This window comes from Aliidiomarina halalkaliphila, from assembly GCF_007096385.1.
GTDB lineage: Bacteria > Pseudomonadota > Gammaproteobacteria > Enterobacterales > Alteromonadaceae > Aliidiomarina > Aliidiomarina halalkaliphila.
The window spans coordinates 173,014-230,684 of record NZ_VJWL01000002.1 but is presented as its reverse complement, the minus strand read 5'-3'; the positions used below and the strand labels follow the sequence as shown (position 1 = coordinate 230,684).

Sequence of the window (57,671 nt, the reverse complement as noted above, 5' to 3'; positions counted from 1 at the left end):
GTACAACGTACTATATGCACTGGTTAAAAAAAATACCCCAGAGGGGAAATCTGGGGTATTTATCACTGATAAGACCAAGGGCAGTTGATTACCCGCCCGAGCGATCGATATAGATTTCTACTTGCGGCTCATCTTGTCGTTCAATCACCATCATCATAACCTGATCCCCGAAGCCTTCCATATTACGAATCTCAGATGAGAATAAACGGGAATTGAACGGCCGGTCATCTTCCAGAGGAGTCACCACGAGGCGGCACAATGAACTGCGGCAATCAGCGCTGTCGAGCTGATAGAAGCGCAATCCTTCTAAGGTGATAAACAAATCACGCAGGGATGTTTCCGAAACATACGCCCAATCGGGATCAACCTCTTCCTCACTAAACCGTACTTCCAGATTCATTTGATCCATCACGCGTGGGGTCGGCGGTGTTGAATCTTCACCAATTTCCTGTGCTACATCTTCTTGACGAACCACATCGTCATAGTCTTCGTCGGCGGCGAGCATCGCATCATAATCATGGTCATTCATCTCACCGTTAGCGTCACTGCGCTGCGTGATTAATAAGGTGAGTGCTCGATTCTCCGCCTCGAGTTCCTCAACTAACGCTTCCAAGTAATACACCTGGCGGTCACGACTCGCTGCTGGCTCAGCAGGTGTTGCGTCTTCTATCACCACCGGTGTTGTGGCGATAGCGAGTTGACGCTCCAATGAATCTAAGTCACTTCGTGTTTGCCAAAGCACGATGGCGAGTACCGAAATGATCGCGATGTAAGTCCAATGCATAAACTTTGACACAGAATTCTCCCGAATAATTTTTCGCACTGTCTATGGTAGTATATTTCAACAAGTTCTCCTTACAAAGAAGTAACCTTGGAGCTTGCTATGCCCCACGACACACAAGCATTAAATCGCACACGGCAGTGTTTTGCCGGACTCGATAGCGTATGGGTGTTTGGCTATGGCTCTTTGATTTTCAAAGCCGATTTCCCCTATATTGAGCGTCGTCCAGCCCGCATCGATCATTGGCAACGACGCTTCTGGCAAGGCTCCCATGATCATCGAGGCACACCAGAGGCCCCTGGCCGAGTCCTTACGTTGGTAGAAGTGCCTGGAAGCAGCTGTAAGGGGATGGCTTATCGAGTGCATCCCGATGTATTCGCCCATTTGGACCACCGGGAAAAAAACGGTTATTTACGATTCGAAACCGCATTTCATTTCGACGATGGCAGTGAGGTGAATGGCTTGGTGTATATCGCGAATAGCGATAACGCCGCTTGGCTCGGTCCAGCACCGGAATCAGATATCGCCGAGCATATCGCTAATAGCAGAGGTCCTAGCGGACCCAATGACGAATACGTATTGCGCCTTGCTCAAGCCCTACGCGAACTTGATGAAACTGATGCGCATGTGTTTGCCATCGAGGCCTATTTACATTTGCTCGCAGCGCAAACCGATGAGGATTAACGCTCGAATACCTTGTTCTTTTACAGCGTGGCATACCAAATAAAAATTAATGCAAAACCGAGTAAATAAACCAGTCCAATCCACGCCCAGAGATGCAGCCAAGAACGTCGTGCACGGTTTTCGCCACGCCCACGTACCAAACTAAAGTTTAACCAGGCAAAGAATGGCGTGGTGAGAAATGCGGCCGTCATAGCGAAGGTCAGCATGGGGCTTAGCGCCCCTCGGAAGAACAAGATAACCACCATACCGGCCGCAGCTTGGGCCAACAACAACCACGTATAACCTCGGCGACTCACCGCTAAGTTGGGTGTATCCACATCGAGGCGCTTACTCAGAAGTAGCCCGCTTAAGTGCAAGCCACGGGCGTAGCCATCAAGTACGGTAATGGTGGTACCGAACATACAGAAAAATGCGACCAAGGCCACCAACCAGCGGGTCCACTCACCCAGGCTTTCGGCGTACATATTGACGAGCTGTTGCGCAAAAGCAGCACCCGCCATAGCAATCTCTTGCTCACTGCCATGCTGAACCAAAGCACCAAGAGACACAAAACACAGTGCCAGGAAGGCTGTAACCCAATATCCCAAATTGAAATCAAATAACCCACCGCGCCGCGATACCGGCACGATACGACGCTTCTCCTGCACCCAAATGGAATTAATCACTGAAATTTCAATGGGCGCTGGCATCCAGCCCATCATCGCCACCAAGAAGCCAAGCGCCGCCAACTCCCACGGCGAAGGGCTGACAAAGTCGGCTGGTACTTGAGAACCTTGGGAGAATGCGAATATCACCGCAAGCACCGTGAGGGCCGCTAAGATCACCATCATGATACGGGCCAAGGTATCAAGCACGCGGTACTTACCCAGTAATAAAATAAGCAAGCAGACCACTAAGATAAAGGCACTGAGCACCAATACATTGGGGCCATGGGGAATCACAAAGTGCAACAGGCTAGCGGTGAGTAGCAACACACCGGCGGTGTTAACAATAGCCGCCACAATATTGAGGAGCAGGAAAATCCACAGATAACCTCGGCCCTTACGGAAGTATCCGTGCAGCAAGCTTTCATTGTGCGTAAGGGTGTAATCGACACCGAAGCGGAAAAAAGGGTACTTGAGAATATTGACCAGCAGAATCAATCCCGCTAACTGCCATCCAAAAAGCGCACCGGCTTGAGTCGACGCCACTAGGTGGGATCCGCCAATGGCCGCTGTCGCCATTAAAATACCGGGTCCTATGGCCTTAAACACAGAATCGTTTTTCATTGTTCTTAGAGCTCTGAGTGAAGGTAAGCACCTTTTTTATCATAACCCTCAGCAAAACCAAACCGATGAACTGCACCACAGCCTGTACTCATGAAACTTGATAGATCATATTCAATAGGCATAAAAAAACGCCCACCGAAGTGGGCGTTTGCATTAGTACTAAAGCGTATTAGCGAGTTTGCGGAACGCGGATTTCAACAGACAGACGTGCTTCAGTCCGACGGTTGCGCTGGTTCGCAGGGATGCTAATTTCATTCACTACCGGCTGGCTCATACCATGTCCGACAGTGCGGATACGGCTACGATTAATGCCATGCTCGTTCACCAAGATGTCTGCTACAGCGCGTGCACGACGCTCTGACAAACCTTGGTTGTATTCAGCAGTACCGATTAAGTCAGTGTGTCCATGCAGAGTCACTTCTGTGTCAGAATGCTCTTTCATGAAATCTGCCAAGCGACGGATGTCACCACGGTAATCTGTGGTTACACGAGCAGAATCAAACGCGAATCCTACACGCAATTCTTGTGTGACCTGTGAGGTGGTGTACACAGTACAACCGCGCTCATCAACTACGTGGCCACGTGGCGTGTTTGGACACTCATCACGGTAATCTGGAACACCATCACCATCAGAGTCAGTAGTACGATCGATTGGATCGTCTTCTACCACTGGTGGTGCATCATCACGAGTGCGCCAGTTTGTTAACAATGGACCTGAGTTACCAATACGGTAGTTCACCGCACCTACGATTTGATGATCGTTAAAATCAGAAGAGGTTTGCAGTGCATACTCTGCACGCCAGAACCAACGCTCATTGATGTCGCGAGCGTAACCCAAGGTTCCACGGAAAACACGGTCACGATGGAACTGAACTTTCGCCTGACCCAAACCTAAACCCAAATAGAAGTTTTGGTGTGGGTGGAAGAGTACGTCTGTGCCAAACAAGCGACCATAAGAAGTACTGCTCGCCCCATCAACACTTGCTTCAACGTAATCGATAAACGAACGAATTGAGATCCGATTCGTTAATGGAACAGAAAACTCTAAGCCCGGCTGAGGGGTGTTAAAGCTGCTGTCCAAGTTGAATGGAGTGCCGTTGTTGACATGGATACGGTCTGAATCAAACTTGACCGTGCTTAAACGCACGCCCACAGCTAGATCATGTGTACCCGAATAATTTTCAGCTAGTGCCGGAGCAGCTAGCATTAAGCCTGCTAACGCAGGAATTGCAATTCCAACAATCTTTTTCATAAGGGGGTCCTTTTCTACCTTTTATTACTCCACAACATTCCGCTGGCTTGGGGGTTAACCAGTCGGAACTTCGGCAACAAACTTGCGAGTTTGCAGTCTATGTACCAAATCCTTCACGCCCGTAGGAGTATAACATTTAACCTAAAAACGTCAAAGATCACTGACATTATTTGACGACTACAACAACTTTAGCTCCACATCCCTAGTTTTGCATAATATGTTGTTATCTACGCATTTTAGCAGAGCACACAAAGATTGCATGGTTAAATGCGTTAAATTTGTGTCAACGGTTGCTATAGACACCGTTAGTAAGTTGTTACGGATGACTCTTTCCCGCGTAACCGATATATCCCATAGCCTTGCTCATCGGTCCCTTCACGGTATAACTCTGGTATATCGTGCATTTCCTCTTCGGCAGCGCTGCTCGGGCTGCCACGGAACTCAACAACCACATCGTTAGGAATGATTAACTGCCAATTGTGATCGACTTCGACAGACAGCTTGCCTGCGTTAGATTCGGTTTGACTGCGCGCATAGTCGGCGATCACTTGCCGAACTTCCGCATCGGACACATAAACTAGAGTGCTGCCATCTAAATCGGGGAAGTTTCCGCCGCCACCGGCTCGGTAGTTGTTCGTCGCAATTAAGAATCGCTGCTCTGGTGTCACCGGCTCACCGTTGAATCGAAGCTCGTGAATTCGATGACTGTTTGCATCGATTAATTCACCTTGGTTGGAATAACGCGCAGGCTGGGTCGGGTCAATGGTATAGGTGATCCCGCTAATCATATCGAAGTTAAAGCTTGGAAAGCGTGCAAATAGGGGCTGTGGCTCCGATAGTTGGGGATCAATACGGCGAAATGCATTTGCCGACATCTCAAGCCACTCTCGCACTTGCGCTCCGGTCATTTCTACCACTTGCAGTGTGTTGGGATACACATACAAATCCACTAAATTGCCTAATGTAAAAGGGCCTGCTTCGATCAAAGTGTAGTCATCTGGGCTCTGGCTGCCATTGCGAAACGGGGCCGCTGCCGATAACACTGGGAGCTCTGGCGGCAGCTCACCTTGTGCTTGCAGCTCGCGTACGTACCATGATTGTGCGTCATTAATAAGTTGCACCGCAGATTCAGGACGCACCCGCGCAAACAAACTCGACACCCGCTGCTCAAGCATACCTAAAGGCGTGTTTAACATTGCCAAGGTGGCCGCTTGCTCTCGTTGCAACAAAGCAACTAAAGCGTCGTCCACGCGCACATCAATGGCGCGTACTTCCACCGCACTATCCACTACCTGCCAGCCGTTGTCTTTGCGCTCTAACGTCAGATCAATAATTCCTAAGTGATCGCCCCAATAGCCCGGTGATACTGCCGGAACGCCGCGCACGTAACCGCCCACATTGTCTACCTCAGGAAGATTGTCATAAGCAGGAGAACCGGGGAATAGCTGGTGTTGATGGCCAAATAAGATGGCATCAATGCCGTCCACGCCAGCCAATTGATACGACGCCTGCTCGGCAAACTTTGGATACTCCGGATAGATACGCAAACCAGAATGGGGTACTGCAACAATAATATCGGCGCCCGCAGCACGCATCTGAGGAATATAGTATTGCGCTGCCGACACCATATCGCGCACTTGCACCTTGTCACGCAAATGCTGCGCATCCCAACGCATGATTTGCGGCGGTACGAAACCAATCACACCAATATGAATGCGCTGTGTGTCACCTCGGTGATCCACGAAGTCTCGCTCCAATATCACGTAAGGCTCCACGAGGGGCTTGCCCCAAGTACCGGCATACTTGCCCGAAGTATCGGCAGATTCCGCATAAAACGCATTCGCACTGACATAGGGAAATTCCGCACCCGCGAGGGTGGCGAACATAAAATCAAGACCGTAATTGAATTCGTGATTACCCAAATTGGCCACATCATACTCAAGGTAGTTTAACGCTTTCATAATGGGATGAACGCGATTCTCAAGGTAACCTGTGCCTTGTTCCGCCGCCCAATCGCCCATGGCGCTTCCTTGAATCAAATCACCGTTGTCGACCAAAATATGATTTGGATTCTCGGCCCGAGCGTCATGAATCAACATGGCCGTATGGGCCAGGCCATATGCCTCGGTGTCTTGCTGTCGAAAATAGTCATAGCCGAGCATATACGCATGTAAATCAGTCGTTTCTAACAAACGCACGTCGACCCGCACGGGCTCGAGTTGATCGCTAGGGATGCGCTCAGCGCAACCAACCAGTAACCCGCCAACCACTAAGATCAACATTCCCGTGTATTTTTGTATTGATGTCATGATCATCATTCCAATGTAACGCTGTGTTCTTGAAGTGTGTGCGCTATATCAATAGCGCAACGATTAAACCTCTGCATTTAACCAATCCACGTGATGCGTGGCGGCAGGTTCGTACAGTGACTGTACCGGCGCAAAGGCTTCGTGCAGCACCGTATCGAGTTGCCATGGCGGATTGAAAATCAACATGCCAGAGCCGTACATACCGCGCTGATCGGATTGCTTTTTATAGTGAAATTCACTGCGAATGCAGGGCGTTGCCAATTGCTGAAGATCACTGAGCATGGCTTCATGCCGTGCTGCAGGTAACAGTGGATACCAAACAAGGACTACCCCATGGCGACACTGCTTTAGCGCGCGACCTACGGTGGCCGATACATCCGCATACTCATCTTTTACTTCGTAGGCGGGATCGATCAAAACTAGCAAGCGTGGCGTTTTCGGGGGTAAGTTTTTAATCAAGCCGTGTAAACCATCACCATAGACCACAAAGCCGGTGCGCCGCTTTCCGATTTGGGTTAATTCATCATGCTCGGTGGGATGCAGTTCAAAGACTGTATGACGGTCGTTTTCGCGACGCTGGGATGCTACCCACGCCGGCGATCCCGGATAAAACTGCAAATCGGATACAACTGGGGGTGTGGCGTGGGCATTAGCGAGGACGCTAAAAAACTGAGACCATAAATCACCCTGAGACGAATTAGTCAGAGCATCACGCGCCGCCAATACCCGACCCACCCCTTCGCGAAACTCACCATTTTTCTGCGCTTGTGGGCCACGTAAATCGTACCACCCGCGCCCCGCATGGGTATCAAAAAAATGAATCGCTGACGGTTTTTCCTGCAGGCGCCGAATCACGGCAAGTAAGGTAAGGTGCTTATGCACGTCTGCCGGATTTCCAGCGTGATAACCATGTTGATAACTCAGCACGAAGCGTCCTCTTTCAATTCATACTTTCGCCATAGAGTAGCGCGAATTCCCTTTATTGTCGTTACTCCGTGGGCTATAAACAATGCAAGCTCTCGATGTTGGTAGACACATATGGCGTTTATGCAAAAAGCTCTGGTGGTGTATCCCGCCGACCAGTTTCCACTGCTCGAAAAAATTCATACCTTTGCTCTGACTCACAACATCACCCTGATTGATGTCACCGAAGACGAGTTTTTAGAGCGCCCCGGGCAATTCACCGACCAAGCCGACCATGTGGTGGCCTTGGTGACGGATCAAACCGCCGCTAAATTTATTGATATTGCGAAAACCTTGAACTTCTCGTTGGGGTTTATTCCGTTAATTGAAGGTGGCCCGCTCGCCACCTGGTTTAAACTGCCAAAAAACCAAAACGACGCCATGCGCTTGGCCTTTGAGGATGATCCTGAAGCCATCGATATTCTGCGCTGCAATAATGAAGTGGTGATCGGCTCTGTCACTGTCGGTGCCACCCCGTTCGTTAACCAACGCAGTACCACCTGGCTACAACGGGAGCAAAATCCTTGGCGGTATGCGCGCTACTGGATTGCACTTTTGTGGCGCAGTGTACGCAATTTATTTGCTATCGAAGTCCTTCCGGTCACCTTAACTACCGATAAAAAAGAAATTAAAACTGCCATTACTGGGCTTGTGGCACTCGAAAACGATGTCCACTCTGCCGCTGCTCGGCTACTCGATACCACCATCAGTGTGCAAGATAATCGCGTCTCGGTTGTGGCCATCGCACCAAAATCCATTACTCAATATTTGAGCTTTTTACTGCAATCCTTGGTGCGCAAAGAAACCCAAGGAAAACTACCCAGTTGCATCGGCTACATTAAAACACGGCAACTGCACATCAAAATGGAAAAGCCCGTTCGCGTCGTACTTGACGGTCGCGCCCATAAAACCGATGACATTTTATTGGAGATGTATCCGCGGGCGGTGCGCATCAACATGAGCGATACCTATCATGATTTTCATGAGGCTATCGACGATAACAAAGACACCATGCGCATCGATAACCTGCCCCAGAACGAAGAACGTATCGCCCGTATATCGAGCCATTTACCGCTGTTTACTCATGCCCTTGAAAGTGATTTCCGCGAGCTCTTTATTCAAATTCGCGATAGCGCGCAAGCCCATCCTCATTATCTGGCGCTCATGGTATTGAGCTCAGTGGTTGCGACCCTAGGCCTTTTCTTAAACAGTATCGCCGTCATTATTGGCGCTATGGTTCTGGCTCCACTCATGGCCCCTATTGTTGCGGTGGCTATGGGCCTGCTCCGAAGTGAGCGCTCGCTCACTATAGTAAGCTTGAAAACAATAGCCATTGGTGTCGGATTGGGCTTATTTACCTCCGCTTTGCTGGCCATGCTGGTACCGGTACGGGAAATCACCCCCGAGATCGCTAGCAGGCTCCAACCCACGTTACTTGATCTTGGGGTGGCTATCGCCTGTGGTATCGCCGGGGCCTATGCCTACGCCCGCGCCAGTGTGATGCGCAGTCTGCCTGGGGTTGCGATTGCGGTCGCCTTGGTTCCCCCGCTTTGTGTTGCTGGCATCGGGGTCGGCTGGGGAAATTGGACCATGATTTCTGGCGCAGGCTTATTGTTACTCACGAACTTATTTGGCATCGCTGGTGCTGCCGCGCTTACGTTCCTCGTGCTCGGCTATGCACCTGTGCAACGGGCACGGAAAGGTTTGATTGTGACCCTCAGTTCGGTCGCCATCATTGCGATTCCCTTGGCCTTCGCATTTTCAACGATTTATCAAACCTATATGATTGAACGGGCCATCGCCCATCAGCAATTAGTCGTGGAAGGACGTATTATTGAACTAACGAATTTAGAAGTAAGCATCCGTCGCAATACAATTTATATAAGTGCCGATAGTGTGAGCACACAGCCTCTGGATGAAAACAGTATGCACGAACTAAAACGGCAATTAGAAAACCGTTGGGATCGCCCCGTTGTGCTCGAACTTGGGTTCCGCTACCGCCTGTAAATTTGTGTCTCAGCGGCGGTCTTGCTATGTTATCGGGCTAATTACCCACGCCCAATCAGGGCACCCAGATTTCTTGAGCTGTTAACTATGAGGATCATTTCATGCGCATTACATTACTTGCGGCCGCAGTCGGACTAGCACTGTCGATCACCGCGTGCTCCGAAGCGCCCGTTACCCCAGACCGTCAACAAGATACCCCAGCAACGGTTCAGCTTAGTGCCGACAACCCGTTTTTTGCTGCTAGCCCGCTGCAGTATCAAGCGCCTGATTTCACGCAAATTCGTGATGAGCATTACGCCCCGGCGTTTGAAGCAGGCATGGCCCAGCAAGCCGCAGAAATGCAGGCGATCGCCAATAACCCAGATGCGCCAACCTTCGAAAATACAGTTCTGGCGATGGAATTATCCGGTGAATTGTTAACTCGGGTGTCACGCGTATTCTTTGCCATGACCTCGTCAACCAGTAACGATGACATTCGTGATTTACAGGCACAGTTGGCCCCGAAATTGTCCGCTCATCGTGATGATATTTACTTAAACCCAGCGCTTTTTCTTCGCGTCGATGCCCTATATCAGGATCGAGAGAACTTAGAGTTAGATGCAGAATCGCTGCGTCTGCTGGAGGTGTATCATGATCGCTTTGTTCGCGCCGGTGCGAACCTGACTAATGAGCAAATGGCACAAATTCGTGCCCTGAATGAAGAAGAGTCATCGCTGACCACTCAATTTGCCCGCAATGTGCTTGAAGCATCACGCAATGCGGCTGTAATTGTGGAAACGGTCGAAGAACTCGACGGCTTTAGTGAAAGCCAAATTCGCGCCGCCAAAACCCGCGCGGAAGAGTTAGGGCATGAAGGTAAGTATGCCATTGCCATCACCAATACCACGCGCCAGCCTATCCTCACCAGCATCAATAATCGTGAGCTTCGCCAGCGTGTGTGGGAAGCCTCCGCTAACCGTGGCTTTGGTAGTGATGCGGAAACTGATAATACCGGCGTGGTGGCGCGTCTCGCTCAATTACGTGCGCAAAAAGCGGCCATCCTTGGCTACGAGAGTTATGCCCATTACGCGTTAGAAGAGCGCATGATCGGTACCCCAGAGCGTGCTTACGAAATGCTTCTCGATATGGTGCCCGCCGTCGTGGCCCAAGTTGAGCAAGAGCAAGCATTACTGGAAGCAAAAATTGCCGAGCTTGGCTATGACCATGAGTTAGAACCTTGGGATTGGGCTTTCTATGCCGAAAAAGTACGTCGCAGCGAGTATGATCTGGATGAAAACGAAGTGCGTCCTTACTTTGAGTTCAACCGCGTACTCGAAGATGGCATGTTCTATGCCATGACACGCTTGTACGGTATTACGTTTGAACCACGCCCTGATTTGCCGTCCTACCACGACGACGTCGATGTCTATGAAGTATTCGACAAAGACGGTGAGAGCATGGGTATCTTCTATGCCGATTACTTTGCTCGCGACGGCAAACGCGGCGGCGCGTGGATGAGCTCATTTGTGATTCAGAACCACCTGAACGAAGAACGTCCGGTGGTGTATAACGTGATGAACATTCCGAAAGCACCTGAAGGTGAGCCGACGCTGCTGTCATATGGTTTTGTCAGCACCATGTTCCACGAAATGGGTCACGGCGTGCATGGACTCTTCTCGGATGTGACCTACCCATCATTGGCGGGCACGGCGGTTCCTCGTGATTTCGTTGAATCACCGTCGAACTTCCATGAAGATTTCGCCCATGACCCGGCCATTATTGGCAACTACGCGAAGCATTATGAAACGGGCGAGCCCATTCCTGATGAATTGTTAGAGCGTGTTCTTAATGCACTGAACTTCAACCAAGGATTCGATACGCTCGAGTACATCGCAGCTGCGTTAGTGGATCTGGATTGGCATTCTATTGGTGCCGATGCACCATTGCAGGATGTTGCAGCGTTTGAAGCAGCCGCCCTTGAGCGACACGGCGTGAATGTGTCTGCAGTACCACCACGCTTCCGTTCTACTTACTTCTCGCATATTTTTGCGGGAGGCTATGCCGCAGGTTATTACTCTTACATGTGGTCTGAAATGCTTGCTGCGGATGCCTTTGCATACCTGATGGAAGAAGGTGGCATTGACGGTCCGGTGGCGCAGAAGTATCGCGATACCATTCTATCGCAGGGTGGTACCAAAGAAGCGATGGAGTTGTATTTGGATTTCCGTGGCCAAGACTACGACACCCGCCACCTCCTGATTCGTCGTGGCTTGCTTAACGCTGACGATTAATTCAAAGGTCGCGTTTATTCAGCTTCAATAAACCACAAAGGGCGATCATTTCGCCCTTTGTTTTTTACAAAAGGTTCATTATGCAGAAATCATTCACACTGCTTATTGCCGGACTCATGCTCGCATCCATGAATCTCGCCTGTGCGAGCACCGACGCGGCAGCGACAGCGACAGCACAAGATCAAGCCATTGAAGCAACATTGGCCGACCTCCACGAGTATATCGAAGCGGGTCGTGAGCAATGGGGCATTCCCGGCATGGCCGTTGCCATTGTTCATAAAGATGAGTTGATTCACCTGCGCGGATACGGTGTATTGAAACAAGGTGAAAGCGCAACCGTTGATGGCGATACCCTGTTTGGTGTTGCCTCCACGAGTAAAGCCATGACGGCTGCAACCCTAGCCATGTTAGTAGATGAAGGTAAGCTGGATTGGGATGATCGGGTGATCGATCACTTGCCGTGGTTTCAACTACAAGACCCTTGGGTGACACGTGAAGTGCGTATTCGCGATTTGCTCACGCACCAAGTAGGTGTGGGCCGTATGACTGGGAATCGCATTCAATTTATGCCAGCTGCTGATCGGGAAACTGTGATCCGGCAAATGCGTTACCACGAACCGGAAGCACCGTTTCGCTCGCGTTATGTGTATAGCAACGTAATGTATTCTGTGGCAGGTGAAATTACAGCGGCTGTATCGGGCATGAGCTGGGATGAGTTTATGGCAACCCGCTTGTTTGCTCCACTTAATATGACCCGCTCCAATACATCCATTACTCAGTTCGACAATAACGATAGTAACATTGCCTGGCCGCATCAGTGGATTGATGGCGAACTGGTCACTATTGCGCGCCGTAATTTTGATAACGTAGGCCCGTCGGCTTCGGTCAACACCAGTGTACGCGACATGGCCCAGTGGATGCGTTTGCAACTAGGTGAACCGGGAGAATATAACGGACAGCGCATTCTCAGCCCGGAAGTAATGGCGCAAATGCACAGTCCCCACGTGGTCACTGGTCGCGGTGATCGAGAATCACCCATTCGCGCTTACGGTTTAGGCTGGAGTTTAGATGATTATCGTGGATTACAGATAAGCCAACATGGGGGCGCTACCGACGGTTTTAACACGTCATTAGTGTTAGTTCCCGAGCTAGATCTTGGCATCGTAGTAGTGACCAATACCTTCACCACGTATCGTGTTGCCGTAGTCAATGAGATCATCGATCGTATCGCTGGCTTCGAGCCCCGAGATTGGAACAGTGAGCTCTACGCGCAGTACCAAGAACGTTACCAAGAAGTTACGGCAGAGCGTGAAGCCATTCATGCGGCCCGAGAACGCAATACCCAGCCCACTCTCAGCCCCGAACAAATGGTGGGTGCTTATTATGACCCCCAATATAAGAATGTACGGATTTTTCAGAACGAAAACGGTGGTTTATCCATGGAGTTTTGGGATGATGGCGTATCGATATTGGATCTTGAACATTGGCATCACGATACCTGGCGTGCCAGTTGGCGTAATCGCGCCCAGCGAGAAAAGTTCGTTTATTTCACGCGAGATGATGAGGGTAACGCGGCAAGCTTAGAAGTTCGCTTTACGTTGCGACCTGCGTTGTTGCAGGTGGGTATTTATCCAACGCCCTATTATCGTGATGTATCCTTTAAGCGCATCGATAAATAACCGCGCTTAAAATAAACGCAGTTGCTTAGTCATCGACAACGCGAGAACGAATTCGCTTAATCGCCTGGCTATGCAACTGCGACACGCGCGATTCGGTAACGCCGAGTACCGCGCCGATTTCTTTCAGATTCAACTCTTCCTGATAATACAACGCCATGACCAATTTTTCTTTTTCCGGTAGCGCTTCAATCGCTTCGGTAATATGCGACCGACGTTCATCGCTAAACAAGAGGTCTGCTGGAGAGCTTCCCATACTCCGATCTTCCGAATCTCCGGACTGATCAGTAACGACTTCGTCGTACGACAACACAAGGCCATTGTTAGTGTCGTGCAGGAGTTTGTGATACTCCTCCATATCCATGCCTAAAGCGTTTGCGATCTCTCGTTCTTCCGGTGGGCGCCCCAATTGCTGCTCCAATCGCCGCACACAGGCTTCAACTTCACGCCCAGAGCGGCGCACACTGCGCGGCAACCAATCCCGTGAGCGCAATTCATCGATCATGGAACCGCGAATTCGTTGATGCGCGAAGGTGGAGAAGGCAACACCAGCACCCGCATCAAAGCGAGTTAAAGCATCCAGCAAGCCCTCAAGACCCGCTTGAATCAGGTCATCCAAATCGACGCCTGCGGGCAGGCGAACTTGCAGCGATAACGCCTGACGGCGAACCGTCGGGTAGTATTGCTGAATCACCGCATCTCGATTTAACTTACCTTGCGCCGTATACATAGTGCTGTTTATGCCTCACTTTTCGATATACATCTGGGTAGGTCAACGTTGTAATACCAACAGCTCCACCTGAAAAAAGTCTCGAGCCATCTGTTGTACATTATTAATCAAGCCCCGCCGAGACACCAGCGGCGGATGCATTAACAGCATCCGGGGCATGGATATGCCAGTGGCGCGTAAATCTCGAAGCGTCCGATAGGCTCGCTGAAAGCTTTGCAAGTCTGCATCAATCCACAATGCCCAGCGCGGAATATTCTCCGCCAGCTTAGAAAAATTAGGGTCTGTAGGCGCACAGGTGCGTATTTGCCAATGCTCCGGAGAGCCTACCCATTTCCACCCTTGTTCATGATAACGCACTAATGCGGCATACGCATGCTGATGCGTATTGGTTAAACTTGGGTGCGTGAGAACAAGCAAATCTTTCTGCACTAATGCCTCAGCTTGTATACTTTTTTCAGCGGTTGCTGTCGCCGCTTTAGCTGTTGTCTGGCGCTTGTTACCCGTCTCCTGCCCTGCCTCCGGCTTACCCTGTTCTGCGGCCCACGCTCTTAAGCCCGCGGCTTGGTCGTCATGCGTTGCCATAAGGTTCACACCTCCTCCAGTTGCGTGGACGATAGGTGTGCTTGCACCGACGTTGCCGCTGCTCGTGTATCCAAGAGCTGCAGAAATGCATCCATTAGTTTGCCACTGGTAGCATGCCCACGTCGGCCCGAGTATTCCATGAGCTGACTACGCAAGGCTTTTCCTACGGGGGAGCCATCTTGGTCAATACTCACGAGAAGGCCTGCCATCACAACGCCGCAATACACGAGTGCCGGATCATGGCTAGATTGCTCGAAGTGGTGCGCCAACGCTTGCACCGATTGCCGTGAAAGGCTTGCCATTTCATCCACTTGCAATTGCTCAAGCAGCAGCTGCACCGTGAGTGTTATATCTTGATTTGCCGGGGTTAACCAATGCCGACGCACAAACACGGCTTCCCGTTGCGTCGATTTCACCACCCCAAACCACAAAAAAAAGGCTTCGTCTGATTCTGGCAGATTCACCGGTAAGTACTGCAACTCAAGTTTGGCCGGTTCATTACGATAGCGCACACTGTGCAGCGACTGTTTGCGCATGTGCCCTTGGAGTTTTAATGCAGCCACTGCTTTCTCGTCAAAACAAACCCGATGATTCCGATTGATCACCGCCACCCATGGCCGCTGTATGGTTTTGCGCTGCTCCGCTTCCGGTAACCCACTGCACAGATGGTAACTCGCGGAAAACGATTGCTCCAGAGCATCCATGGCAACATTCTTGGCATCCTGTTCTGCAAAGTCGGTGCACAATGGGATGGCGGCGAGGTAACCTGCGTTGTTTAATGGAAGCGGCGGCAATCGCCATTTACAACGTGCCACTGGCGTAGCCTTAGGCCACACAATGCCGGCAACGGTAATGTCGGTAAGGCACTGCTCAGCCCGCGCATGGGCAGCGGCTAATCGCGGGTAACCCTGCTGCGTATTACCCCGTTGGCATGCATCATGGGCGAGCTCGAGAACCGAAAATACCGGCGAGTAATCATGCAGCGCTCGATATAATTTTTTAAAGCCAGCACTCACGCGCAGTGCAGCCGCCTCACCCGGTGCTGGCAGCACAGGCGTAATCACTTTGTGTTGATATAAACTTTGAAACTCTGCTTGCTCCGCAAGTGTGCGTTGCGTCGATTCAATTAACGTGGTGACTAATTGCGCAGGATCGGCCAATTCCATATCTTCCGGAACTCGCTGACCGTAGGACACAAAATGGAGCGTCAAATCATGCTGAATCAAGGTATCGATAGCCGCGCCCAATTGCGCTGATTCGTCTTTTTTAGTCACGATACAATCGTCAATCCGATGCCCATTTTCCTTCGCTACGGTGCGAAAACGCTCAACTACTTCATACAAAGTGTCACGTTGGCTCGCGGCATTCAAAAGTAACACAAGGCGCGTGTTGGTTTCTGCTCCTTGGGCCGAACGCAATTGTGCAACCCGTTCGGTGAGACGCTGATCACGCTGGCTCATCCCTACGGTATCAATAAGTACCAAGCGTTTGTTGTGTAAGCGTGGTGTGAGGGTTTCTAAACCGTCGTCCTCACCGAGAGCGACCATCTCTACCCCCAATAACTCCGCGTAAATACGTAGTTGCTCTTGGGCACCAATCCGATAGCTATCCGTGGTCACCAGCAATAATCCTTGCGGACCAAATTGCATCACATAATGGGCAGCGAGTTTTGCCGTAGTGGTCGTTTTACCCACACCGGTTGGTCCTACTAAAGCCAATACGCCGCCTTCAGAGAATAGCTCCACAGGAATTTCTGGGGTTTTAATTGCAGGTTGTAAATGGGTCTTGAATACGTCGGCCGGTGCTAAGGGATTCTGCTCGTTTGCCTGAAGCAGGCTTTTTGTCAGCGCACTGCTAAAGCCTGCTGCTTGCGCCCAACGAATGAGTTCGTTTTGGCCGTCGTCGGCCTCAACCGCTGAGCTTGGAAGCTCCTTTGCTGCCGGTTGCTGGTGCAGCATTGATCGCATTTCCTGCACTTCCGCCAAGAGGCGATGGGCGAGAGCAGAAAAGTCGCCTTGGTCGTTTATCGATGCCACAGCCTGTTTCGATTGCGGTACCTGCTCTACGGATTCAGCCTGAGCTTCCAACGCGCTAAGGGTATCGTCGGCTAAGGCCAAGATTTCTACGCCATCGTCGGTGTGGCGCGACGAAAGAATCATCGCTTCTGGACCCAACGCTGCGCGCACTTGGCGCATCACATCACGTTTATTGGGGCCTAGAAAACGTTTCACACTCATGCTTGGTTCTCTCCAATCAACGCGGTGATTTTCAGCGTACGGTCATCTGGAATTTCGGCCTGAGACATCACCACAAGGAAACGCAAATGACGGCGCAGAAAATGCGCCAGTAATGGCCGCAGGCTATGTTGCACCACCAATACTGGCGGCTCACCCATACTTTCCTGACGATCCAAGGCCCGTTGCGCTTGCTGTTGCAGGGTTGCTGCTAATCCCGGCTCAAGCGCACCGCCATTGTTCATCGCTTGCACTAACACTTGCTCCAACCGAACATCAAGACCAATCACGTGTAATTCGCGCGCACCGCCGAACCACTTCTGCGTTATCGCGCGACCCAAGGCAAGGCGCACTTGCGCCGTGAGTTCATGAGCTTCTGGTTGCTGGCCTTCAAACTCGGCAAGGGTATCAAAAATCGTGCGCATATCGCGAATCGGCACTTCCTCGTCGAGCAAGTTTTGCAAGATACGTTGCAGCACAGTAAGAGATACACATTTAGGTACCACATCTTCAACGAGCTCTTTGTTATCTTGCGCCAGTTTATCCACCAATTGTTGCACTTCTTGACGACCGAGAAGCTCTGCTGAATAGCGTTGCAACAAGTGATTCAAATGTGTCGCAACCACCGTGCTGGCATCCACCACGGTATACCCATAAATTTGTGCATGCTCGCGTTCTGATGCATCAATCCACACCGCGTCCAAACCAAACGCGGGGTCTTTAGTTTCAATCCCCGACACGGTTCCGGTAATTTGCCCAGGATTAATAGCTAACCATTTATCAGGGTAAATCTCGGAACGCCCCACTTCGCCACCTTTTAAGGTGATTAAATAACTGTTGGGCGTGAGTTCTAAGTTGTCACGGATATGCACCACTGGCGGCAAGAAGCCCACGTCTTGAGCAAACTTCTTACGCACGCTTTTAATCCGCGCCAATAGTTCGCCCTGCTGGCGCTCATCCACCAATGAAATTAAGCGATGCCCGACTTCCATACCCAAGGTATCGACCAACTGCACATCGCTCCAGGATGCCTCCGGGGATTCGAATTGCGCAATGGGCGCCGCCTCCTGGGGCTCTTCGATCGCCTCCCGCTTTTGCTTTTCAAATAAGCGCCACGCCATAAACAACAGCACGCCAGTGAATAACAAGAATACAAAGTTTGGCATGCCGGGCACCATACCCAACAGACCGATAACACAGGCCGCCAAAATCATTACTTTTGGGTTCACAAAGAGCTGGCTCACCATTTGCTGGCCAACATCTTGGTCGGTATTTACCCGAGATACAGTCACACCCGCCGCGGTTGAGATCACCAATGCAGGAATCTGTGCTACGAGACCGTCACCAATGGCAAGTAGAATATAAGTGCGGCCAGCTTCGCCAAAACTCATATCATGCTGCATAGTGCCGATCAGCAAACCACCGATGATATTCACCACCATAATAATTAAGCCGGCGATGGCATCGCCCCGCACAAACTTGCTTGCACCATCCATTGAACCGTAGAAATCGGCTTCTTGAGCCACTTCCGCGCGCCGTTTACGGGCGTCTTCTTCACCGATTAAGCCAGCATTCAGGTCTGCATCAATGGCCATTTGCTTACCGGGCATAGCGTCCAACATAAAACGCGCGCCAACTTCGGCAATACGACCTGCACCTTTAGTGATTACCATAAAGTTGATAATCACGAGAATAAAGAACACCACGAGGCCAACGGCAAAGTTGCCGCCAACAAGGAACTGGCCAAAGGATTCGATCACTTTACCGGCGGAATCCCCACCTTGATGCCCTTCCATTAACACGATTCGGGTGGAGGCAACGTTGAGCGATAACCGCAGTAATGTGGTGAAAAGCAGTACGGCCGGAAATGCCGCAAAATCCAAAGGCTTCTCGGCAAACATACTGACCAGCAGCACCATCAAGGCGAGGGCAATATTGAAGGTAAACAACATATCCAGCACGAAGGGCGGCAACGGCAGCACCATCATGGCGAGGATCATCAGGATCAGAATCGGACCGATCAGCAATTGCAGCTTCCCGTTCGATATCTTGCCTAATTGTTGCATTGAAGGCGCTAAGCCTTTCATCCGTTACCTCCTGGATTAGCCCTGAGCACGATGATGCACTTTACCCTGTGCCATGGCTTCTGGAACTACTAACTGCTTCGGTGTAGGCGGCTTATCGCCACCCTCTTTCTGAACTTGCTTCAACTTAAATGCCCACGCCAATACTTCAGCGACGGCGGTATATAACGCCGCAGGAATTTCACGGTCGATATCTACATTGAAATACAATGCTCGCGCCAATAAGGGCGCTTCCAATCTTGGCACCCGATGTTCCGTGCCCAACTCACGAATTTTCGCCGCAATCGCATCGGTACCTTTTGCCACCACCCGGGGCGCTCCCATGCGCCCTTCGTCGTACTTGAGCGCAACTGCATAGTGCGTCGGGTTGGTGATAATGACATCTGCTTCCGGTACTTTCGACATCATTCGTGAGCGCGAAATTGCCTGCTGTTGAGAACGAATTCGGGCTTTCACATGGGGATCACCTTCCGTTTCTTTGTGTTCCCGCTTTACTTCCTCTTTCGTCATCTTCAATTTTTTTGCATGGGCGTATAACTGATACGGCACATCAATTAACACCACAACAATCAACGTCAGTACCATCAGTACTGCCGCATGCGCTGCCAACTGCAAAGCATGAGTCACGGCCTGTTGTACTGGCTGCTCCATCAAGCCGAGGTATTCTCCCCGTTTTGAGAGCAAAAACCAAACCAGTACCCCACCTACCAAGGTGGTTTTTGCAATGGCTTTGCCAAGCTCAGCCAAAGCTTGGCTTGAAAAGATACGCTTTAAACCTTTCGCTGGGTTGAGCTTCGACAGTTGCGGCTTCATACCCTTTGCCGACACTATCCAACCACCTAGCAGGGCCGGTGCCGTTAAAGCCAAAACGACCATGAGCGCAAACAATGGCATCAACGACCATAAGGTGCGCTCGGCCAATTCAAATACATTCGCTAACATCGGCTCGGTTTCAAATGCTTGCTGGCGCTCGAACAAAAATGCGCCCTCCATCACCAAACCAAGTTGTTCATACAGCAAACTGCTCAGGCTATAGAGCCCAATCACACCGCCAAGCAATAGAACAAAGGTGGTGAGTTCCCGCGATCGTGCAACCTGCCCTTCTTCCCGCGCTTTTTGTAGCCTTCGGGGTGTGGCGGGTTCTGTTTTTTCCTGATCGCTGTCGTTTTGCTCTGCCATCGCTTGCCTTTATTACGGACACTCTGGGGGAGTTAGCGGTTATTCTGCCGTAAAGCAAATGAAAGTGAATGGAAAAAAAGCGCCCCATTGAGGGCGCTTTTCTATCGGTTTAACGAAATAGGAAGGATTTAGCTATCTGGTTCGAGTAAATGCTCGGGGAGTTCGCCGCTTTCAATAATTTCCTCAATTTCTCGATCTTGCTCAAGTATTCGCTCAAATTCTTCAGCATCTCCCGGGAATAAGCCTTGGCGACGAATAAACTCAGCCGACACTGGTGTATGCAAAATGAGTGTAATTCGACGGTTCATCGGATCACGCGGGTCCGCATCGTCAAGTGGCACGCGGTCGGCCACTCCAGAGACTGAAAGTAGTTTTCCGGGCTCGAATCCGCCGGCTACTAGCTCACGGCGCGAGGCATTTGCCCGATCTGCCGAGAGTTCCCAGTTACTGTAACCAGCTTCTCCGCCGGAATATGGGATGCTGTCGGTGTGACCACTAATAGTCAACTCATTCGGAACTTGGTTCAAAAGCGGCGCTACGGTACGCAATAAATGGCTCATATAGGGCGCAATATTTGCACTGCCTAATTGGAACATGGGCCGTTGTTCACTATCCAATAATTGAATCCGTAAGCCTTCCCGGGTCATGTCGTAACGCAGCTGTGATTGTAACGCGCGCAACTCAGGATCTTGCTCAATAGCGCGTTCGATCTGACGTTGAATATTCTGAAAATGACGACGCACATCTGAGGGTCTGCTTTCTCTTCGATAGTCAATGCGGGCACGCTCACCCTGGGTATAAATTGGGTCAGGTCCGCCACCTTGAATCGCGCTCGTACTGGCTGACGATCGATCACCACTGGCCATAGCCACCACTAGGGGCGTACGGAAATACTCGGCGATACTTTCTCGCGCATCATCGCCGGCCATTGAGATAATCCACATCACAAGAAACAACGCCATCAATGCGGTCATAAAATCCGCTAGCGCTATTTTCCAGCTGCCGCCGTGATGTTTCTTTATCACCTTTTTGCGGCGTATGATTATCGGGCGATGTTCTTCAGCCATAAGTACGACTCAGCTTAGGATTCCGCAGGGCGATTGCCGCGTACGTGATCTTCAAGTTCATTAAAGGAAGGGCGTTCCGCAGTATCGAGTGCTTTACGACCGAATTCGACCGCGAGTTGCGGCGCATAGCCACCCATGCTCGCTAACAAGGTTACGCGCATACATTGGAGTGCTTTTACGGCTTCCGCGATCTGGCGTTCCATCCGCGCTGCCACTGGGTTAATGTAGCCATAGCCCATCAAGATACCGAGGAAGGTTCCCACCAAAGCGTGCGCAATCATCTCACCCATCACGTCCGGCGATGCATCCGCATAGGTGAGCGCTTTTACTACCCCGAGTACCGCCGCAACGATACCGAATGCGGGCATCGCGTCACCCACTTTATGTAAAGCATCAGCAGGGACATGCGCTTCTTCTTCGAAACTTTCAATTTCATGCAACATGAGTTCATCCAGTTCTTGTGGATTCATATTGCCGCTAATCATGAGTCGCAGGTAATCGGTGAGAAAGTTGGTCATCATGCGATCTTCGAGAATGGTTGGGTGTTCCTGGAAGATGGCACTCTCATCGGGCGATTCAATATCCCGCTCCACTGCGAGCATACCGTCTCGACGCATCTTATTGAGAATTTTGTACAGAACCGACATCAACTCCATGTACATCTGTTTGTTGTACTTGGTCGTGCGCTTTAGTTTTTTCGATGCGTTTAATGTCGCTTTAATGCCTTTGGTATTGTTCGCAGCAACAAATGCCCCAAGCCCGGCGCCGCCGATCATGAGTATCTCAAGAGGCTGATAGATGGGCCCAAGACTGCCACCTGCGAGAACGTATCCTCCAAATACTGAGAAGGTCACGATTAAAAAACCTATGACAATTAGCACATCTACACCCTCGCGTCTTATTCATCCGATGGTACGGAGCGGACTCCGCTTCATATCGGTTATCGACCTAGGATACGGGAACTTTAGATTTTTAATCGGGAGAATTCGCGGCTTTTGTCACCGCTTTTCTGGCTTTCTTCGGTTTTCCGGGCTTTCCGGCACGTGATGGGGGTTGGCAGATGCCACACACATAATCCGCATCAGGCGTATGTGCGTGATTTACAAATTCGAGATTACACTGGGTACAGCGTGACAATTGAAACATATTGCTTTCAAAAAATCGTAAGAGTGTCCAAGCGCGGGTCAAACCTAGCACTTGCTCTCCCGAGGTGTTTTGAACATGTTCATTATATAAACGATAGGCTTTGGTAAAGGCTGTCATCCGATCAATACCCTGACCTTCGTGCAAATTCCGGTACATGGAATAAAAAAGTGACGAATGGATATTTGGTAACCAGGTTAAAAACCAATCAGTGGAGAAGGGAAGTAAGCCTTTCGGTGGAGATTCACCGCGGACTTCTTTATACAAGCGAACCAACCGACCGCGGTTAAGTGAGACCTCAGACTCGAGAACCTGTAGGCGTGCGCCGAGCTCGATAAGCTCGATCGCTAACTGCACTTGGGTCATCTCATCAAGAAGCTTTTTGTCAGTCATTCTGGTCGCCGCGTTATCTACTATCGTTGCCGCTGCTCATCCTTAGCAGCGTACGATTGACATTATCCACTCACAGAATAATGACTTAGTTCGTCGAAGCCATCAACATCGCTAAATGAGTTTGCGTTAACCCAGTTTCGCGACGATTTCGCAGAATATGCGTAAGCTGTTCCGCATTTTCAGCGCAAGGACGCAGTACAAATTGGCCTTGGGTCGCCAGCCAGGTAATTTCTCGTACAGACATCGACTCGATTAACTCGGCCATTTCAAGCGTAAGCTTCAGTCGAAAAATGGCAGCATCGCGATCTTCTGCGATCATTTTTTGCATGAGCAATAAATAGGCAAGGTTGAGTTCTTGGAACTCTTCCAGAATTGTTGTTTTTTCCAAAACCGATCTCCTCTTCCCGCGAACGGGCAAGTTGTAGATGCAATCGTCATGTATGACTTTTTATTATTATCTGTGGGTATTTATACAAACATATTCACAGTGAAACACTCGAAGAAACTTCTACGATGAGTTTCAATCATCTTTACATTAACTTTATATAACGATTCTACTGATCAATGCACTGAGGGAAAACCCCTGATCTTATGTAAAGATGTTAAATTACTGACACAATATTGATTATTTTTTGATCGTATGGTCAATCTTTACACAATTTGGCGGTTATCAGAGATCCTCACCACTTGTATCGTCATCGGCTACATCCTTAAGCCACATCAACAACTCAACCAACACTTCTTTTACATGCTCTGGGATATAATCATCTGGGTTTAGCTGCATGAGCAGCCCAACTAATTCCGGCGCATCGTGCACATATATATCATGTGCGCGTGCTTGTGCAATAATTCTTTCTGCAAATTCACCATAACCTTGCGCGAGAACCTGAGGTGAATTGCCTGCTTCATCATAGCCAACCGCAACGGCGCCCCGGCGGCGATCCCAAGAGGAGTTACTCATCGCTCGCTCCTTGTGATCCAATGACTTTTGTTTCTACAACAACCTCAGATAACCCTAGTCGATTTAATCGGTTACGTAAATCATTTTGCTTATCTTCGAGCCGATGGATTACATTTTCTTCGGCAGTGAGTTGTAAGTGTAATGAGTTTTCTTGCAACGCTAAATGAACTACCAGATGCCCGAGCCCTTTAACCGTTAGTTCGATATCCGAATGCCACACTTTTTTGCGCTTGCGTGGCTCGGTGTCATCCTGTGCTGTCTTGTGCGGCTCTTCCCAAAACGCGGGCTGTAAGACGAGCGCCATAAATAAACCAGACCACACATCGCCTTCCCAACGCAACACGGGTGTCGATAACACTTCCAGTTGATGACGCACAAGGGAATGCATTGCTTCCGGAACCTGCACGCCAATCTGCCGCATCGGAATCCCTTCTTGCTGTTGAATCTGAGTGGCAACTTGCATTTGCGGTTGTTGCTGCAGGCTCGACCGCGGCACTTCGCCACGTAACCATTTACTCAATGTGTGTTCATAGAACACACCGCTGGTGCGAATACTTTGATTCAGTCTATCCCCAAGCAGCGCAGACGTCGTGCTTTCCACCGATTGAATCAGCGGCATACTCGGCTTAATCACCGAGCCCGGCCGTGGATAATGAAGAAGAATATCGGCGATGGCGCGACCCGCATGACTCAGTTGCGTTTGTGCGCTGGCATTTGGGACGTTTTGAGTGGGCAAGGTCGGCATTTGCGGCGGTAGGCCACGGGAGCCAACTCTTAATTGCGGTTGGATATTATGCGGTTGCGACTGGGCACGGGAATCCGTACGAGAATCACTTTGTAATGCACGGGGGCCTTCACCAGGCTCTACGGGACGAACCGGCTGGTTCAAGTTTTTCTGGGCGCTTTGGTCACCTTTCGGGCCAAGCACTTGATGCAGTAAGGTATCCAATAATGGAGTGATGCCGCTCATCGTCCACTCCTTATGGTGAGCCTATCGCTTTCAAGTAGTGCGATAGGCCTCGTCGACTTTCTTTTTCTGACTGGCGCTGGTTAACAATTTTTCGAGTTCAGCACGGCGTTGCGCTAGGCGTTCGCGAATTTCACGATCTTGCTCAAGAAGCTGTTCCAACAACTCAAGCTTGGCCGCTTGCTGATCTTCATTCAGCATGGCTTCCATTTCGTATTTTTGCAATCGATCCACCTCAGCCACGTACTGTACTTCGCTGTCGATCAGAGCCGTCCAATCATCGCGGCGCGCATGGCTTAACATGGTTTCTGAAAAGCCAAGAAGTCGGCGGTAGCTTGCAAGTACCTCCTCCCCTTCCATGACTGGTTTCAAATAAGCGCGCGCTCCCATCAATTTACGCTCCTGCATCCGCGCTAGCTTGGCGTCCAATTTCTTTCCAAGCTGAGCCGATGTCCTCGAGTAATCTTGCTGCCTCATCTAATAACGCCTCATCATTTTTCAGATTAGCCTTCAACAACAAGGAGCTGATATAGGTGTACAAACTCTCGAGACGTTCCGCGAGATCGCCGCCTTTTTCTTTATCCACTGCTGCCAACAAACCACTATTGACGATATCTATTGCCTTGGAAATGGCTTTCCCTTTTTCGGCAATATTCCCGTTACTCATATGTAAACGGGCACTTTTAATTGCTTGCTGAGCTCCATCAAACAGCATGGAGATCAGCTGGTGAGGGCTAGCAGACAGTACGTTACTCTCTACACTGACTCGTCCATAAGCGGCTGCGCCGCGCATTGAATACATCACACGCCCCCTTTTAATTCCGACCTAACTGCGCGTTCATTATGTCGAACTGCTGCATCAGATAGGAGCTGGTCGAATTCATTCGCGCCACCATGGAATCAAGCTGCGCAAACTGTGAGCGATAGCGCTCAATGGTGCGGTCGATGCTGTCTTCCATGCGCTCAAAACGTAAGTCCAATCGGCGCATACTATCTTGCAAGCCCTTGGTGCTATTTTTGATTGGGCCGTCGCTCTGTAGTAACAACCCAACACTGCTGTTCAACTTACCGGCCAATCCAGTGTCACGAGATGATCCGGCAAAAAATTCGGTAAGCCCGGTCATATTCGACGACGTCAGTTCACCTAGCTTGGCTTCGTTCAGTTCTAGGGTGCCGTCGAGTTTCATGTCGATGCCAACATCGCGCAACATGCGCATATCGCCTTCAGACACGCCGGCACTCATCACACTGCGCAAGCGCTGCTGAACGGTACGTAACGTGCTATCGCCGAGTAACTCGCCGTTGGTACCACCTTCACCACCGAACCGTGTTAAATCTGCCATAGTTTTCTGCAGGGTGTTATACGACTTTACGAAATCTTTAATCGCGTCTGTGGTGAGTTCTGTGTCGCGGGTGATGTTTACCGTGGCTGCGCCCACTTCTTCCAAATCAAGGGTAACGCCCTGAATAGCGCCCTCAACGCGGTTGCTCTGACTCGTAATAGCAACGCCATTCACGTTCAGTTCCGCATTTCGCGCTGCAATTTCGGTATTGGCATCAAGATTTAACTGGCCATTCAGATCGCCACCAAAATCAATCGACGTAATGGCAGCTTCGGTGCCAGTTTGTGCAGACGACATCACCAAACGATAGGGCGTGCCGCTGCCGTCATTTACGATGGATGCTTGCACACCGCTATTGCTTTGATTAATGGCATTGCGAATATCCGTTAGTGAGCTCTTCGCAGGATCAATCTCAATAGAAACCGCGTCGCCATTCCCTAGGGTAAAGTTCACTGAACCGCCGCCGAGTTGGGCGCTCTGATCAGCAACACCAGCCGTGGCAATACTGTAGGCTTGTGCTCGTTGTGTCACATTAACGCTAAACGTACCCACAGGCGCGTTGGATCCTGCAGCGGCCTTCACGGCACTGCCGCTCACTTGGCTGGAAACACCATTAAAGGTAGCGGATTGATTTAATTTCGCGGCTGCTTCACGGAAATTGGTCAGGGCACTCTCGAGTTTCCCGAATGCGGAAATCTTCGCCTGCTGAACACGTTTTTGCTGTGTAATAGGTTGAAGCTTCTGACGTTCAGCTGCCTTGAGCTGATCGAGAAGTCCATTGAGGTCCATTCCAGAACCGATACCTAACGCAGAAATAGAAGCCATGGTATACCTTCGATAAAATTGGGATCACGTAGAACGAGTATTGCTCTTTTTACGCCATCCTGAGTATTTTGTCAGCTTTCTGTGGTTAATTAGCGCTCAATAAGCCACAATTTAACCCGCTTATTCGATTTATCGGCGATGCCATAAAAAACTTTAACTGCAGCTTTCGACCTGAACATTAGCAGTCCGCTCCTAAGACTTCGCGGATCTCACCCAACTCACCCAGCTTGTCGCCTTCAATCACGTCGCCTAGTTCGTCGTCTGGTGGGCCTTCATGGGTGGTGAGTTGCACTGCGCTGATATGGCGCTTTTCATCCAAACTAATAACCCAAGCAAGTTGCCCTGATTTGTACTTCACCAGCGAGCCCACTGGAATCACTCCAAAATGACGGATATAAGCCTCAACCCAGTTTCGATCAAATTGATTCTGGTTTGTCAGCAAGTAGCGGTAAGCATTCTCCGGCGTTAACCCTGCCCGGTCAGCCCGTGGCCGACACATCGCATCCACCGCATCAACTACCATGGCCATCCGCGCTAGTTCGCCCAAATCATTTCCTTTCAATCCCAGCGGATAACCCGATCCGTCGAGCCGTTCATTCACGCGCTCAATGACACTCTGCACTACGGTTGGTGCCAACCATTTGCATTTATCTATTTGATTAATAAGCAGCGCAACGTGGGATTGCATACGCACATAGGAATCGCGACTTAAGGTGCTTGCCTTCCATAACGACGACGGCAACATGCCCTTACCCAAATCGTGAATCATGCCGCAAGCGACAATAGCCTTTAAAATATCGCGAGGAATCTTCGCACGGCTTTGGGCTAAATCTGCCATGCGCAGGGCAACACTCAAACCATGGGTCACCCAGGGCGATTCCCGATGAATGCAACGCAACGCAAACAAGGCGTCCTCGCGGTTATCCATTAATATATCCAACAACCGATCCGCATGCGCCGATAGCTGAATGGAATTCACATCCTGACTTTGCCGTAACGCAACCATCTGGCTATCGAGATAACCGGCGATGCGCGCCAACCTACGAGCCATCGGCGTGGCATACTTGTGCCCTTGCCGACGCCCCAGCGCAACCGGGTTATCGCCTTTTTGTTCAAACAAAGGTGACGGCGAGCGATTGGCACCATCACCCGCAGAACGTGATGCCTCACGTTCGATTTCGCGAACGAAGTTCCACAATTGCTTTTCTTTTTCATTGCTGGGGTTAGTAAACTCAAAGCCAACGGTGAGTACTTGCCGGTCGGAGTCTGTTTTTATATGGCGCACATCTGCATCAATCGGAAACACGGTACTATCGGGGAAACAGATTTCCAAAGTAACGTGCATTTCATTGAGCACTTTTGACGCCCCATCTTGGGCGTAAAAATCGGTGAGACAGCCGGTTGCGGATAAATCACGCAAATCACCCATTAACTCGAGACGCTTGGATTCATCTTCGTCGTCGGTGCGTAAACGCACCCCCACGTCCATACCAATGCGCAGTTGCGCACGGAAGGCAGCGCGGCGCTGCCTTAAATCGAGACCTTCAGGCCAATCCGATTTGCTTTTTAAGCGGCCGTTATCGTCGACAAAATCTCGCATCTTGAGCGGCGAGGAGCGAATCATGCCGGCGTGGCTTTGGCCAAGGAGAATATATTCGACGCCGCGTCTTAATTTGGGCGCGAGATCGCGAATGGCGGTGAGATCGTATTCAATATACTCGTTATCTTCTAAATCCATCAGAACGATCGGAAACGCCTCAGCCCCAGGCACATTCAGCCGAATCGAGGCCGCTCCCGGTTGCATCATGGTTTCCAACAAAGCAGACATTTCTACTTTGCTCGATACGGGTGAATACTCTTCTTCTTGCACAACCACACTCCATTGTTGTTCGTGGCAATTAAATTATCGGCGTTCTTATAAAAAACTAAAGAAGAAAAAGCGCCCTTCTTAAGGCGCTATTCGAGCAGCGGCTCACTACTTCCCTGTACATGAACCTGCGCTCGACTTACCTATACCCTATGTATACCTTTATCTACTCCGGCTGTCTTTACAAAACCACAAGATCCCCATGCGCACAGCGTTCTGGGAGCAAAACAACTGGTTTCTATACCCTTTTCGAAAATTTTTTTAACAACCGCCTAAAGTTTTTTTTAGCCACTCCGATAACTAGGGGTGACGGCAGGCCACCACGCCGGCCATTTTTGAAAACAGAAGGAATAAGACTATGTCAGTAATCAATACAAACATGACCTCGCTGATTGGTCAGCAAAATCTACAGAAGTCTCAGTCTGCACTGCAAACTTCTATGGAGCGTCTGTCTTCAGGCCTGCGTATTAACAGCGCCAAAGACGATGCTGCTGGTCAAGCCATTGCCAACAAAATGACTGCGGAAATTCGTGGTTTAACACAAGCTCAGCGTAATGCAAACGATGGTATCTCATTGTCGCAAACCGCTGAAGGCGCGTTGAATCAAATCAACGATAACATTCAGCGTATCCGTGAACTTACGGTGCAAGCACAAAACGGAACTAACTCAGCAGATGATATCGCATCAATCCAAGCTGAAGTTAATGAGCGCTTAGCTGAGATCAACCGTGTTGTTGATCAGTCCAACTTCAACGGTAACCCAATTTTTGATGGTGGCGCAGACTTCAACATTCAAGTTGGTTCTAAAGATGGGCAGGTAATTACTATTGAAGCAGCTGCATTTACTACTACCGGGTTTAATGCGTTAGCTGGTGGAGCTCTAGAGAATTTCGATGTTACCACTCAAGAAGGTGCTGACCCAGCCACTGATCCAGGTGCACTTGCAATTCTAGATGACGCACTTAGCGCAGTAGATGGAGCTCGTTCAACTCTGGGTGCGGTTCAAAACCGTCTTGAGTCTGCTATCGACAACATCGCAACTACAGTAACTAACCTTTCAGCTGCCCGTTCACGTATCGAAGATGCGGACTACGCGGTAGAAGTGTCAAACATGACCCGTGCACAGATTCTTCAGCAAGCTGGTACTTCAGTACTTGCTCAGGCGAATCAGGTACCACAGTCAGTATTGTCACTATTAGGTTAATTCATACCGGGGTAAGCTACCCGCTAATGAATTCAAAGGCGCCTTCGGGCGCCTTTTTCTTTGACATCTTTTTACCACTGAGTTGCGTATATACTTAAAAAGTAACTCATACGGTAAGAGCGGTTTATGACAACACAACTTACGATTTTCTACGATGGCCAGTGTCCGCTCTGCGTGCGCGAGATGAAACATTTAAAACGCCTGGATAAACACCAGCAGATCGCCTTTGAAGATATTCTTGAAGACGATTTTAGCGCACGTTATCCCCAGGTTTCTGTGGCCAAGGCAAACACCATCTTGCATGGCCTTACGAGTCGTGGTGAGATGCTGTATGGTCTCGATGTCACGCACGCGGCGTGGTCGTTAGCTGGACGCGGTTGGCTGACCGCCCCCTTGCGTTGGCCATTCATTGGTTGGGTCGCCGATAGAGCCTATCTCTACTTTGCGCGCAATCGTTACTCCATTTCCAAATTGTTCACCGGAAAATCGCGCTGCGAGCGCTGTTCCATCGATTAATTCAGCCATTGCTTTTGCACAGTAGCATTCCTTCCTGTGGTCGTTATAATCGGATCACCACCCCGTCACTACAAGGATGATCATGAGTCCACTCTCTGCACACGAACGCATTGGTAAAGGCATCCTATTTATGATTCTCGCGGTGCTGTGCTTTTCGTTAATGGATGTGGCCATGAAACACCTCGCCGGGCACATGAGCGCCATGCAAGTGGCATTTTTCCGTGGTGCCATGTCGTTACCCTTTATTCTGCTTTGGTTGGTGGCCACCAAATCATTGGCCCGAGTGCGTCCGCGCCGAATTCATTTGCACCTTATCCGCGGCGGCATCAGTATTATTTTTCTTGTTCTTACCGTCATTACCCTGCGCGAGCTCCCGTTAGCCAACGCCTACGCCATATTTTTCGTCGCCCCGTTGCTGATTACCTTGCTGTCGGTTCCCTTATTAAAAGAAAAAGTCGGTATTCATCGTTACGGCGCGGTGCTCGTTGGCTTTATTGGCGTACTTATTATGCTCAACCCCAATGCCATGGGGTTCCTTTCCTACGGGGTAATCATTGGTTTGTTGGCTACCTTGGGATATGCGCTGGTGATGATTCTCGTGCGCTTAATGCATCGCACCGAAACCTCGGAATCATTGATGTTGTTTTTCGTACTGAGCCTATCGCTGGGGTGCGGGTTGCTCGCATTGTTTGATTGGCGGCCGGTTACCCTTGGGGATATTCCTTGGCTACTCGGGCTTGGCGTATCTGGCGCTATTGCTCAATACCTGCTCACAGAAGCCTATCGCATGGCGCCACCAGCAGTCTTGTCGTCGTTTGAATACAGCGCCATGATTTGGGCCTTGGCCTTGGGATATTTATTTTGGGGCGATTGGCCGGGGCCGTGGGTTCTCGTGGGTGCGGCAGTGGTTATTGCCAGTGGCATTTATATCAGCCATCGCGAAGCCATGCGCAAAAAACACCTGAGCTCCATCGAACAAAGCAAACTTCAGCACTAAAGTATTTAGCGGCCGTGCCGATAGTAGGCTTAAGTAACATTCGTTTGGAGAATGCTCTGATGACCACACCCATTAGTGAACTGTCCGCCAATTGGCCGGCAGCATTTGCCGCATCTGAGCGCCAGCGCTTGGAGAAAGCAATCCAGCAATTACCGGTAAATAAAGGCTCTGCTGATACTGGTCGTGAGTTTAATTTACAGGAACTGATTCCGGCGATTCAGCAGATCAACGAAGTGCTGAGCTCGTATGACGTGCGTTTTGAAGTGGCCCAAAGCAACCCACCAATTGTGATTCAGGTAGTTGATGGTCGTTCTGGTGAAGTAATTCGGCAAATTCCGTCGGAAGAGATTGTGAGAGTGTCGCAGCATCTCACTGATTTACGCGGTGTCTTGTTTCGAAGCGAAGCCTAAATGTTGAACACGAACAACAGCCAATCTCATGATTGGCTGAATCCGGTTATACGTTCATATTCATAATTTCTTTGTACGCGCCCACTAACCGGTTACGCACTTGCACACCCATTTCAAATGCCAGTGATGCTTTTTGCATGTCGACCATCACATCATGCAAGGCAACATTGGGATCGCCCATTTGAAACGCTTGCTGTTTGGTTGCTGCCGCATTTTGCAAATCATTAATGCGGTTAATTGACGATTTCAGCTCTGTCGCAAAGCTTGCTTGGGCACCTGGCGTGCCTTGGTTGCCTGCGATCTGTGCTTGCGGTTTTTGCCCAGTCGCCTGGGTTTGTAATGCCTGCATTTGTTGAAGCGCTGATTGAATTCCTGCAACACTCATACAAAAAACCTCTCGTCTTAGTTCCGATTCCTGCGACGCTCGCTTCCGTCTTCCAAGCTTGCGCGATAAAGGAGCCGGTGTGTCACCTTTGATGGCAGCAAGAATAGCAGCCCCCTCTCCAGACGAACGCTCTAATTAAGCAAAAAAAAGTGGCTTATTTATGCATTTGATTGCGCGTGCCCTCGGGATAATGACATCCATGAAAAAACCCTCCGCCCTCTGGAGCTTTAAATTAGGTAGTGCGACGAATCCATGGATACGACGATGAATCAAGCAACGCAGCCCGGCTCAACAGCAACAGCTGCATCAAACGCAACAACCGCGCCACAGTCGTCTTTAGAGAGACTGGTCACGCAGTTGCGTAGTGGTGCATTGTTACCGTTATTGATTGGTGGTGCTGCATTCATTGCAATCGTTGTTGCTTTAATCATGTGGGCGTCTACCCCTGAATATCGCGTTTTATACTCGAATCTCACGGAAGCCGACGGTGGGCGTATCGTGAGCGAACTGGAAAACCAGCGTATTCCCTACCAGCTCACGGGCAATGGCAGCACCATTATGATTCCTGGCAATCAGGTGCATCGCGTGCGTTTGAGTATGGCCGAACAGGGTTTACCCCACGGTGGCAACATTGGCTTTGCACTGATGGACAACCAATCGTTTGGTATTAGTCAATTTAGTGAACAGGTCAATTTCCAGCGGTCTCTTGAAGGAGAGCTGGCCAATTCCATGGAGTCGCTAGGCCCTGTGCAACGCGCACGCGTGCATTTGTCTATGGCGAAGCCTTCCGTCTTTATCCGCGACCGCGAGCCTGCTAAAGCATCTGTTGTTCTTTCCTTGCATCCCGGCCGCACGTTAGCGGACGGTCAAGTGATGGCCATCGTTCATATGGTATCTAGTGCAGTGCCAGAACTGAGCGCTGACCATGTCACTGTGGTTGACCAACTCGGCAACCTGCTGTCAAAAAATGGCCAGAAATCTGATTTAAGTGGCACCGAACTCACCTATACAGAAGAAATTGAACGTACTTATCAGCGCCGTATCGAAGAAATTCTCGCTCCCATTCTCGGACGTCAAAACGTGCGTGCGAAAGTGGTCGCCCAAATCGACTTCTCCCGGATAGAAGAAACTTCGGAACGCTTCACGCCAAACCAAACGCCGGAAACAGCGGCGGTGCGCAGTATTCAAAGTAATGTGAGTTTTGCCGGCGATGGCGACAGAGCCCAGGGTGTTCCCGGCGCGTTGTCGAATACCCCTCCAGGTGTTGTAACCGCTCCTATTGAGACCCCTGCAGAAGCGGCTGAAGAAGAAGCTAATGGCGTTCAGGGCGCCATTACACGCGGACAAAACAGCGTGCGCCAAGACAACATTGTGAACTATGAAGTCGACCGGAACATTGCCCATATTCAGCACCAGCGCGGCCGTCTTGAGCGTCTTTCCGCGGCTATCGTGGTTAATTATCGTGATGGTGTCGACGAGGAAGGATTACCGGTTAAGGTCCCTCTCACAGATGAAGATTTAGCCCGTATCGATCGTTTAGTTCGTCAGGCCATGGGCTTCTCAGAGCTTCGTGGTGATGCCCTTGAAATTGTGAACAGTGCTTTTGTCACCACCGATGAAGAAGTCGGCGCTCTTCAACGTGAGTGGTGGGAGCATCCAGAAACACAGCGGCTGATTATGCAAGCTGCCCGATATGTCCTCGCTGGTCTCGGTATCTTATTGTTCTATCTATTGGTGATGCGTCCGATTCTGCGTCGTTTTGTTGGTCCGGTTAAATCCCGTGCTGATAACGACGATGCGGACCAAGAGGTTGTGGCCACCCGTCGCAGCACCTTCCAAGCCATCGCTGGCGATGACGATGATGCCTCTGACCCAAGCGACGCCGTTGACACTGAAGAGATGAAGTTCAACTGGCCGAAGAAGAAAGACTTGTCGTCTTATGAGCAAGCACTGAAGAAAACGCAAGAAATTGCACGGCAAAAACCACGTCAGGTGGCTCGCATTGTGCAGAATTGGTTACTAGAAGATGAGAGTGGGCGCGATGAAATCCGTAGATAACATGACTGGCATTCGCAAAAGCGCAATTCTCCTGCTTGCTTTGGATGAAGATACCGCCGTGGATGTATTTAAGCATTTTCAGCCACAGCAAATTCAAAAAATCAGTAAGGAAATGACACGCCTGCAAAATATTTCCCATGAGGAAATTAAGCTGGTTTTGGAAGAATTCCACGAAGATTTATCGAACTCTCCGCCGGTGGACAAGTACGACGGTTATATCCGCTCTGTACTCACCAAGGCCTTAGGTAGTGAGCGCGCCTCAACGCTCATCGAAGATGTGCTTGAGCAGAAGGCGGGTAACTACGGAATCGATGCACTCAATTTAATGGATGTGCCTGAGGTTGCCGAGCTTATCCGCGACGAACATCCACAGATCATTGCCACTATTTTAATCCATTTGGATCGGCAACAGGCCGCTGGCGTACTTGAATTATTCGAAGAGCGTCTGCGTAACGATGTGGTGCTACGTATTGCCACATTTACTGGGGTGCAGCCTGCTGCGTTACAAGAGCTCACAGAGGTTCTTGGCGGTATGTTGGATGGTCAAAACCTCAAGCGCAGTAAGATGGGTGGCGCGCGCACCGCAGCAGAAATTCTGAACTTAATGAATGCGGGCCAAGAAGATACAGCGTTGGAAAATATCCGTGCCTACAACGACGAACTGGCAGCAAAAATCGTCGACGAGATGTTCCTATTCGAGAACTTGGTGGACTTGGACGACCGCAGTATTCAGGTGCTTCTCAAGCAAATCGATACCAACGTATTGGTCATTGCCCTCAAAGGTGCCGAAAGCGAATTGGTCGACAAGTTCCTCAGCAATATGTCACAACGTGCAGGCCAGTTGGTTCGCGAAGAGATGGAAACCCGTGGCCCGGTGCGTTTGTCACAAGTGGAAACCGAACAAAAAGCAATTCTTGCCATTGTTCGCAAGCTGGCCGACTCTGGCGAGATCATGTTGAGCAGCGGAGACGATACCTATGTTTAAACCCTTCTCTGCACATGACGAGCAACAAGAACGCGCCCGTCAGGACGAGACCGGGGTTATGTCTGGCGATGCATGGCGTCGCTGGAACATGGATGATTTATCCAGTAAACGGCCTGTGCATGCGCAACATGCGAATAGCGACAGCGCCGACACGTCAGCCGAATTTATTCATAACGCAGAATTAGCGGCATTAAAAGAACAAGCACGCAAGGAAGCTTGGGAACAAGCCTATCAAGAAGGCTTAAAAGCCGGCCATGATGAAGGCTTTACCAAAGGCTACCAAGATGCTCAAGATGCCGTGGCCCAAGAAAAAGAAGCACTGATTGCTGAAACACTCACCCCGGTGACGGCCTTGGCCAAGGAATTCTCTGATGCGCTCAATCAGATGGATACCTTGATTGGGGAATCACTGGTGGAACTCGCGTTGGCCGTCGGCACGCAACTAGCGCGCACCCAGCTCGATATGCAACCCGAGCAAATATTAAATATCGCTCGCGAATTATTACAAAGCGATCCGGCTTTTACCGACAAGCCTCGACTTCACGTTCACCCGGATGATTTCGCGTTGATTCATGAGCATATGCGCGAAGAGTTACAGATTGCTGGATGGCATTTGCAAGCCGACGAGCGTATGGCTCGGGGTGGCTGCCGCCTGACAAGTCACAAAGGTGAACGCGATGCGTCTTGGGAAACGCGCTCAGAAACCGTACGTAAACAATTACGCACACGGCATACGGCGGAGGATAGCGAATGACCACTACCTCAGCTTCCGCTGCAGCGACACAATCAATGCATCAAAAGCGCGCCGCCCTGTGGCAAACTACCTTGGGGAAAGTGCGCGAGCGTGTCGTTAATTTACCGCCCTATCGCACCAGCGGACGCATCGTACGTGCAACCGGCATGGTACTTGAAGTCGTAGGATTGCAGCTTCCCGTGGGCAGTGCCTGTAAAGTTGAATTGCAACAAGGTTACGAACAAGCACCAACATTTGCTGAAGCCGAAGTTGTTGGTTTTGCCGGCGACCGTTCATTTCTTATGCCACTTAATGAAATTCAAGGACTCACCCCAGGGGCACGGGTGTTTCCATTGCAAGAAACCGGCAAACAGGAAGGCCGTCGCTTCCCGGTAGGCTCTGCATTACTCGGTCGCGTTGTCGACGGTAATGGCAGACCGCTCGATAACCGCGGTCCTATTGCTGACGCTAAGTATGCGCCCCTTGCAACAACAACGATTAACCCGATGAACCGCGCCCCGATTGAAACACCTATCGATGTTGGCATTCGAGCGATTAATGCATTGCTCACTGTGGGTCAAGGCCAACGCATGGGTTTGTTTGCTGGTTCAGGTGTCGGTAAATCCATGTTATTGGGCATGATGGCACGCTTTACTAAAGCCGATGTTATTGTGGTCGGTTTGATTGGCGAACGGGGCCGCGAGGTTCAAGACTTTATCGATAATATTCTCGGCGCAGAAGGACTCAAGCGTGCGGTGGTCGTTGCTGCACCCGCAGACACCTCGCCGTTACAGCGTTTACAAGGTGCCTCCTATGCCACACGCTTAGCTGAAGATTTCCGTGATCAAGGGCTTAACGTGTTACTCATCATGGATTCATTAACCCGCTACGCCATGGCGCAACGGGAAATTGCTTTAGCTATTGGTGAGCCGCCAGCAACTAAAGGCTATCCGCCTTCAGTTTTTGCCAAACTCCCAGCATTAGTAGAGCGCGCAGGTAACAGTATTAAGGGCGGTGGCTCGATTACTGCGTTTTATACGGTACTGACGGAAGGGGATGACCAACAAGATCCTATCGCTGATTCAGCCCGGGCCATTCTCGACGGGCATATCGTGTTATCTCGCGCACTAGCCGAGGCCGGCCACTATCCGGCCATTGATATTGAAGCATCCATTAGTCGGGTGATGACTGCCGTTGTGCCTGAGGTGCAAGTTCAGCAAGCACAGCAGTTTAAGAAGTTTTTCTCGGTGTACCAACGTAACCGCGATCTGATCAGTGTAGGTGCTTACAGTCAAGGCCACGATCCGGTTCTCGACCAAGCCGTGCAGCTGTACCCACACCTGGAAGCATTTTTACAACAAGAACATACACAAAGTGCGACTCATGCCCATGCATGCGACGCATTAACCGCCGTCATTGGAGGCACTGAATGAGCCGTTCAAATGCACTCGAAACTTTAACAGATCTTGCCCGTGAAGCACGCGATAAAGCAGGTCAATTGTTAGCGTCTGAGCGTAAGAATGAGACTCAGATTCTTGCCCATCAAGACATGTTGATGAACTACCGCCAAGAGTACGCAGTGCAGTTACAGCAGCTGATGATGGATGGTATCGATCCTGTCACCTTGCATAACTACCGTCAGTTTTTGATGTCATTAGACGACTCGATTCAGAAGGCGAGCCAAGCCTTGCAACAACAAAGTAAGCGGGTTGATCTCAGCAAACAGCATTGGCAAACCGAACAACGCAAATTAACCTCATTTTCGACGCTCACCGAGCGCCGCGCTCAGCAAGAACGTAAGCTTGTTGAACGGGCAGAGCAACGCCAGAATGATGAATTCACCACCAATCAGGTCGCACGGAAAAGCTCGTTGCACTTGGTCGGTTCCGATGAATAGTAGGAGCAGTCACCGATGTTAAACTTAATCAACCTCTCCACCGCTCCAGATTTGATTGCCAAAGATGCGCCAGCAGCAGGGAAAGAGAAGGCGTTTCACGCGCTATTTGCAAATCAACAGCAATTAACTGAGGTTCCTCCACGGGCGGCCTACCCCTTTACTCCGCAACAAGTGCTAGCGCAAGGGGAGTTAGAGAGTACTCATTTACCCCAGCTCAACGAATCTCCAGACCTTGCTGCCGAGTCGCTTGCCCTTGGCGCAGCCCCGCAGGAGTCTGACGTGCTCCGTGGCCAAACCGACCCGCATGCCATTGGGCAGCCGAATTTAAAGGAACTGGCGGACGCCTTAGAGCGCATTGCCTTGTCGCAAGCTATGGCGGTAACACAAAACACAGCGCCACAAGATGCTTCTGGGCGCGCCCCGGGAATTGATCAGACAGGTATGGTACGCCAACCTGAATTGATGTCTGGCCCTAGAGCTGAACCTACGGTAGCGCCAAACAGCGCGCTCCCAGCATCTCAACAAAATCCGGTGCAACCTCTCATCGCTCCGGCCTCAGGCCCGCTAATTAATACCACCGGTCCATCCGAGGCTGCGACATTACCCGCAGCACCGAAAGCAACCATATTAGGTGCGCAACCCCAGGCCCAAGCAGCGCTTGCCTCTTTAATCAAAGATGGGATGTCGGTACAACCCGATAGTAATGCGCGGTTAACCACGGAAGCGGCTCGTGCACAAAGTTTACAACCTCAGGTGGTCGCGCAAAACGCTGCAGGTCAGCAACCCATGCCGGTATTCGCTGGTTTGCATACTCAACAAACCGAAATGACTCCGAGTGCGGCAGCCCAGTGGTTGCAAGAATTGCAGTTAGCTAACGCTCAAGGGACGACAGCAAATTCAGGGTCAGGCATGAATGCTCAGCCAAGTGTTCAGGACCAGATTAATTTACAAGGCATGTCTACCACTTCGGCTCAACCAGGTGCCGCGAGCAGCGCAAGCATTTCAGCCCCTTTGGCATCGAACGGTTGGCAACAACAGTTAGGGCAGCAAGTCCTTAATATGCATTTAAGCCAAGACCAAACCGTGAAGCTTCGATTGCACCCAGCCGAGCTCGGTCCGCTGATGATCAGCATGAAGATGGAAGAGCAAGCCGCAACCATGCAATTTAGCTCGAATAACGCGCAGGTGCGTGCAGCAGTTGAACAAGCCATTCCGCAATTGCGTGAACTTTTGGCAGAACAAGGCATTGCTCTGGGCGAAGCTGATGTACACGACGGAAAAAAAGAGCAAGAAGCGCGTGAATTTGCTGAACTTTCTAGCCAATCAGCCGATACATTGATTGAAGATTCCCCTGCGGAACCGGAAGCGATCGACATTCCGCTAAAAAACGGGCAGATTGATCTATACGCGTAAACCGTGGAGATACCCCTAATCAAAGAGGTATTTCAACGATTCAAACGCAAAACAAGTCGGCATAATAGACGTTCATGAGTAACAGGTGAGAACATGGCAAAAGCACAAGCTCAGGCAAAAGATTCAGGAAACAACAAAATTATTATGGTCTTGTTAGTATTGGTTGGCCTGATGGTGGCAATTACCGCCGCTAACACCTATTTGTTGATGGATACGCGCACCATGGCAGCCAATGCGTTGCATGGTAATGCAACGGAAGAGCAGCGCCGCGATCCGGTATTTGTGAAAGTAGACCCTTTCACCGTGAATTTACGCAGCGACCAATTTGGTCCGCGCCTTTTATACACAGGAATGACGCTTGAAGTACAAGAGGGCGATACGAAAAACATATTATTAAATAATATGCCTCAAGTACGCAGCCGCTTACTGGTACTTCTCTCAGGCCAAGATGCTGAGATGATTAGTACACCTGACGGAAAAATGGCGTTATCGGACAGTATCAAAGCACGCTTGTCTGAACCCTATGGTGGCTCTGAGCGTGAACTTGAGATATTTGACGTGCTGTTCACCGAATTTATTGTTCAGTAACACCTAACCTTTGGAATTTGAGACGCTTTTATGTCTGGTGATAAACCACTTTCACAACACGATATTGATGCCCTTTTAGGGTCGGTATCAAAGCCGAATACATCGAGTGAGGATGCGAAAGTATCCTCTCGCTCGATGCGTTCGAGCAGTGTGAAGCAAAAAGACGTCGAGGCACGTCCATTTGACCCGGGTTCCCAACACCGGGTTGTGCGTGAACGTTTGCATACGCTGGAAATCATTAACGAGCGATTTGCCCGTCAGTTCCGCATGAACTTGTTTAACCTGTTACGCCGAAACGCCGACATCTCAGTCGAGTCTGTGCGTTATCAGCGCTTTCAGGATTTTTCAGACACATTGCCCTCACCTACCAATATTAACATCATCGCGATGAAGCCATTGCGCGGCACCTCTTTGGTGGTGTTTCCAACCAACATGGTCTCCATGATTGTTGAAAATCTCTTTGGCGGTGACGGTCGCTTTATGACCCGCAATGAAACTCGGGAATTTACCGGCACTGAGCAACGAATTATTAATCGAGTGCTCAATCTCGCCATTGATGCGTACCAAGAAGCATGGCGCGCGGTGTATCCGTTGAAAATCAATTTCATTCGTTCGGAGATGCAGCCCAAGTTTGCCAGCATCACCAGTTCACCGAGTGAAATTGTCGTGACCACAACCTTCCATTTGGAAGTTGGCAATCTCGATTCTAACTTCCAGATTTGTATGCCCTACTCGATGATTGAGCCCTTACGCGATCGGCTCACCAACTTACGTGCAGACGCGTCGAGCGCCTCTGATAAAGTGTGGCGTGATCGCATTTCTAGTGAACTGCAATCATCTCATGTGGATTTAATCACCCAGTTTCTCGATATCCCAGTGCGCTTACCCCAAGTGCTTGCCCTAAAAGTGGGGGATGTGTTGCCTGTGGAATTACCCAAAACAGTAACCGCAACCGTCAGCGGATTGCCGGTACTTGAATGTGAATACGGCTCGCTCAATAAACGACGAGCCTTACGCGTAACACGCGTGCTAGAAAACCATGCGTACCCGGTGTCATCAAATACGCTAACACCTGAATTTAGCGACGATGAATCGGTTGAGGAGTCTGACCATGACTAAACAAGAAAAGCCTAAGAAAGAAGAAGCCAAGCCAACTGGCGATGAACAGGATCCGTGGGCAGATGCATTAGATGAAGAGCAATCTGCGAGTGAGCAAAACACCGCTCAATCGGCCAGCGATCAAGTATTTAAGCCGCTCGAGAGCTCCGCTCGCTCTGGTGCAGCGAATGATTTAGATATCATCATGGATATTCCAGTCAAGCTGAGCGTGGAGCTAGGGCGCACTCGTGTGACCATTAAACAACTACTTGAGTTAGCTCAAGGGTCGGTTGTGGAACTCGACGGGTTAGCCGGTGAGCCTATGGATATTATGATTAATGGTTATCTCATTGCCCAAGGCGAAGTTGTTGTACTCGACGATAAATACGGCATTCGAATTACAGAAATTGTGACACCAGCGGAACGGGTCCAAAAACTCAATCGATAGAGGCGACTATGACCACGCCCGCAGTTCAAACCAGCACTGAAGCCGTAAACAGCCTTGCCCTTTTGGGCAAGGTTTCTGTCGTTCTGATCCTCACCATTCTGGTTATTTTAGCCTGTGCTTGGATGTTTAAGCGCTTCGGTCAAGGCTACTCGGGGCAACAACAAATTCCGATGCGCGTATTAAGCGTGCTCAATGTTGGTCCGAAAGAAAAAGTCGTCGTGGTTCAAGTAGATGACCAGCGCCTCATTTTAGGGGTCGCACCGGGCAGCGTCACCGCATTATCTGAGCTTTCACCCGCTAATCCTGAAGAGATCCAACAAACGCGATCGGCGCCACCTTCGCCATTTGCTCGTTTACTTAAATCGCGTCAGGAAGGAAAGTCATCATCATGAAATTCCGTCTACTCCTGATCGCGGCATTTGCCCTCATGCTATTGCCTTTTGATCTTATCGCGCAAGAGCTGCCGGCGATGCAGAGTCAAACCCTCGACGACGGCACCCAACAGTGGTCGATACCATTACAAACGCTATTATTACTCAGCAGCATGGCGTTCCTGCCCGCCGCTGTTCTCATGATGACCTGCTTTACCCGCATCATCATCGTATTGGGACTTTTGCGTACTGCGATGGGTACTCAGTCGGCTCCTCCGAATCAGGTGCTTCTTGGCCTTTCGCTGTTTTTAACGTTCTTCATTATGTCACCGGTGTTTGGCCAGATTTATGAGGTAGCGTGGGTACCGCTTACCGAAGATGCGATCACATTTGAGGAGTTTATTACACTCGCCTCACAGCCCTTGCGTGAATTTATGCTCGCGCAAACCCGACAAGACGATTTGGCATTGTTTGTTCGTTTAGCGGATGTCGGCCCTTTAGAAGGCCCCGAAGATATTCCAATGCATGTGCTGATTCCGTCGTTTGTGACCAGCGAACTGAAAACAGCATTTCAAATCGGCTTTACCATTTTTATTCCGTTTTTGATTATCGATTTAGTGGTCGCCAGTACCCTGATGTCATTAGGGATGATGATGGTGCCACCTGCAACTATCTCATTACCATTTAAGTTAATGTTGTTCGTGTTAGTGGACGGATGGCAGCTGCTTATCGGCTCCTTAGCCCAAAGCTTCTTTATATAGGAGAGCCGAAATGTCACCAGAACAAGTCATGACCATCGCCTATCAGGGAATGCGGGTTACTTTATATCTCGCGGGCCCGCTTCTTCTTACCGCCCTATTAATAGGTTTGGTGGTGAGCTTGTTCCAGGCTGCGACACAGATCAATGAAATGACGTTGTCATTCATCCCCAAGATTCTTGGTGTAGTTGTGATGCTCGTGGTAATCGGCCCCTTCTTGTTGCAATTAATCACCGATTTTACCCGCGAGTTATTTACGAACATCCCGATGATGGTCATGTAGGTTACCCATGATTGAGGTGACCTTTCTGCAACTCCAGGCTTGGATCGCCGCGTTTTTCTGGCCCTTTGTGCGGCTTACCAGCTTTATGCTCACTGCGCCCATTCTGGGCCACTCCGCCATTCCCAATCCCCTTAAATTAGCCATGGGGGCCACTTTGGCAGTGGTGATTTCCCCCATCTTACCGCCCATGCCGGATGTACCTATCTATTCTTGGGCAGGTTTTGGCATTATTGTTGAGCAAATTCTCATTGGCGTATCTATTGGTTTGGTGATGCAAGTTACTTTCGCGGTGGTACAGGCTGCCGGTGAGTTTATCGGTTTGCAAATGGGTCTTGCCTTTGCGACCTTCTTTTCGCCTGACTCAGGCGCAAATACCATGATTCTCTCGCGCATCCTGCATGTGTTCGCCATGCTGATGTTCCTCGCCCTCAATGGTCATCTCATACTACTTGAAATTCTTGCCTTCTCGTTTCAGCAAGTGCCTATAGGCATGGTGGGATTAAATCTTGGCGCATTTGATATGTTGGCGCGCTTTGGCAGCGTGGTATTTCTTTCGGGAATATTGTTAGCTTTGCCAGTATTCGGTGCCCTGCTGATTATTAACCTAACTTTGGGCATCTTGAACCGGTCGGCCCCGCAACTTACCGTGTTTTCCATCGGCTTTCCCATGTCGCTGACCATGGGACTGTTTCTTATCATGACGTTAACCACGAACCTAGGCAGTTACCTGCAACGGTTATTTGCAAATTCGATGGACTTTATAGGGCACTATCTTGATGTATTGGCACCACTCTAACGGTATCAAATACGCATTAGAGTGGTTCCAAGGGGATGAATCGAGGTATTAACGAAGGTAGTTAAACAAGCTTAAGCCTTTAATATCAACGAACGCTTTTTGCGCCGCTTGCAAACCAACCATACGCAGGCTGTAATCTGCACTGGCCTGTACATAGTCTAAATCTACGAGTTCCGACATGGTTTGTTGGTAACTTAAATTGCGATTTCCAGCCACCAAATCCAACGTATCTAGCTCATTGAGACGAGCGCCTAGCGACGCCCGCTTGGTGAGCAGATTATCTTGTGAATTATCTAACTCACGCATCACATCGGCGAAAATCACTTTCTTCTCATTCTCGGGAATAGCGCCCGCGGTATCCGATAGCGCAGCAATCGCTTTCTCAAAAGTACGGAACACATTGCTATTCAGTTCCGGTTCAGACGTCGGCTTTGCGTTACTCAGTGACGTTAAAAACACATCAAAACCGGTGTGCCCCACTTTCATAAAGCGATCACCGTCGACCCGCTCCTCGCGCACATCTTGGCTACCGGCAAATACAACGGTACCGTCTCCTGCGCGCTCAAAGGGCGCACGACCATCTGCATAACCGCCAAAGGTGTAACGCCCACTACCATCGGTACTGTTGCCTAAACCGATCATAGCTTCGTAAAGCCCTTCAATTTCACTGGATATCGAAAGCCGGTCGATCTCACTCATGGTGTCGCTCGACGCTTGAATCATCAGGGTTTTCGCACGAATTACAATTTCATTGGCGCTATTAACAATACTTTCCTGTTGGCCGAGGCTATTTCGCACACTGACACGTGCCGTTTTATATTGCTCGTTTGCCGCAATTGACTGACCGACATCAATGGCCCGGGCCGCGGCTTGCGGATCATCGGATGGATTCACCACGCGCTTTCCCGACGCCAATTGCTGACCAATCTTCATAAACTCTGCCTGTTGGCGGTTCATAGAATTCACGTTTTGGTCAAAGATAGTGACTGTACTAATACGCATACGTCATGACTCCGAATCGATTATCGGCGCAACGAAAGAATCGTTTCAAGAATGGTCATTCCTGCTTCGATCACTTTCGCATTGGCTTGATAGAACTGTTGATACTTAATCAGGTTTGCGGCTTCTTCATCGAGGTTTACCCCCGACTCCGATTGCTGCATCGCTTTTAACTGATCAGTTAATCCTTGCTGGGCCGCTAGATTCGCGTTCACTACCGCTGCCCGATTACCTGAATCACTGATCATGGCGCCGTAAGCTTGGCTAAAGCTTGCATTGTTTCCAACCAAGCGCATACTTTGCATACCTTGCAGCGCTAACGCATTGCGGTTATCGCCATCGTCAGCACTCTGCGCCGCAGCAATCTTTCCGATGTCGTTGATCATCACCTGAAAGTCTTGCGCACCGCGCTGCACTGGATTCACTCGAAATCTATCGCCTGCTTCTGGCGTGCCTGTAATTGTCACTTCCATTCCGCCAAAACTCAGCGTGTTTTCGGCAGCGTCAAAGGTCACATCTACCCGTTCACCGTTGTCACGACGCACAGCGAAATACTCGGTACCGTTGAAGGACACATCGTATCCTGTGGCAAGCAACTGCCTCGCATCGGTCACTTCAACGGTCATGATGCCATCACCGGTGTTTCGTGTATTTGAATAACTCAACGGGCTACCAACAGAGAAGAAATTCTCACCCGGTTCCCCGGCCAAATCTATTCCTTGTCGGTGTTGTTCGTTGAAGGTTTGCGCCATAGTGAGGGCAATTTGCCCCAACTGTGCTTGTGCCTTATCGAGGCTTTCTTTACGGAAACTCAGCAAACCACCGATAGAGCCACTGCGGAATGTACTCTCGCCAAATTCAATCAAATTCCCTGAGGAGTCTCGGTAACCCACCACGATTCGTTCGGGATCTGCCGCTGAGGCCACCGCCTCTAATTGAAAGGTCCGATCGCCGGCAACCAAGGGTTGACCATTACCAATAGACACATTGTAAGCGCCACCGTCTTGCACATTAACTTTCACCTCAACACTTTTACTGAGTTCACCAACGAGATAATCGCGTTGGTTCAGCAAAGCATTGGGCAATGTACCTGTGGCCGCTTTCGACATGGCAATTTCTTTATTCAGCGCAGCGATTTGACTCGCCAAATTATTCACATGGGCGACATCGTTAATAAGCTGCCCATTTACCGAACGCTGCATATCGTGCAAGTAGCCGTCAAACGACTGGAACTGCGCTGCCATGCTCGAGGCATTACCAAGCACACCCTCACGTGCTGCCGGTTCTGCTGGCGCACCGGCAAGATCACCCAAGGAACCGAAGAATTTCTGAATCAGTGGAGCTAAGCCCGCTTCTGGATCTGCAAGCAGGTTATCAATCTGGCTGATTTGATTTTTGTATGTGGTCAACGACGAGAGCGAACCGCTCGCCGTGTTTAAGCGCTCGGAAATAAATGAATTAAACTGGCGTTGTACATCCGTGACTTTCACACCGCCCGTGCTCGATTCATTTAATATGATCAGCTCGCGGTTATAGCCTGGGGTGTACACATTGGAGATATTGTTACTGGTCGCATTCAGCGCTGATTGCGCTGCATTGAGCCCGCTCACTCCGATATTAAAAATAGTCATTCGCGGCACCTTTTTGTTGTCATATTACTTATCGGCACGGAGCCCAGTAGCTTGAGACAAAATTCTGGTTATTTCTCTGTTTCTTGGTCTGATTCTTGGCCTGAGGCTTGAGTCATGGTCGACGGTGCGGCGGTGGCAGTAATCGGTGTCTGTTGCAGCTGCTGGACCATTTGATCAGCCAAGCCAATTCCCCGTGTAGCCATATGCCGTGACAACTGTTCATCGTACATCGACATCATGGTTCGCTGTTGGTGACTATCAAACAATTCCGAGTCACCAACCGCTTCTCGCATACTTTTCAGCATCATATTAATAAACAACGCTTCAAATTCTTCTGCTGCCTGACGCAGGCCCTCGTTACCATCGCGACGGTTTTCTAGCTTGATTTGGTTCAAGCCTTGTACGTCCATCGCGAGCCGCGCTTGGCTAAAATTACTGATCCCGTCGGCCATTAGATAATCTCCAAGTCGGCACGCAATGACCCCGACGCTTTCAGCGCTTCGAGGATTGCCATCAGATCCATGGGTGTTGCCCCAAGCGCATTCAATGCATTCACGACTTCCATCAAGTCGACGCCTTCAACCACAGTTAAAACGCCGTCGTCTTGGCGAATTTCAACGTCGGCTTCCGTGATCACCACGGTTTGACCGGGACTAAAAGCGCCCGGCTGACTGACTCCGCGGCGGGTATCGATAGAGACCGATAGATTGCCATGGGCCACGGCGGCCTGATGCAAACGTACGTTTCCACTCAACACCACGGATCCGGTACGGGAATTCAAAATAACTCGCGCTCGGCCCATATCAGGAGTGACCCGTAAGTTCTCGATCCGAGCCATAAAACGGACACGCTCATTATCGTCTTGCGGACCAAATAAGCGGATCACCCGCCCATCCACAGCGCTGGCAACAAAGTTGCCGAATTCTTGGTTGATGCGCGTTACAACGCGCTCTACCGTACTAAAGTCGGCAGAACGCAAATGCAGTTCGAGTTCGCCGTTGCCTTGCGCATTCATGTCTAAGGGCACTTCACGCTCCACAATCGCCCCGCGCGAAATACGGCCCGCACTCTGGTGATTAATCACTTCGCGACTACCCGCCGCCTCTGCAGAAGCGCCAGCAATCAACAAATTACCCTGGGCAAGCGCATAGATTTCGCCATCAGCACCACGCAGGGGTGTCATCAAGAGGGTTCCGCCGCGTAAGCTACGCGCGTTTCCTACCGATGATACGGTGACATCCAAACGCTGGCCTTGGCGGGAAAACGGAGGTAAATCTGCGGTCACCATCACTGCGGCCACGTTGCGTAATTGCATATTTGTGCCTGGCGGTACGGTCACGCCTAGTTGCGACAACATGTTGGTTAATGACTGACCAGTAAACGGCGCTTGAGTGGTTTGATCACCGGTGCCATCGAGTCCGACAACAAGACCATAGCCGACGAGTACGTTATCTCGAACCCCGGCGAAATCCGCGAGATCTTTCAGCCGCTCGGCAGACGCCGGCGCACTGATGAGAACGCTGAGTAAGAGTATCCATGGCAAGCTAAAACGTTTCATCTGAATACCCTCTTAGAACGGATTAAAGCGATTAAAGTAACGCTGGAACCAGCCCATACGTTGACCATCATGAATGTAGCCATCGCCTATGTACTCGATGCGTGCATCGGCCACTTGCGTAGACAACACGGTGTTCTGGCCAGTAATAGTGCGTGGATTCACCACGCCTGAAAAACGAATGTATTCCGCACCTTGGTTAATCGCGATCTGTTTCTCACCGCGAACCCGAAGATTGCCATTCGGCAACACTTGCATCACCGAAACCGTGATAGTGCCTTGGAATGTATTGTTTGCTCGCGCTGAACCTTGGCCCAGAAAATTACTATCGGAGCCTACGTTGAATCCATATTCGGCAAGTGCTTCCAGAACATCAGGCAGATCCGCAAGATTAATGCCCATATTGCTTGAGCGACTTGTACTCGCCTCTGAACTCTTGGTGGCGCTCACTTGCTCTTGCAACACAATCGTTAAAATGTCGCCAGACATACGTGGTCGGCGATCTTCAAACAAAGGCGCATAGCCTCGTTGCGCCTGAAAAATGGAACCATTTGCTGTCACTGGAGGCATATCAGGAACCATCACTTCCTCAGGTTCCGACACCACAACTGTCGGCGGTGTACCTGAACATGCGGCAAGCCACAATGCTGCGGCAATCATCGCAAAGCTGCGCATCCATACTGAAGTTGAGTGTGTGCTCATAATCGTTGCCTCAAAAGCTCAATAGTTCGTTTACAGTTGCGTTAGGCGCGACAGCATCTCATCGCTCGTACGCAGTGCTCGGCTGTTAATCTCATAGGCACGCTGGGTTTGAATCATATTCACCATTTCTTCCACGACGTTCACGTTGGACGTTTCCACGTACCCTTGGAATAGCTTGCCGGTGCCGTTATCGCCTGGGGTGTATTCGTTGCGCGGACCTGATGACGCAGTTTCCCGGTACAGGTTGCCGCCGACACTCTCCAGTCCCGTTGGGTTAATAAATGTCGCTAAGGTAATTTGACCAACCTGTGTTGGCTGCGGGTTACCCGGTTGTGTCACGGTAACGATGCCATCTTCACCGATAGTCACACTCATGGCATTGGCCGGCACAAAAATACCCGGCTCAAGGGGATAGCCAGAGGCTGTGACCATTTGCCCATTTTGATCTACCTGGAAACTACCATCACGGGTAAATGCCACTTCACCATCTGGCATGAGTACCTGAAAGAAGCCGTTCCCGTTGATCGCTAGGTCACGCGAGTTTTCCGTCGCGACTAAACTCCCTTGGGTATGCAAACGCTCGGTTGCTACCGGGCGAACACCGGTACCGACCTGCATGCCTGAAGGCAAGCGATCTTGAGCGTTGTTCAAAGCTCCAGGCTGACGCATATTTTGATACAACAAATCTTCAAAAACCGCACGTGAACGCTTAAACCCGGTGGTATTCACGTTCGCGAGGTTATTGGTAATCACGTCCATCTGAAACTGCTGCGCTTCAAGGCCTGTTTTTCCGGTCCAGAGTGATTTAATCATAATAAAGAGTCTCCGAAGTTAGCCCTGCACTGAAAGCAGGCTATTTGCGCGTTGTGCATTTTCGTCGGCAGTTGAAATGACTTTCATCTGCATATCGTATTTGCGCTGGTTATTAATCATTGCGACCATGGCTTCAATGGCGCTCACGTTACTTCCTTCCAGCGCTCCTGTAGCAAGCCGCGCATCTTCATTCTGTTCCAAGGGCCCATTCATACCGCGGAACAAGCCATCTAAGCCGCGTTCCAGCACCGCCGCATCGCCACTGACCATTTTGATACGATCAATTTCCGACACTTCTGTTGGGCGTGCGCCTTCCGCTTTCATGGTAATGGTGCCGTCTTCACCGATGGTCACTTCCGCACCGAGTGGAATCACAATGGGGCCACCCGCACCGAGTACAGGGCGTCCATTACTGCTTAACACACCATTTTGGTCCACATTCAGATCACCGCGACGGGTGTATGCTTCGGTACCGTCGTCTGCTTGCACCGCCATCCAGGCATCACCGCGTAAGGCAACGTCCAAGGGGCGTCCGGTGGTATTTACTGGGCCTGCTTGTTGATCGAACAGAGGAGTCGAACCCACCACCGCAGTTCGGGTGTCATGCACCCCGGGGCCACCAATAGGTACCGCGCGCACTGCGCTGAGCTGAGCACGAAACCCACTCGTCGATACGTTCGCCAAGTTGTGATTAATCACCGCCTGGTCATCGAGTGTTTGCTTGGCGCCGCCCATTGCGGTGTAAAGTATTGGATCCATTACTGACTCCTCGTTCGTTCAGATGCTATCTGTACTTAGCGCAGGTTTACTGTCGCTTGCAGTACTTCGTCTTGGGTTTTGATACTTTGCGCGTTTGCTTGGTAATTACGTTGCGCAATGATCAAAGCCACCAGCTCTTGGGTAAGATCCACGTTCGATTGCTCAACGACCCCTGAGGCGATACTGCCAAACTGGCCTTGACCGGCTAAACCTAAGATAGGCGCACCGGAGTCAGCAGTTTCAGACCAACCGTTGTCACCAATCGCCCGTAAACCTTCCATATTACGGAATGAAGCAAGCGCGATCGTACCCAAATTTTGGCTTTGCTCATTGGTATAGGTACCGATGATATTGCCTTCATCGTCAATCGCTACACGTACTAAAGTGCCCGAGGTGTATCCATCTTGCTGCAGGTTGTTCAATTCAAACTCGTTGGCAAACTGAGTCGTGCCTTGCACGTCGAAGGCTACGCTCATATCGTTAGCGCCACCGCCCGGAGCGAATGTAAATCCGTCAAGACCATTGGTACCTTGCAAGAGACCGTTACTATCAAAGGTAATTTCGCCCACTTCTGGTGCAAGATCGCCATTTCGAGATAAGCGCACTTCCCATTGGTTATCACCCACTTTTGAGAAGTACATCAATGCGCTGTATTGACGCCCTAAAGAATCGTAAACACTCACGGTATTCGCATAGTGATAGGAATCTGGATCATTGCGATCGAATGGCACTGCACCACGGTCGATATTTCCTGAGCGCGCATCTAAGTTAAAACTTGCGGCGATCTCATTGGTCGGTTGGGCTTGCAAACCACCTGATGGGATGCGAAGTTCCTGCGGCTGTGAGCCAATAGCTGCACCCGCCGGATACCCAGTTAAGCGGGCACCTTGGGCATTTACCATGTAACCATCGTTAGTCATGGTGAGCTGACCATTGCGTGAGTACATGACTTCGTCGCCAGCCATAAACCGGAAGAAACCATTGCCAGTAATGGCGAGGTCCATGGTCCGATTGGTGGTTTCCAAGTTACCTTCGTTAAAGTTCTGAACGATGTCAGAGACCCGCGTACCTAAACCGCCTTGCGAGTTTGCGTATACGTCAGAAAACTGAACGCCAGAACTCTTAAAGCCTACTGTCTGGGCGTTAGCAATGTTATTACCCACGACATTGAGGTTAGTTGCTGCTGCTCGCAGACCACTTAGTGCTTGTGAAAAACTCATATTGAAGCTCCTTTTAAGCTTACTAAAATCTGGTTCTGACCTTGGATCAGATTACCTGACGTACATCTTCAAGTCGGACCGGCTCATAAATACCACCGAGGTCTAAACGCGGACCATCTGGGTGGCCTTGGCTTACAGCCAATACCTGTGCGTAATTAAAGCTCTTAGACGACACCGGCTTGCCTTCGGCTTCCGCTTCTACACGGAACCGATAAGCGCCGTTAGGGGCCTGTGTGCCATCGGCTAACTTTCCATCCCAGGCAATAGAGTGCATGCCTGAATTCATGCGACCTAAATCAAGTTCACGAACAACTTGGCCACTTCCATCGACAATAGAAACTTTCACTTTCTCAGCATTACGACCGAGCTCAATACCGATCGGTGTGGTTTCACCTTCACCTACCAAAACGCGCTCGCCCGGCACTAGTACAGCTTTGCCAATCAGTGCGGTCGCTTGCATAAATTTGCTGGCATCGATTTGGTCGTTGATACCGTTCATGGTCTCGTTCAGTTGCTCGATGCCACTTACCGTGTTTATTTGCGCAAGTTGGGAGGTCATCTCCGCGTTATCCATGGGATTCAGCGGATCTTGATTGCGTAACTGTGCGACGAGCAACGTCATAAAGTTTTCGCGCATTTCCGCGCTATTTCGCTGCCCTGCCGGCCCACCACCATTAATCGCATTGATTACGGATGGGTCGAGTTGATTGATATTCGGCGTCATCACCTTACTCCCCGATGCTTAGGGTTCTGAGCAACAGCTGTTTGCTGGTATTCATCACCTCAACGTTGGCTTGGTAGGAGCGCGATGCAGAGATCATATTGACCATTTCCGCCACCGGATCCACGTTTGGCATTTGCACATAGCCTTCTTCATTGGCTAAAGGATGGCCGGGGCGATACTCCATTCGGCCTGGCGTTGGGTCGGTGATAACTTCCCGCACTTGCACGCCACCCACACCGTTGTTGCCATTCAACTTGTTTTCAAACACGACTTGCTTGGCTTGATAGGGCGTACCGTTTGGTCCGGTGACACTATCGGCATTTGCCATATTGCTGGCCGAGACATTCATGCGTTGTGATTGCGCAGTGAGGGCTGAGCCAGAAATATCAAAAATTGAGAACATACTCATCGGTGTGTCTCCTCTTACTCAGGCTGCATCGCATTGCGCAATCCGCTAATGCGACTATTTACAAACGTCAGGCTGGCTTGATAACGCACGGAGTTATCGAGAAACTTACTGCGCTCGAGGTCCATATCTACCGTATTGCCATCCAATCGCGATTGCGCTGGAACCGTGAACTGCATGGTTTGCACACCTGACATAGCCGCGCCTGATCCTGCAATATGACCGTTATGGGTGCGTTGTAACTGGTTCGTTGCTTGGGCTGAGCGGCCTTGGTCAACAGCACGCTTTAGCTCTGCGGCAAAATCGAAATCACGGGCCTTGTAGTTCGGCGTATCCGCGTTTGCAATATTGCTTGCCAGCACCTTTTGCCGCTGATCTCGCAAGTTCAGCGCTTCTTGGTGGAAGTTAAATGCTCCGGTCAATTTGTCGATCATGACGCTACCTTTTGCAGTTATGTGGTGCCAAAGCACCGTTTCTTTTATTCATTCCGAAACCTCAGCGTGACGCAGGGGATTTTCGGCATGGTCAAGATTAGCGGTGGGATTGTCGAATCAAATGATGAAAAAAGCCGCTTTTTGATCGCCATTTCTCGCCTTAAAGCGATTCAAGGATCCCTATAATGAGCATCGGGAAAGTGGCTTGAAGGTATTTGGTTATGACATTACAGCGCATAAAACGACCGCACCTACGCGCGCTCCGCGTCAGCGCTCTGGCTGCTCTGTGGGTGTTTTTAGGCAGCATCCATGCAGTACAGGCTGACGATAACCGCGCCTTGGTACAGGCTGTTCAGCAATTCTTGTATGCCGAAACCCAAGGCCTTGCCGATGAAGTGGTGATCGAAGTCATTCAACCAAATGCGCAGTTTGGTCATTGTGTGCAGCCACAACCGTTCTTCCCCAATCCGGCACAACGCTCTGTCGGTCGTGTTTCTGTCGGTGTACGCTGTGGTGGCCAAGGTCAGCAAGTACGTTACATGCAAGCGCAAATCACCTTGATGGGGCACTATGTCGTTGCCGCTCAGAATATTTTACCAGGCACCTTACTCACCTTAGATATGCTAACTATGGATTACGGTGAACTGCCGCGAAATGGTGGTGACACGATTCTAGAGAAAGAGCAGTTATTAGGTAAATTAGTCCGGCGCTCATTGCGCCAGGGCCAAGTATTTCAATCACATATGGTCCAATCTGCGCCGGTCATTCGCCGGGGCGATCGCGTCAGTGTCACGGTGCAAGGCAGCGGCTTTGAAATTTCCCGAGAAGGTGAAGCGATGGACGAAGGTGGTGTGGGTGATACGATCCGAGTTCGGCTGTCCCAGCGCGAGATTGTATCTGGGCAAGTGAAGGCTGAGGCGCGTGTGATTATCCAGCCTTAACACCGGTGGATTTTTACGCAACGAAACGCTGATTTTTTACCCGAAATTGTGCTAAAGTTTCACTATCAACGGCCGATAATGCCAGTAAGACCCACTACTGTAAGGGGAAAATCTTGAAAGTTAACGGCATTCAATCATTGCCCCTGACCAATCAAACGGACCAGGGCAAACAAGCGGGTAAGTCGGGCGCAACCGACAAAGCAGCCAGTGCGAGCACGCCTGGTGCGGTAACGCACTTGAGTCAAACATTGGACAACACGAGTCAAGACATCGATATGGCGCGCGTGGAAGAATTGCGTGAAGCCATTCGTGACGGCAAATTAGATATCCGTGCCGATCAAATCGCCGGCAGCCTAATTGATAGCGTTCGCGAGTTACTCGACAACTAACACGAGGCTGAAGTATGAGCCTTCAAGCTTTGCTTGAACAGCAGCAACACCGACTTGAATCCTTGCTCTCGTTATTACAACGGGAGCAATCGCTATTGGGCGAAGGCGCCATTGATGGTGATCAACTCGGCGAGCTTGCGAAAGCGAAGCAAAAACTTTTTGTTGAACTGGAAAAGGCAGAGTCGTCACGACGCTCAGTCCAAACGCGTCTCGGCTACGACCTTGATACTCAAGGTTCCCAGAAGGCTGCAGCAGATGCGGGCTGTGCTTCTCATTGGCAGCGTATGCTGGAACTTACCGAGCAGGTCGCCCACCTCAATAGCCTCAATGGCGAACTTATCGCGCATCGATTACAGCACAATCAGCATATGCTAAATTTGCTTCGCGATGCAGCTGGTTCTTCACTCTACGGCCCCGATGGGCAAGCCCAGAAAAACCGGCGCCGAGTTAACTCTCGCGCTTAAATTTGTCATACTGCGTTCTTTGATGGTCATCAAGGCGTTCCTATGACAGCATTCACACCGTCGCAATCGACACTGCACGCAGCCCAGAGCCTCCTCTTAATTATTGATATTCAAGAACGGCTTGCGCCAGCCATTGCCAATGTCGACGCACTTATTGCTGAAAATGTTCGCTTGCTGCGCGTGGCCGCCGAACTTCAGCTCCCCCGCCTCTATACAGAACAATATCCAAAAGGCCTTGGAGCTACGGTGCCATCACTGCAAGAACCGCTTGCCGGAGCTCATTTCTACGAAAAGATTCACTTTAGCGCTGGGCGCGAGCCTGAATTTCGTGATCAACTTGCGTCCCTTGGCCGCACCCAAGTTGTGGTTACCGGCACGGAAACCCACGTATGTGTATTGCAGACCGTACTTGATTTACTGGCCCTCGAGTATCACGTATTTGTAGTGGCTGATGCGGTATCTTCGCGAAGCCCTGAGAATAAAGAACGGGCTTTAGCGCGTATGGCACAAGCGGGTGCTCATGTTGTGTCGAGTGAAATGGTGATTTTTGAATGGCTCGAGCGCGCTGGCACAGATCAATTTAGAACCATCAGCAAAGCTTATATCCGCTAAATTAAAAACTGCGCTCATGCCGTTCCGGCGCGAGCGCAGCCAATCTCTATTCTTGTTCTTCCTGATATGCCCGTTCAATTTCAGCGAGTTTCTCGTCGATTTGCGCGCGACTCCACAGCTCACCGCGCACCATGACCCATTCCGGTGTATATAAGGTTTCGATATTGGTTAACGGATTATCAGACACCAAAAGTAAATCCGCCCGCTGATCAGGAATCACTTGACCGAAGTTATCCTCTTCTTGAAAGTATCGGCCCACTGCTACAGTGCCCGAATAAATTACATCATAAGGACTCATTCCCGCCGCCAACATATGCGGAATTTCTCGACGCATAGACAGGCCTGGCACACTGAATAGCTGGGGTGCATCCGTTCCCAATAGAATCTCCACACCTTCTTCATGCATTATTGCCAATAAGCGGCGTCGATTTTCTGCATGAATGCGAGCGGTATCCCCCGTGTAATACTGGCTGCGGGGTTCTGCAAGAAAGTTCTTCCAGCCCTGCCGTACTTGCGTTGGCACATATTTGAGTTCCTCAAAACTCAGCAACGCATCTTTGTCTGCCGCACCAATAATGGTTTCCCACAGTGCCATGGTAGGCACTACGCCTACCTGATGAGCTCGAGTAAATTGCGCAAGCTCGCGCAGCGCATCGTCGCTTACTTCCGCCTCAAAGCCATTTACCTCTGCCATGTATCCATCTAAATGATCGATGGTTCGGCTTCCCAAGATAATCGCATGGCGAATCCCTACATCCTCTGGCACATGCCCGGCAAAATCGATGCCTAGTGTTCTGGCTTCTTCCGCTAGCGCTTCGTAGTTACGTAAGGTGAGACCTGGGTGAATTTTCAATAGATCCCACCCTTCTTGCTTGTGTTCCCGCACCCGCTCTCGTGCCTGCAGCGGCGAGGTTACGGTATTGCCATTAAAACTTGGACCGGCAAGATACAGAGTAGGTCCCACCCGGGTACCATCCGCAATATCTTGCTTGAGCTGCAACTGATGGGGATGCCCCAACATACCGCGTACTGTAGTAACACCGCCGGCTATGTATAAGAACAATGCATCGTCGAGATAACGGTCTGGAACACCTTGAAAGGACTGTAACGGCGGCACATGCCCATGCATTTCCGCTAATCCGGGCAATAAATATTTGCCTGTTCCATCAATACGTCGCGCCCCTTGCGGGATCGACAAGATCCCCGCGGGCGCAACTGCAGCAATCCGATCACCCTGCACGAACACCGTTTGATTTCTGCGAATGGGTCGGTCAGATCGCTCTGCCATGGTGAGCAAATTCACATTTTCAAACACCGTCCATTCCGATTCGGTTTGCGCTGATGCATTACTGAATACCGCCAAAGCGGCAATCACCATTCCTATTCGAAGGATCGTCATATAACCCCCACCAGTAAAAAGAATAGGCCAAAGGCAACCCTGTCGGTGTCGACGAGCGCTATGCCAAGCCTATCAAGAATAACTTAACTATAGCGCTGCTCTGGGGATCTTGCGAAGGAGGTCGGCGAAAGAGCTTAAGCGTTGGGCGCGTATACCGATGGCAATGGCGCCCGTTCACTAAGATTTTCGCTGCTGTTCTGTGAGCTGATTAATGTGCGCGGTGAGGTGGTCCATTTTCTCATGGAGGCCTGCCACATGGTCTTTTATGGCATCCAGATCCGCAGACTCACCGACCCCTTGTTCCTTGTCAAAGGCACTGCTTTCTTTTTGCATCACATCGAGCACAATCCCAATCATCATATTGAGGAAAATAAATGCGGAGAAGAAAATAAAGCTTAGATAATAGATCCAGGATAACGGGTAAACTTCCATAGTTTCGTACATAATCGACGTCCAACTTTCGAAGGTCGCGATACGAAACAGTGTAAGCATGGCCACTGCCACGTTTTCCCAATAGAACGGATTCACTTCGCGGAAAAACAAGCTGCCGGCGGCACCGTAAATATAGAAAATGATAAACATAAACAACGCCACGTACGCCATCTTCGGCAGGGCTTTCAAGAACGCGCCCATCAGCACCCGAAGTTCCGGCACAATTGAGACTAAGCGCAGCACCCGGAAAATCCGGAGTAAACGCGCCAGCAACATACTCTCAGCGCTATCCACCGGAATTAAGCTACCCACTACGATAATAAAATCGAAGATATTCCAACCGTTCTTAAAGAAATCCCGGAAACGTCGTTCCGCAGCAATGCGGATGGTTAATTCAACAATAAAAAAGAGGGTAATTGCGTAATCAAGTACATCGATCAGCCCAGAGTAAGGCACTACCTCATCGTAGGTTTTTGCCCCAATCACCAGTGCTGAAAATAAAATGATCGCAATCACGACTGTTTCAAACACTTTATTACTGCGTAGGCGCTCGAACTTATCTTGCCATACTCGGTAATCGGCTCGTTCCATAGGGTTACAGCTCACTTCGGGATATCTATGCGATGGGATCGCGGGCTTGGTTTCGAGGCAGGATGTTAGAGACTA

At 50.3% G+C, this 57,671-nt stretch carries 59 protein-coding genes; 25 read left to right on the top strand and 34 right to left on the bottom strand.

Features of this window, described 5'->3' with window-relative positions:
- Positions 1-88: 88 nt before the first annotated feature.
- A complete protein-coding gene (locus FM042_RS07670) occupies positions 89-796 on the bottom strand; it encodes a hypothetical protein (protein WP_143235838.1) in 708 nt (235 codons plus the stop codon).
- Between the two features lie 87 nt (positions 797-883).
- On the opposite strand from FM042_RS07670, the gene FM042_RS07665 reads away from it, so the two are divergent.
- Entirely contained in the window at positions 884-1,465 is a 582-nt protein-coding gene (locus FM042_RS07665; protein WP_143235837.1) for a gamma-glutamylcyclotransferase, read from the top strand.
- Positions 1,466-1,485: 20 nt separating this feature from the next.
- Here FM042_RS07665 and FM042_RS07660 read toward each other — a convergent pair whose 3' ends face one another.
- From FM042_RS07660 to FM042_RS07645, 4 genes are all read right to left on the bottom strand, one after another.
- On the bottom strand, positions 1,486-2,733 hold the full coding sequence (locus tag FM042_RS07660) for an NRAMP family divalent metal transporter (protein WP_143235836.1): 1,248 nt from the start codon (positions 2,731-2,733) through the stop codon (positions 1,486-1,488).
- 169 nt (positions 2,734-2,902) lie between these two features.
- Complete coding sequence (locus tag FM042_RS07655; RefSeq protein ID WP_143235835.1) at positions 2,903-3,985, bottom strand: OmpA family protein; 1,083 nt, start codon at positions 3,983-3,985, stop codon at positions 2,903-2,905.
- 305 nt (positions 3,986-4,290) lie between these two features.
- Positions 4,291-6,294, bottom strand: coding sequence for a bifunctional 2',3'-cyclic-nucleotide 2'-phosphodiesterase/3'-nucleotidase (locus FM042_RS07650; RefSeq protein ID WP_185960739.1), 2,004 nt, complete (start codon positions 6,292-6,294; stop codon positions 4,291-4,293).
- Between the two features lie 63 nt (positions 6,295-6,357).
- The gene (locus FM042_RS07645) at positions 6,358-7,221 is read right to left on the bottom strand and encodes a 23S rRNA (adenine(2030)-N(6))-methyltransferase RlmJ (protein ID WP_185960738.1); all 864 of its coding nucleotides are present in this window, start codon (positions 7,219-7,221) and stop codon (positions 6,358-6,360) included.
- A gap of 111 nt (positions 7,222-7,332) precedes the next feature.
- Here FM042_RS07645 and FM042_RS07640 point away from each other — a divergent pair, with 111 nt between their 5' ends.
- The 3 genes from FM042_RS07640 to FM042_RS07630 all read left to right on the top strand — a co-directional run bounded on the left by FM042_RS07640 (position 7,333) and on the right by FM042_RS07630 (position 13,213).
- Positions 7,333-9,264 (top strand): DUF389 domain-containing protein, encoded by a 1,932-nt coding sequence (locus tag FM042_RS07640; protein WP_143235832.1) that lies wholly within the window; start codon positions 7,333-7,335, stop codon positions 9,262-9,264.
- A gap of 101 nt (positions 9,265-9,365) precedes the next feature.
- Positions 9,366-11,534, top strand: a complete 2,169-nt coding sequence (locus FM042_RS07635) for a M3 family metallopeptidase (protein WP_143235831.1) — start codon at positions 9,366-9,368, stop codon at positions 11,532-11,534.
- Positions 11,535-11,614: 80 nt separating this feature from the next.
- On the top strand, positions 11,615-13,213 hold the full coding sequence (locus tag FM042_RS07630; RefSeq protein ID WP_143235830.1) for a serine hydrolase: 1,599 nt from the start codon (positions 11,615-11,617) through the stop codon (positions 13,211-13,213).
- A gap of 25 nt (positions 13,214-13,238) precedes the next feature.
- On the opposite strand, the gene FM042_RS07625 is transcribed toward FM042_RS07630, so the two are convergent.
- The 15 genes from FM042_RS07625 to FM042_RS07555 form a co-directional block, all read right to left on the bottom strand.
- Positions 13,239-13,940, bottom strand: coding sequence for an RNA polymerase sigma factor FliA (locus tag FM042_RS07625; protein WP_143235829.1), 702 nt, complete (start codon positions 13,938-13,940; stop codon positions 13,239-13,241).
- Between the two features lie 42 nt (positions 13,941-13,982).
- Entirely contained in the window at positions 13,983-14,522 is a 540-nt protein-coding gene (locus FM042_RS07620; protein ID WP_143235828.1) for a hypothetical protein, read from the bottom strand.
- Positions 14,523-14,527: 5 nt separating this feature from the next.
- Positions 14,528-16,759, bottom strand: coding sequence for a flagellar biosynthesis protein FlhF (gene flhF, locus FM042_RS07615; protein ID WP_143235827.1), 2,232 nt, complete (start codon positions 16,757-16,759; stop codon positions 14,528-14,530).
- On the bottom strand, positions 16,756-18,843 hold the full coding sequence (flhA, locus tag FM042_RS07610) for a flagellar biosynthesis protein FlhA (protein WP_143235826.1): 2,088 nt from the start codon (positions 18,841-18,843) through the stop codon (positions 16,756-16,758). Before flhA ends, flhF begins: the two co-directional genes overlap by 4 nt.
- Before the next feature lie 15 nt (positions 18,844-18,858).
- The gene (gene flhB, locus FM042_RS07605) at positions 18,859-20,019 is read right to left on the bottom strand and encodes a flagellar biosynthesis protein FlhB (protein ID WP_143235825.1); all 1,161 of its coding nucleotides are present in this window, start codon (positions 20,017-20,019) and stop codon (positions 18,859-18,861) included.
- 128 nt (positions 20,020-20,147) lie between these two features.
- The gene (motB, locus tag FM042_RS07600) at positions 20,148-21,086 is read right to left on the bottom strand and encodes a flagellar motor protein MotB (protein ID WP_143235824.1); all 939 of its coding nucleotides are present in this window, start codon (positions 21,084-21,086) and stop codon (positions 20,148-20,150) included.
- Positions 21,087-21,100: 14 nt separating this feature from the next.
- Positions 21,101-21,967 carry a flagellar motor stator protein MotA gene (gene motA / locus FM042_RS07595; RefSeq protein ID WP_143235823.1) on the bottom strand — a complete coding sequence of 289 codons (867 nt, stop codon included), beginning with the start codon at positions 21,965-21,967 and terminating at the stop codon, positions 21,101-21,103.
- Between the two features lie 91 nt (positions 21,968-22,058).
- Positions 22,059-22,622: a flagellar transcriptional regulator FlhC gene (flhC, locus tag FM042_RS07590; protein ID WP_143235822.1), complete on the bottom strand. Its 564-nt coding sequence runs from the start codon at positions 22,620-22,622 to the stop codon at positions 22,059-22,061.
- An 85-nt stretch (positions 22,623-22,707) separates the two neighbouring features.
- A complete protein-coding gene (locus FM042_RS07585; protein WP_143235821.1) occupies positions 22,708-23,010 on the bottom strand; it encodes a flagellar transcriptional regulator FlhD in 303 nt (100 codons plus the stop codon).
- 282 nt (positions 23,011-23,292) lie between these two features.
- The gene (locus tag FM042_RS07580; protein WP_143235820.1) at positions 23,293-23,583 is read right to left on the bottom strand and encodes an EscU/YscU/HrcU family type III secretion system export apparatus switch protein; all 291 of its coding nucleotides are present in this window, start codon (positions 23,581-23,583) and stop codon (positions 23,293-23,295) included.
- Positions 23,576-24,553 (bottom strand): flagellar hook-length control protein FliK, encoded by a 978-nt coding sequence (fliK, locus tag FM042_RS07575; RefSeq protein WP_143235819.1) that lies wholly within the window; start codon positions 24,551-24,553, stop codon positions 23,576-23,578. Before fliK ends, FM042_RS07580 begins: the two co-directional genes overlap by 8 nt.
- Positions 24,554-24,583: 30 nt before the next feature.
- Complete coding sequence (locus FM042_RS07570) at positions 24,584-24,958, bottom strand: flagellar protein FliT (protein WP_221931508.1); 375 nt, start codon at positions 24,956-24,958, stop codon at positions 24,584-24,586.
- Positions 24,945-25,352: a flagellar export chaperone FliS gene (fliS, locus tag FM042_RS07565; protein ID WP_185960736.1), complete on the bottom strand. Its 408-nt coding sequence runs from the start codon at positions 25,350-25,352 to the stop codon at positions 24,945-24,947. Before fliS ends, FM042_RS07570 begins: the two co-directional genes overlap by 14 nt.
- 13 nt (positions 25,353-25,365) lie before the next feature.
- A complete protein-coding gene (gene fliD, locus FM042_RS07560) occupies positions 25,366-26,718 on the bottom strand; it encodes a flagellar filament capping protein FliD (protein WP_143235817.1) in 1,353 nt (450 codons plus the stop codon).
- 178 nt (positions 26,719-26,896) lie between these two features.
- Positions 26,897-28,588, bottom strand: coding sequence for an HD domain-containing phosphohydrolase (locus FM042_RS07555; RefSeq protein ID WP_143235816.1), 1,692 nt, complete (start codon positions 28,586-28,588; stop codon positions 26,897-26,899).
- Between the two features lie 355 nt (positions 28,589-28,943).
- Between FM042_RS07555 and FM042_RS07550 the strand changes: the two genes are divergently transcribed.
- The 4 genes from FM042_RS07550 to FM042_RS07535 all read left to right on the top strand — a co-directional run bounded on the left by FM042_RS07550 (position 28,944) and on the right by FM042_RS07535 (position 31,712).
- A complete protein-coding gene (locus FM042_RS07550; RefSeq protein WP_143235815.1) occupies positions 28,944-29,789 on the top strand; it encodes a flagellin N-terminal helical domain-containing protein in 846 nt (281 codons plus the stop codon).
- Between the two features lie 126 nt (positions 29,790-29,915).
- Positions 29,916-30,305, top strand: coding sequence for a thiol-disulfide oxidoreductase DCC family protein (locus FM042_RS07545; protein WP_143235814.1), 390 nt, complete (start codon positions 29,916-29,918; stop codon positions 30,303-30,305).
- Between the two features lie 82 nt (positions 30,306-30,387).
- Complete coding sequence (locus tag FM042_RS07540; protein WP_185960735.1) at positions 30,388-31,302, top strand: DMT family transporter; 915 nt, start codon at positions 30,388-30,390, stop codon at positions 31,300-31,302.
- A gap of 59 nt (positions 31,303-31,361) precedes the next feature.
- The gene (locus FM042_RS07535; protein ID WP_143235812.1) at positions 31,362-31,712 is read left to right on the top strand and encodes a flagellar protein FlaG; all 351 of its coding nucleotides are present in this window, start codon (positions 31,362-31,364) and stop codon (positions 31,710-31,712) included.
- Positions 31,713-31,758: 46 nt separating this feature from the next.
- On the opposite strand, the gene fliE is transcribed toward FM042_RS07535, so the two are convergent.
- Complete coding sequence (gene fliE, locus FM042_RS07530) at positions 31,759-32,097, bottom strand: flagellar hook-basal body complex protein FliE (protein WP_143235811.1); 339 nt, start codon at positions 32,095-32,097, stop codon at positions 31,759-31,761.
- Positions 32,098-32,361: 264 nt separating this feature from the next.
- Here fliE and fliF point away from each other — a divergent pair, with 264 nt between their 5' ends.
- From fliF to fliR, 13 genes are all read left to right on the top strand, one after another.
- Positions 32,362-34,155, top strand: coding sequence for a flagellar basal-body MS-ring/collar protein FliF (fliF, locus tag FM042_RS07525; protein ID WP_232366402.1), 1,794 nt, complete (start codon positions 32,362-32,364; stop codon positions 34,153-34,155).
- Positions 34,139-35,140 (top strand): flagellar motor switch protein FliG, encoded by a 1,002-nt coding sequence (fliG, locus tag FM042_RS07520; protein WP_143235809.1) that lies wholly within the window; start codon positions 34,139-34,141, stop codon positions 35,138-35,140. The genes fliF and fliG overlap by 17 nt, the downstream gene beginning before the upstream one ends.
- Positions 35,133-35,894 carry a flagellar assembly protein FliH gene (locus FM042_RS07515; RefSeq protein ID WP_143235808.1) on the top strand — a complete coding sequence of 254 codons (762 nt, stop codon included), beginning with the start codon at positions 35,133-35,135 and terminating at the stop codon, positions 35,892-35,894. The genes fliG and FM042_RS07515 overlap by 8 nt, the downstream gene beginning before the upstream one ends.
- Before the next feature lie 35 nt (positions 35,895-35,929).
- Positions 35,930-37,306, top strand: coding sequence for a flagellar protein export ATPase FliI (gene fliI, locus FM042_RS07510; RefSeq protein ID WP_143236040.1), 1,377 nt, complete (start codon positions 35,930-35,932; stop codon positions 37,304-37,306).
- A complete protein-coding gene (gene fliJ / locus FM042_RS07505; protein WP_143235807.1) occupies positions 37,303-37,770 on the top strand; it encodes a flagellar export protein FliJ in 468 nt (155 codons plus the stop codon). The genes fliI and fliJ overlap by 4 nt, the downstream gene beginning before the upstream one ends.
- A 15-nt stretch (positions 37,771-37,785) precedes the next feature.
- The gene (locus FM042_RS07500; RefSeq protein WP_143235806.1) at positions 37,786-39,183 is read left to right on the top strand and encodes a flagellar hook-length control protein FliK; all 1,398 of its coding nucleotides are present in this window, start codon (positions 37,786-37,788) and stop codon (positions 39,181-39,183) included.
- Between the two features lie 93 nt (positions 39,184-39,276).
- Complete coding sequence (gene fliL / locus FM042_RS07495) at positions 39,277-39,771, top strand: flagellar basal body-associated protein FliL (protein ID WP_143235805.1); 495 nt, start codon at positions 39,277-39,279, stop codon at positions 39,769-39,771.
- A 30-nt stretch (positions 39,772-39,801) separates the two neighbouring features.
- On the top strand, positions 39,802-40,890 hold the full coding sequence (gene fliM, locus FM042_RS07490) for a flagellar motor switch protein FliM (protein ID WP_143235804.1): 1,089 nt from the start codon (positions 39,802-39,804) through the stop codon (positions 40,888-40,890).
- Positions 40,883-41,317: a flagellar motor switch protein FliN gene (fliN, locus tag FM042_RS07485; RefSeq protein WP_143235803.1), complete on the top strand. Its 435-nt coding sequence runs from the start codon at positions 40,883-40,885 to the stop codon at positions 41,315-41,317. The genes fliM and fliN overlap by 8 nt, the downstream gene beginning before the upstream one ends.
- Positions 41,318-41,325: 8 nt before the next feature.
- Positions 41,326-41,709 (top strand): flagellar biosynthetic protein FliO, encoded by a 384-nt coding sequence (gene fliO, locus FM042_RS07480; RefSeq protein ID WP_143235802.1) that lies wholly within the window; start codon positions 41,326-41,328, stop codon positions 41,707-41,709.
- Complete coding sequence (fliP, locus tag FM042_RS07475) at positions 41,706-42,449, top strand: flagellar type III secretion system pore protein FliP (RefSeq protein WP_143235801.1); 744 nt, start codon at positions 41,706-41,708, stop codon at positions 42,447-42,449. Before fliO ends, fliP begins: the two co-directional genes overlap by 4 nt.
- Before the next feature lie 10 nt (positions 42,450-42,459).
- On the top strand, positions 42,460-42,729 hold the full coding sequence (fliQ, locus tag FM042_RS07470) for a flagellar biosynthesis protein FliQ (RefSeq protein ID WP_143235800.1): 270 nt from the start codon (positions 42,460-42,462) through the stop codon (positions 42,727-42,729).
- Between the two features lie 7 nt (positions 42,730-42,736).
- Positions 42,737-43,525 carry a flagellar biosynthetic protein FliR gene (fliR, locus tag FM042_RS07465; RefSeq protein ID WP_143235799.1) on the top strand — a complete coding sequence of 263 codons (789 nt, stop codon included), beginning with the start codon at positions 42,737-42,739 and terminating at the stop codon, positions 43,523-43,525.
- Between the two features lie 48 nt (positions 43,526-43,573).
- Here the strand turns inward: fliR and flgL are convergent, their stop codons facing one another.
- The 11 genes from flgL to flgB form a co-directional block, all read right to left on the bottom strand.
- Positions 43,574-44,527 (bottom strand): flagellar hook-associated protein FlgL, encoded by a 954-nt coding sequence (flgL, locus tag FM042_RS07460; RefSeq protein WP_143235798.1) that lies wholly within the window; start codon positions 44,525-44,527, stop codon positions 43,574-43,576.
- 20 nt (positions 44,528-44,547) lie between these two features.
- The gene (gene flgK / locus FM042_RS07455; protein WP_143235797.1) at positions 44,548-46,155 is read right to left on the bottom strand and encodes a flagellar hook-associated protein FlgK; all 1,608 of its coding nucleotides are present in this window, start codon (positions 46,153-46,155) and stop codon (positions 44,548-44,550) included.
- A 68-nt stretch (positions 46,156-46,223) separates the two neighbouring features.
- Positions 46,224-46,607: a rod-binding protein gene (locus tag FM042_RS07450; protein ID WP_143235796.1), complete on the bottom strand. Its 384-nt coding sequence runs from the start codon at positions 46,605-46,607 to the stop codon at positions 46,224-46,226.
- Positions 46,607-47,713, bottom strand: coding sequence for a flagellar basal body P-ring protein FlgI (locus FM042_RS07445; protein WP_143235795.1), 1,107 nt, complete (start codon positions 47,711-47,713; stop codon positions 46,607-46,609). Before FM042_RS07445 ends, FM042_RS07450 begins: the two co-directional genes overlap by 1 nt.
- Positions 47,714-47,725: 12 nt before the next feature.
- Positions 47,726-48,412 (bottom strand): flagellar basal body L-ring protein FlgH, encoded by a 687-nt coding sequence (locus tag FM042_RS07440; protein ID WP_143235794.1) that lies wholly within the window; start codon positions 48,410-48,412, stop codon positions 47,726-47,728.
- Positions 48,413-48,442: 30 nt separating this feature from the next.
- Positions 48,443-49,225 (bottom strand): flagellar basal-body rod protein FlgG, encoded by a 783-nt coding sequence (gene flgG / locus FM042_RS07435; protein ID WP_143235793.1) that lies wholly within the window; start codon positions 49,223-49,225, stop codon positions 48,443-48,445.
- 18 nt (positions 49,226-49,243) lie between these two features.
- Positions 49,244-49,984 (bottom strand): flagellar basal body rod protein FlgF, encoded by a 741-nt coding sequence (locus tag FM042_RS07430; RefSeq protein ID WP_143235792.1) that lies wholly within the window; start codon positions 49,982-49,984, stop codon positions 49,244-49,246.
- Between the two features lie 35 nt (positions 49,985-50,019).
- Complete coding sequence (gene flgE / locus FM042_RS07425; RefSeq protein ID WP_143235791.1) at positions 50,020-51,204, bottom strand: flagellar hook protein FlgE; 1,185 nt, start codon at positions 51,202-51,204, stop codon at positions 50,020-50,022.
- Between the two features lie 46 nt (positions 51,205-51,250).
- A complete protein-coding gene (gene flgD / locus FM042_RS07420) occupies positions 51,251-51,928 on the bottom strand; it encodes a flagellar hook assembly protein FlgD (RefSeq protein ID WP_232366400.1) in 678 nt (225 codons plus the stop codon).
- A 4-nt stretch (positions 51,929-51,932) separates the two neighbouring features.
- The gene (gene flgC, locus FM042_RS07415; RefSeq protein ID WP_143235790.1) at positions 51,933-52,337 is read right to left on the bottom strand and encodes a flagellar basal body rod protein FlgC; all 405 of its coding nucleotides are present in this window, start codon (positions 52,335-52,337) and stop codon (positions 51,933-51,935) included.
- Between the two features lie 14 nt (positions 52,338-52,351).
- Positions 52,352-52,768 (bottom strand): flagellar basal body rod protein FlgB, encoded by a 417-nt coding sequence (gene flgB / locus FM042_RS07410; RefSeq protein WP_143235789.1) that lies wholly within the window; start codon positions 52,766-52,768, stop codon positions 52,352-52,354.
- A 221-nt stretch (positions 52,769-52,989) separates the two neighbouring features.
- Between flgB and flgA the strand changes: the two genes are divergently transcribed.
- From flgA to FM042_RS07390, 4 genes are all read left to right on the top strand, one after another.
- On the top strand, positions 52,990-53,709 hold the full coding sequence (gene flgA, locus FM042_RS07405) for a flagellar basal body P-ring formation chaperone FlgA (RefSeq protein WP_143235788.1): 720 nt from the start codon (positions 52,990-52,992) through the stop codon (positions 53,707-53,709).
- Positions 53,710-53,822: 113 nt separating this feature from the next.
- The gene (gene flgM, locus FM042_RS07400) at positions 53,823-54,098 is read left to right on the top strand and encodes a flagellar biosynthesis anti-sigma factor FlgM (RefSeq protein ID WP_232366399.1); all 276 of its coding nucleotides are present in this window, start codon (positions 53,823-53,825) and stop codon (positions 54,096-54,098) included.
- A 14-nt stretch (positions 54,099-54,112) separates the two neighbouring features.
- Positions 54,113-54,562, top strand: coding sequence for a flagella synthesis protein FlgN (locus tag FM042_RS07395; protein ID WP_143235787.1), 450 nt, complete (start codon positions 54,113-54,115; stop codon positions 54,560-54,562).
- Positions 54,563-54,604: 42 nt separating this feature from the next.
- On the top strand, positions 54,605-55,174 hold the full coding sequence (locus FM042_RS07390) for a hydrolase (RefSeq protein WP_143235786.1): 570 nt from the start codon (positions 54,605-54,607) through the stop codon (positions 55,172-55,174).
- A gap of 46 nt (positions 55,175-55,220) precedes the next feature.
- Here the strand turns inward: FM042_RS07390 and FM042_RS07385 are convergent, their stop codons facing one another.
- On the bottom strand, positions 55,221-56,573 hold the full coding sequence (locus FM042_RS07385) for an amidohydrolase family protein (protein WP_143235785.1): 1,353 nt from the start codon (positions 56,571-56,573) through the stop codon (positions 55,221-55,223).
- A 177-nt stretch (positions 56,574-56,750) separates the two neighbouring features.
- Positions 56,751-57,596, bottom strand: a complete 846-nt coding sequence (locus tag FM042_RS07380; protein WP_143235784.1) for an ion transporter — start codon at positions 57,594-57,596, stop codon at positions 56,751-56,753.
- Between the last annotated feature and the right edge of the window lie 75 nt (positions 57,597-57,671).

Bases quoted from the DNA above. Each gene is read 5' to 3' on its own strand.
- FM042_RS07665 (WP_143235837.1), top strand. From the start codon at position 884: ATGCCCCACGACACACAAGCATTAAATCGCACACGGCAGTGTTTTGCC.
- FM042_RS07660 (WP_143235836.1), bottom strand. From the start codon at position 2,733: ATGAAAAACGATTCTGTGTTTAAGGCCATAGGACCCGGTATTTTAATG.
- FM042_RS07655 (WP_143235835.1), bottom strand. From the start codon at position 3,985: ATGAAAAAGATTGTTGGAATTGCAATTCCTGCGTTAGCAGGCTTAATG.
- FM042_RS07650 (WP_185960739.1), bottom strand. From the start codon at position 6,294: ATGACATCAATACAAAAATACACGGGAATGTTGATCTTAGTGGTTGGC.
- FM042_RS07640 (WP_143235832.1), top strand. From the start codon at position 7,333: ATGGCGTTTATGCAAAAAGCTCTGGTGGTGTATCCCGCCGACCAGTTT.
- FM042_RS07635 (WP_143235831.1), top strand. From the start codon at position 9,366: ATGCGCATTACATTACTTGCGGCCGCAGTCGGACTAGCACTGTCGATC.
- FM042_RS07630 (WP_143235830.1), top strand. From the start codon at position 11,615: ATGCAGAAATCATTCACACTGCTTATTGCCGGACTCATGCTCGCATCC.
- FM042_RS07625 (WP_143235829.1), bottom strand. From the start codon at position 13,940: ATGTATACGGCGCAAGGTAAGTTAAATCGAGATGCGGTGATTCAGCAA.
- FM042_RS07620 (WP_143235828.1), bottom strand. From the start codon at position 14,522: ATGGCAACGCATGACGACCAAGCCGCGGGCTTAAGAGCGTGGGCCGCA.
- flhF (WP_143235827.1), bottom strand. From the start codon at position 16,759: ATGAGTGTGAAACGTTTTCTAGGCCCCAATAAACGTGATGTGATGCGC.
- flhA (WP_143235826.1), bottom strand. From the start codon at position 18,843: ATGAAAGGCTTAGCGCCTTCAATGCAACAATTAGGCAAGATATCGAAC.
- flhB (WP_143235825.1), bottom strand. From the start codon at position 20,019: ATGGCAGAGCAAAACGACAGCGATCAGGAAAAAACAGAACCCGCCACA.
- motB (WP_143235824.1), bottom strand. From the start codon at position 21,086: ATGGCTGAAGAACATCGCCCGATAATCATACGCCGCAAAAAGGTGATA.
- flhC (WP_143235822.1), bottom strand. From the start codon at position 22,622: ATGACTGACAAAAAGCTTCTTGATGAGATGACCCAAGTGCAGTTAGCG.
- FM042_RS07580 (WP_143235820.1), bottom strand. From the start codon at position 23,583: ATGAGTAACTCCTCTTGGGATCGCCGCCGGGGCGCCGTTGCGGTTGGC.
- fliK (WP_143235819.1), bottom strand. From the start codon at position 24,553: ATGAGCGGCATCACTCCATTATTGGATACCTTACTGCATCAAGTGCTT.
- FM042_RS07570 (WP_221931508.1), bottom strand. From the start codon at position 24,958: ATGCAGGAGCGTAAATTGATGGGAGCGCGCGCTTATTTGAAACCAGTC.
- fliS (WP_185960736.1), bottom strand. From the start codon at position 25,352: ATGTATTCAATGCGCGGCGCAGCCGCTTATGGACGAGTCAGTGTAGAG.
- fliD (WP_143235817.1), bottom strand. From the start codon at position 26,718: ATGGCTTCTATTTCTGCGTTAGGTATCGGTTCTGGAATGGACCTCAAT.
- FM042_RS07550 (WP_143235815.1), top strand. From the start codon at position 28,944: ATGTCAGTAATCAATACAAACATGACCTCGCTGATTGGTCAGCAAAAT.
- FM042_RS07545 (WP_143235814.1), top strand. From the start codon at position 29,916: ATGACAACACAACTTACGATTTTCTACGATGGCCAGTGTCCGCTCTGC.
- FM042_RS07540 (WP_185960735.1), top strand. From the start codon at position 30,388: ATGAGTCCACTCTCTGCACACGAACGCATTGGTAAAGGCATCCTATTT.
- FM042_RS07535 (WP_143235812.1), top strand. From the start codon at position 31,362: ATGACCACACCCATTAGTGAACTGTCCGCCAATTGGCCGGCAGCATTT.
- fliE (WP_143235811.1), bottom strand. From the start codon at position 32,097: ATGAGTGTTGCAGGAATTCAATCAGCGCTTCAACAAATGCAGGCATTA.
- fliF (WP_232366402.1), top strand. From the start codon at position 32,362: ATGAATCAAGCAACGCAGCCCGGCTCAACAGCAACAGCTGCATCAAAC.
- fliG (WP_143235809.1), top strand. From the start codon at position 34,139: ATGAAATCCGTAGATAACATGACTGGCATTCGCAAAAGCGCAATTCTC.
- FM042_RS07515 (WP_143235808.1), top strand. From the start codon at position 35,133: ATGTTTAAACCCTTCTCTGCACATGACGAGCAACAAGAACGCGCCCGT.
- fliI (WP_143236040.1), top strand. From the start codon at position 35,930: ATGCATCAAAAGCGCGCCGCCCTGTGGCAAACTACCTTGGGGAAAGTG.
- fliJ (WP_143235807.1), top strand. From the start codon at position 37,303: ATGAGCCGTTCAAATGCACTCGAAACTTTAACAGATCTTGCCCGTGAA.
- FM042_RS07500 (WP_143235806.1), top strand. From the start codon at position 37,786: ATGTTAAACTTAATCAACCTCTCCACCGCTCCAGATTTGATTGCCAAA.
- fliL (WP_143235805.1), top strand. From the start codon at position 39,277: ATGGCAAAAGCACAAGCTCAGGCAAAAGATTCAGGAAACAACAAAATT.
- fliM (WP_143235804.1), top strand. From the start codon at position 39,802: ATGTCTGGTGATAAACCACTTTCACAACACGATATTGATGCCCTTTTA.
- fliN (WP_143235803.1), top strand. From the start codon at position 40,883: ATGACTAAACAAGAAAAGCCTAAGAAAGAAGAAGCCAAGCCAACTGGC.
- fliO (WP_143235802.1), top strand. From the start codon at position 41,326: ATGACCACGCCCGCAGTTCAAACCAGCACTGAAGCCGTAAACAGCCTT.
- fliP (WP_143235801.1), top strand. From the start codon at position 41,706: ATGAAATTCCGTCTACTCCTGATCGCGGCATTTGCCCTCATGCTATTG.
- fliQ (WP_143235800.1), top strand. From the start codon at position 42,460: ATGTCACCAGAACAAGTCATGACCATCGCCTATCAGGGAATGCGGGTT.
- fliR (WP_143235799.1), top strand. From the start codon at position 42,737: ATGATTGAGGTGACCTTTCTGCAACTCCAGGCTTGGATCGCCGCGTTT.
- flgL (WP_143235798.1), bottom strand. From the start codon at position 44,527: ATGCGTATTAGTACAGTCACTATCTTTGACCAAAACGTGAATTCTATG.
- flgK (WP_143235797.1), bottom strand. From the start codon at position 46,155: ATGACTATTTTTAATATCGGAGTGAGCGGGCTCAATGCAGCGCAATCA.
- FM042_RS07450 (WP_143235796.1), bottom strand. From the start codon at position 46,607: ATGGCCGACGGGATCAGTAATTTTAGCCAAGCGCGGCTCGCGATGGAC.
- FM042_RS07445 (WP_143235795.1), bottom strand. From the start codon at position 47,713: ATGAAACGTTTTAGCTTGCCATGGATACTCTTACTCAGCGTTCTCATC.
- FM042_RS07440 (WP_143235794.1), bottom strand. From the start codon at position 48,412: ATGAGCACACACTCAACTTCAGTATGGATGCGCAGCTTTGCGATGATT.
- flgG (WP_143235793.1), bottom strand. From the start codon at position 49,225: ATGATTAAATCACTCTGGACCGGAAAAACAGGCCTTGAAGCGCAGCAG.
- FM042_RS07430 (WP_143235792.1), bottom strand. From the start codon at position 49,984: ATGGATCCAATACTTTACACCGCAATGGGCGGCGCCAAGCAAACACTC.
- flgE (WP_143235791.1), bottom strand. From the start codon at position 51,204: ATGAGTTTTTCACAAGCACTAAGTGGTCTGCGAGCAGCAGCAACTAAC.
- flgD (WP_232366400.1), bottom strand. From the start codon at position 51,928: ATGACGCCGAATATCAATCAACTCGACCCATCCGTAATCAATGCGATT.
- flgC (WP_143235790.1), bottom strand. From the start codon at position 52,337: ATGAGTATGTTCTCAATTTTTGATATTTCTGGCTCAGCCCTCACTGCG.
- flgB (WP_143235789.1), bottom strand. From the start codon at position 52,768: ATGATCGACAAATTGACCGGAGCATTTAACTTCCACCAAGAAGCGCTG.
- flgA (WP_143235788.1), top strand. From the start codon at position 52,990: ATGACATTACAGCGCATAAAACGACCGCACCTACGCGCGCTCCGCGTC.
- FM042_RS07395 (WP_143235787.1), top strand. From the start codon at position 54,113: ATGAGCCTTCAAGCTTTGCTTGAACAGCAGCAACACCGACTTGAATCC.
- FM042_RS07390 (WP_143235786.1), top strand. From the start codon at position 54,605: ATGACAGCATTCACACCGTCGCAATCGACACTGCACGCAGCCCAGAGC.
- FM042_RS07385 (WP_143235785.1), bottom strand. From the start codon at position 56,573: ATGACGATCCTTCGAATAGGAATGGTGATTGCCGCTTTGGCGGTATTC.
- FM042_RS07380 (WP_143235784.1), bottom strand. From the start codon at position 57,596: ATGGAACGAGCCGATTACCGAGTATGGCAAGATAAGTTCGAGCGCCTA.